Annotated in this window: 38 protein-coding genes and 3 tRNA genes (1 of these 41 running past the window's edge); 29 read left to right on the forward strand and 12 right to left on the reverse strand. The window is 58.4% G+C overall.

Annotated features, from left to right (window positions below):
* Positions 1-57: 57 nt before the first annotated feature.
* Entirely contained in the window at positions 58-2,394 is a 2,337-nt protein-coding gene (gene ppk1 / locus KYK14_RS07850; protein ID WP_243900086.1) for a polyphosphate kinase 1, read from the reverse strand.
* A 149-nt stretch (positions 2,395-2,543) separates the two neighbouring features.
* Positions 2,544-4,520 (reverse strand): DNA topoisomerase (ATP-hydrolyzing) subunit B, encoded by a 1,977-nt coding sequence (gene gyrB / locus KYK14_RS07855; RefSeq protein WP_185283311.1) that lies wholly within the window; start codon positions 4,518-4,520, stop codon positions 2,544-2,546.
* Between the two features lie 252 nt (positions 4,521-4,772).
* Here gyrB and KYK14_RS07860 point away from each other — a divergent pair, with 252 nt between their 5' ends.
* Positions 4,773-4,985 (forward strand): hypothetical protein, encoded by a 213-nt coding sequence (locus KYK14_RS07860; protein ID WP_219158298.1) that lies wholly within the window; start codon positions 4,773-4,775, stop codon positions 4,983-4,985.
* 99 nt (positions 4,986-5,084) lie between these two features.
* Here KYK14_RS07860 and KYK14_RS07865 read toward each other — a convergent pair whose 3' ends face one another.
* Positions 5,085-5,822, reverse strand: coding sequence for an SDR family NAD(P)-dependent oxidoreductase (locus KYK14_RS07865; RefSeq protein WP_219158300.1), 738 nt, complete (start codon positions 5,820-5,822; stop codon positions 5,085-5,087).
* Between the two features lie 52 nt (positions 5,823-5,874).
* Positions 5,875-7,191 (reverse strand): family 1 glycosylhydrolase, encoded by a 1,317-nt coding sequence (locus tag KYK14_RS07870; RefSeq protein ID WP_219158302.1) that lies wholly within the window; start codon positions 7,189-7,191, stop codon positions 5,875-5,877.
* Between the two features lie 302 nt (positions 7,192-7,493).
* Here KYK14_RS07870 and KYK14_RS07875 point away from each other — a divergent pair, with 302 nt between their 5' ends.
* Positions 7,494-8,564 (forward strand): 3-oxoacyl-ACP synthase III family protein, encoded by a 1,071-nt coding sequence (locus tag KYK14_RS07875; RefSeq protein ID WP_208306085.1) that lies wholly within the window; start codon positions 7,494-7,496, stop codon positions 8,562-8,564.
* A gap of 72 nt (positions 8,565-8,636) precedes the next feature.
* Here KYK14_RS07875 and KYK14_RS07880 read toward each other — a convergent pair.
* The 3 genes from KYK14_RS07880 to KYK14_RS07890 form a co-directional block, all read right to left on the reverse strand.
* Positions 8,637-8,710, reverse strand: a tRNA-Arg gene (locus KYK14_RS07880).
* 52 nt (positions 8,711-8,762) lie between these two features.
* Positions 8,763-8,836: transfer RNA gene (locus KYK14_RS07885), tRNA-Pro, on the reverse strand.
* A gap of 102 nt (positions 8,837-8,938) precedes the next feature.
* A tRNA-Ser gene (locus KYK14_RS07890) sits at positions 8,939-9,026 on the reverse strand.
* Positions 9,027-9,222: 196 nt separating this feature from the next.
* Between KYK14_RS07890 and KYK14_RS07895 the strand changes: the two genes are divergently transcribed.
* From KYK14_RS07895 to KYK14_RS22430, 22 genes are all read left to right on the forward strand, one after another.
* Positions 9,223-10,194 (forward strand): VWA domain-containing protein, encoded by a 972-nt coding sequence (locus KYK14_RS07895; RefSeq protein WP_219158304.1) that lies wholly within the window; start codon positions 9,223-9,225, stop codon positions 10,192-10,194.
* Positions 10,191-11,183, forward strand: coding sequence for a tetratricopeptide repeat protein (locus tag KYK14_RS07900; RefSeq protein ID WP_219158305.1), 993 nt, complete (start codon positions 10,191-10,193; stop codon positions 11,181-11,183). The genes KYK14_RS07895 and KYK14_RS07900 overlap by 4 nt, the downstream gene beginning before the upstream one ends.
* Before the next feature lie 133 nt (positions 11,184-11,316).
* Positions 11,317-12,501 carry an acetyl-CoA C-acyltransferase gene (locus KYK14_RS07905; RefSeq protein WP_208306082.1) on the forward strand — a complete coding sequence of 395 codons (1,185 nt, stop codon included), beginning with the start codon at positions 11,317-11,319 and terminating at the stop codon, positions 12,499-12,501.
* A gap of 172 nt (positions 12,502-12,673) precedes the next feature.
* Positions 12,674-14,029, forward strand: coding sequence for a sigma-54-dependent transcriptional regulator (locus KYK14_RS07910; RefSeq protein WP_219158307.1), 1,356 nt, complete (start codon positions 12,674-12,676; stop codon positions 14,027-14,029).
* Positions 14,030-14,463: 434 nt separating this feature from the next.
* Positions 14,464-14,574, forward strand: coding sequence for a potassium-transporting ATPase subunit F (locus KYK14_RS07915; protein ID WP_219158309.1), 111 nt, complete (start codon positions 14,464-14,466; stop codon positions 14,572-14,574).
* A gap of 82 nt (positions 14,575-14,656) precedes the next feature.
* Positions 14,657-16,360 carry a potassium-transporting ATPase subunit KdpA gene (gene kdpA / locus KYK14_RS07920; protein ID WP_219158311.1) on the forward strand — a complete coding sequence of 568 codons (1,704 nt, stop codon included), beginning with the start codon at positions 14,657-14,659 and terminating at the stop codon, positions 16,358-16,360.
* A 124-nt stretch (positions 16,361-16,484) separates the two neighbouring features.
* A complete protein-coding gene (kdpB, locus tag KYK14_RS07925) occupies positions 16,485-18,518 on the forward strand; it encodes a potassium-transporting ATPase subunit KdpB (RefSeq protein ID WP_219158313.1) in 2,034 nt (677 codons plus the stop codon).
* Positions 18,519-18,629: 111 nt separating this feature from the next.
* The gene (kdpC, locus tag KYK14_RS07930; RefSeq protein ID WP_185283258.1) at positions 18,630-19,196 is read left to right on the forward strand and encodes a potassium-transporting ATPase subunit KdpC; all 567 of its coding nucleotides are present in this window, start codon (positions 18,630-18,632) and stop codon (positions 19,194-19,196) included.
* A gap of 136 nt (positions 19,197-19,332) precedes the next feature.
* On the forward strand, positions 19,333-20,424 hold the full coding sequence (locus KYK14_RS07935; protein ID WP_219158315.1) for a porin: 1,092 nt from the start codon (positions 19,333-19,335) through the stop codon (positions 20,422-20,424).
* Between the two features lie 25 nt (positions 20,425-20,449).
* Positions 20,450-22,420 carry a KUP/HAK/KT family potassium transporter gene (locus KYK14_RS07940; RefSeq protein ID WP_219158317.1) on the forward strand — a complete coding sequence of 657 codons (1,971 nt, stop codon included), beginning with the start codon at positions 20,450-20,452 and terminating at the stop codon, positions 22,418-22,420.
* Positions 22,421-22,430: 10 nt separating this feature from the next.
* Positions 22,431-23,600 carry a universal stress protein gene (locus KYK14_RS07945; protein WP_219158319.1) on the forward strand — a complete coding sequence of 390 codons (1,170 nt, stop codon included), beginning with the start codon at positions 22,431-22,433 and terminating at the stop codon, positions 23,598-23,600.
* Between the two features lie 58 nt (positions 23,601-23,658).
* Positions 23,659-25,443 (forward strand): HAMP domain-containing sensor histidine kinase, encoded by a 1,785-nt coding sequence (locus tag KYK14_RS07950; RefSeq protein WP_219158321.1) that lies wholly within the window; start codon positions 23,659-23,661, stop codon positions 25,441-25,443.
* A gap of 109 nt (positions 25,444-25,552) precedes the next feature.
* The gene (locus tag KYK14_RS07955) at positions 25,553-26,836 is read left to right on the forward strand and encodes a PQQ-binding-like beta-propeller repeat protein (protein WP_219158323.1); all 1,284 of its coding nucleotides are present in this window, start codon (positions 25,553-25,555) and stop codon (positions 26,834-26,836) included.
* A 346-nt stretch (positions 26,837-27,182) separates the two neighbouring features.
* On the forward strand, positions 27,183-31,712 hold the full coding sequence (gene gltB, locus KYK14_RS07960; protein WP_219158325.1) for a glutamate synthase large subunit: 4,530 nt from the start codon (positions 27,183-27,185) through the stop codon (positions 31,710-31,712).
* 105 nt (positions 31,713-31,817) lie between these two features.
* Positions 31,818-33,287: a glutamate synthase subunit beta gene (locus KYK14_RS07965; RefSeq protein ID WP_219158327.1), complete on the forward strand. Its 1,470-nt coding sequence runs from the start codon at positions 31,818-31,820 to the stop codon at positions 33,285-33,287.
* A 148-nt stretch (positions 33,288-33,435) separates the two neighbouring features.
* Positions 33,436-34,836 carry a toxin-antitoxin system YwqK family antitoxin gene (locus KYK14_RS07970; RefSeq protein ID WP_219158329.1) on the forward strand — a complete coding sequence of 467 codons (1,401 nt, stop codon included), beginning with the start codon at positions 33,436-33,438 and terminating at the stop codon, positions 34,834-34,836.
* Between the two features lie 624 nt (positions 34,837-35,460).
* Positions 35,461-37,854, forward strand: a complete 2,394-nt coding sequence (locus KYK14_RS07975; protein ID WP_219158331.1) for a TonB-dependent receptor — start codon at positions 35,461-35,463, stop codon at positions 37,852-37,854.
* Between the two features lie 236 nt (positions 37,855-38,090).
* Positions 38,091-38,747: a TIGR02117 family protein gene (locus KYK14_RS07980; protein WP_219158333.1), complete on the forward strand. Its 657-nt coding sequence runs from the start codon at positions 38,091-38,093 to the stop codon at positions 38,745-38,747.
* A gap of 178 nt (positions 38,748-38,925) precedes the next feature.
* Positions 38,926-39,291 carry a hypothetical protein gene (locus KYK14_RS07985; RefSeq protein ID WP_185283247.1) on the forward strand — a complete coding sequence of 122 codons (366 nt, stop codon included), beginning with the start codon at positions 38,926-38,928 and terminating at the stop codon, positions 39,289-39,291.
* A gap of 150 nt (positions 39,292-39,441) precedes the next feature.
* Positions 39,442-40,860, forward strand: a complete 1,419-nt coding sequence (gene hisS, locus KYK14_RS07990; RefSeq protein ID WP_219158335.1) for a histidine--tRNA ligase — start codon at positions 39,442-39,444, stop codon at positions 40,858-40,860.
* 7 nt (positions 40,861-40,867) lie between these two features.
* Positions 40,868-42,028 (forward strand): aromatic amino acid lyase, encoded by a 1,161-nt coding sequence (locus KYK14_RS07995; RefSeq protein WP_219158337.1) that lies wholly within the window; start codon positions 40,868-40,870, stop codon positions 42,026-42,028.
* Between the two features lie 65 nt (positions 42,029-42,093).
* Positions 42,094-44,019, forward strand: coding sequence for a T9SS type B sorting domain-containing protein (locus KYK14_RS22430; protein ID WP_219158339.1), 1,926 nt, complete (start codon positions 42,094-42,096; stop codon positions 44,017-44,019).
* A 3-nt stretch (positions 44,020-44,022) separates the two neighbouring features.
* Here KYK14_RS22430 and KYK14_RS08005 read toward each other — a convergent pair whose 3' ends face one another.
* Positions 44,023-46,824: a PAS domain-containing hybrid sensor histidine kinase/response regulator gene (locus KYK14_RS08005; protein ID WP_219158341.1), complete on the reverse strand. Its 2,802-nt coding sequence runs from the start codon at positions 46,822-46,824 to the stop codon at positions 44,023-44,025.
* A 731-nt stretch (positions 46,825-47,555) separates the two neighbouring features.
* Here KYK14_RS08005 and KYK14_RS08010 point away from each other — a divergent pair.
* Both KYK14_RS08010 and KYK14_RS08015 read left to right on the forward strand, forming a co-directional pair.
* Positions 47,556-47,891: a YbaB/EbfC family nucleoid-associated protein gene (locus KYK14_RS08010; protein WP_185283242.1), complete on the forward strand. Its 336-nt coding sequence runs from the start codon at positions 47,556-47,558 to the stop codon at positions 47,889-47,891.
* Positions 47,881-48,972: a glycosyltransferase family 2 protein gene (locus KYK14_RS08015; protein ID WP_246601738.1), complete on the forward strand. Its 1,092-nt coding sequence runs from the start codon at positions 47,881-47,883 to the stop codon at positions 48,970-48,972. The genes KYK14_RS08010 and KYK14_RS08015 overlap by 11 nt, the downstream gene beginning before the upstream one ends.
* Positions 48,973-49,082: 110 nt before the next feature.
* On the opposite strand, the gene KYK14_RS08020 is transcribed toward KYK14_RS08015, so the two are convergent.
* Entirely contained in the window at positions 49,083-49,301 is a 219-nt protein-coding gene (locus tag KYK14_RS08020; protein ID WP_185283241.1) for a PspC domain-containing protein, read from the reverse strand.
* 162 nt (positions 49,302-49,463) lie between these two features.
* Between KYK14_RS08020 and KYK14_RS08025 the strand changes: the two genes are divergently transcribed.
* The 3 genes from KYK14_RS08025 to KYK14_RS08035 all read left to right on the forward strand — a co-directional run bounded on the left by KYK14_RS08025 (position 49,464) and on the right by KYK14_RS08035 (position 53,223).
* Entirely contained in the window at positions 49,464-51,269 is a 1,806-nt protein-coding gene (locus KYK14_RS08025) for a tetratricopeptide repeat protein (RefSeq protein ID WP_219158343.1), read from the forward strand.
* Positions 51,270-51,431: 162 nt separating this feature from the next.
* Positions 51,432-52,415, forward strand: coding sequence for a pyruvate dehydrogenase complex E1 component subunit beta (locus tag KYK14_RS08030; protein WP_219158344.1), 984 nt, complete (start codon positions 51,432-51,434; stop codon positions 52,413-52,415).
* A 268-nt stretch (positions 52,416-52,683) separates the two neighbouring features.
* Positions 52,684-53,223 carry a DinB family protein gene (locus KYK14_RS08035; RefSeq protein ID WP_219158346.1) on the forward strand — a complete coding sequence of 180 codons (540 nt, stop codon included), beginning with the start codon at positions 52,684-52,686 and terminating at the stop codon, positions 53,221-53,223.
* Between the two features lie 152 nt (positions 53,224-53,375).
* Here the strand turns inward: KYK14_RS08035 and KYK14_RS08040 are convergent, their stop codons facing one another.
* The 3 genes from KYK14_RS08040 to KYK14_RS08050 form a co-directional block, all read right to left on the reverse strand.
* On the reverse strand, positions 53,376-53,825 hold the full coding sequence (locus KYK14_RS08040; protein ID WP_219158347.1) for an acyl-CoA thioesterase: 450 nt from the start codon (positions 53,823-53,825) through the stop codon (positions 53,376-53,378).
* Positions 53,826-53,946: 121 nt separating this feature from the next.
* Positions 53,947-55,284, reverse strand: a complete 1,338-nt coding sequence (locus KYK14_RS08045; RefSeq protein ID WP_246601739.1) for a RagB/SusD family nutrient uptake outer membrane protein — start codon at positions 55,282-55,284, stop codon at positions 53,947-53,949.
* A gap of 18 nt (positions 55,285-55,302) precedes the next feature.
* Positions 55,303-57,671 carry the 3' portion of a SusC/RagA family TonB-linked outer membrane protein gene (locus KYK14_RS08050; protein WP_219158348.1) on the reverse strand. Its footprint extends 691 nt past the window's final position, so only the last 2,369 of its 3,060 coding nucleotides appear in the window; its start codon lies beyond the right edge, outside the window — the gene reads right to left on this strand; the stop codon is at positions 55,303-55,305.

Below are 57,671 nucleotides of genomic sequence, written 5' to 3' on the forward strand. Positions count from 1 at the left end.
GCTCAGGATGACAGACGCTTTTGCATTTACAAATTCACAAACTCACAACTTCACCTTTTAGTCCTTGCTCGGCCCTAAATGATGGTTCGGCGTTTCCAGCATTTCTTCCGATTCGTCGCATTCTTCTTCGCCCAGGGCGGCCACGGCCAGCGGGTCGAGCAGCTCGTCGGCGGGCACTTCGGGGGCGGTGCCGGCTACGGCGGCCTGCTGGGCGGTAGCCATCACCGACTCGGTGTGGCGGCGTTGCTTGTCCAGTAGTTCCAGGAGGCCTTCAGGCGTGGCATTGGCCAACAGCTCCGCATCAGGCACGTAGAAGGCCCGGTGAATGTCGATAGCCGCCTCATCAGCGCCCGGTTTGAGGCGCACGTAGGCGCCGTCTTCGCGCATGAGGTAGGAATTCTGGTTGTCCAATAGGTTCATCATCAGGATGCTGATGGCCTCGCGCTTGAGCTGCGGATTCACAATCAGGAACAGTGCCTCAATGCGCCGGTCGAAGGAGCGCACCATGATATCGGCCGAGCCGGCGTATACTTTCGGTTGCCCGGCTTGGTGGAAGTAAAACAGGCGCGAGTGCTCCAGGTAATCGCCCACAATGCTGCGCACCTCGATGTTCTCACTTAGCCCTACCCTACCCGGCCGCAGGCAGCAAATGCCGCGCACCACAAACCGGATAGGCACACCGGCCTTGCTGGCTTTGTAGAACTCATCTATTATCTCTTTGTCCTCCAAGGAGTTCATTTTCATCACAATGCCGCTGGGCAGGCCCTTTTTGGCATTCTTCACTTCCTCCCGAATGAGGTGGATGAGCTGCTGGCGCATGTCTTTGGGCGCCGTGATGAGGTACTCGTAATCGTCGGGTTGGGAGTGACCGGTGATGACATTGAAGAATTCCGACACGTCGTGGCCGTACACGTCGTTGGTCGTCAGCATGCTCACGTCGGTGTAGAGGCGCGAGGTTTGCTCGTTGTAGTTACCCGATCCGATGTGCACGTAGCGCGTGACCTTCTCGCCTTCCTTGCGGATGATCTGCAACATCTTGGTGTGGGTCTTGTACTTCCCTACCCCATAAATTACGAAGCAGCCAGCCTTTTCCAGCTTGGCGCCCTCGCGGATGTTGCGTTCCTCATCGAAGCGCGCCTTCACCTCAAACAGCACCGACACGTGCTTGCCGTTCTCGGCCGCCTTCAGCAGTGCCGCCGACACGCGCGAGTCCTCGGCCAAGCGGTAGATGGTTTGCTTGATACCCAGCACATACGGGTCTTCGGCGGCCTGCTCCAACAGCCGCACCATGGGCTCGATGCTGTTGTAGGGGTGGTGCAGCAGCACGTCGTAGTGCTTGAGGTACTCAAACAGGTTTTCCTCGGCACCTTCGGGTAGGCTGAGCGGGGGCACGGCCGAGGGCATACGGGCTCCCTTTCCCCGGAAGTTGGGGTGCTTCAGAATCTGAAATAAGCCTTTCATATCCATCAATGAGTTTATAACAAACACGTTGCCGTTATCAATCTTCCACCGTTCCTTCAGCACGTTTAGCAGTATCGGCGAGGCGTTTTGCTCGATTTCCAGACGCACTACCCTACCCTTCTTGCGTGTCTTCAGTCCCGACTGAATTTCCTTGATGAAGTCCACGTCAATGTCGTCTGACTCTTCCAGCGTGAAATCGCCATTGCGGGTGATGCGGAACAGGTTGGCCGCCAGAATGTCTACGTTGCGGAACAGCTTGGGTAGGTTGGCCCGCACAATCTCCTCAATGGGCACAAACAGCACCTTATCCTTGCGAGACAACTCGAAGAAGCGCGCCAGGTTCTGCGGAATCTGCACAAAGGTGAGGCGCTCCTGCCCTTTTTCCAGGTCGCCGTCGCCCAGGCTGCCGCTACCCGCCCGCGTCACTACCCCGAAAATGAGCATCTGGTTCATCATCATCGGGAAGCCGTGGTAGGAATCGTATACCATGGGCGTGAGCAGCGGAAACACCGTGTTTTTGAAATAGCCGTCGGCCTTTTTCAACTCGGTTTCCGTCAGGTCCTCCATTTTCAGAATGTTAAAGCCATTCTTCTCGAACAAGGGCTTCAGCTCATTCAAAAACGTGAGCGACTGGTCGTTTACGAAGCGGTGGGCAAAGTCCAGCAGCTTGCGCCGGAAGGGCAGCTCGCGCAGGCCAGAGTAGTCGATGCGCTCCTTGCCGTAGTCGAGGTAGTTGTACAGTGACCCTACCCGAATCATGAAAAATTCGTCGAGGTTGCTGGAAGTGATGGCCAGGAATTTCAGGCGGTCGAACAGCGTGCGCGCCGTGTCCTTCGCCTGGTCGAGCACGCGGTAATTGAAGCGCATCCAGCTCAGGTCGCGGCTGATGTACTTGCTCTTGCGGATGAGGTCGGAAGATTTAAAAAGCTTCATAAAGTAAATAGGGCGGGCTACGGAAAGAGAATTGGCAAGATACACGCTGTATTACCAGCTTCTGTTGTGCCAATCACAATAAATCATACGAAAGCGCGGTAGATAGATGCAAAGAAAAAGCCCGCTGATCGGCGGGCTTTTTCGAATCACTATACGTCCAATTTGGCGTACTTGGCGTTTTTCTCGATAAACTCGCGGCGGGGTCCTACCTCGTCGCCCATCAGCATGGAGAACAGGTGGTCGGCCTCGGCCGCCGATTCTACCGTTACCTGCTTCAGAGAGCGGGTTTCGGGCTGCATAGTGGTTTCCCACAGCTGCTCGGCGTTCATCTCGCCCAAGCCCTTGTAGCGCTGCACGTTCACCGATTCGGGCTTGCCTTTGCCCATTTCTTCTTGGGCATCCATGCGCTCTTGTTCGGTCCAGCAGTAGCGCTCCTCCTTACCTTTTTTCACGAGGTAGAGCGGGGGTAGGGCAATGTAGATATAGCCCCGGTCCACCAGCTCGCGCATGTAGCGGAAGAAGAACGTCAGAATCAGCGTGCGGATGTGCGAGCCGTCGATGTCGGCGTCGGTCATGATGATGACCTTGTGGTAGCGCAGCTTGTCGATGTTCAGGGAGCTATTGGTGGTGCCATCGTCTTCACTCACCTTCTTCTCCATGCTCACGCCCAGGGCCGTAATCATGTTCCGAATTTCCTGGTTTTCGTAGATGTGGTGCTCCTGCGCCTTCTCTACGTTCAGGATTTTACCACGGAGCGGCAAAATGGCCTGGAAGCCCCGGTTACGGCCCTGCTTGGCGGTACCGCCAGCCGAGTCACCTTCCACCAGATACAATTCACAGATAGCAGGGTCCGTCTCGGAGCAGTCGGCCAGCTTGCCGGGTAGAGCTGTAGAGCCCAGCACGGTTTTGCGCTGCACCATTTCGCGCGCCTTACGGGCCGCAATACGCGCCTTAGCCGCCAAAATTACCTTCTCGATGATGATGCGGGCTTCCTTGGGGTTTTCTTCCAAGAACTGGTTCAGGATTTCGCCCACTACCGTATTCACGGCGCCGCTCACGTCGGAATTACCAAGCTTGGTTTTGGTTTGGCCCTCAAACTGCGGCTCCTGCACTTTCACGGAAATAACGGCCGTGAGGCCCTCACGGAAGTCGTCGCCCTGAATCTCAACCTTGGCCTTCTCCAGCATACCCGACTTATCGGCGTAGGCCTTAAGCGTGCGGGTAAGAGCCGCCCGGAAGCCAGCCACGTGCGTGCCGCCCTCGTGGGTGTTGATGTTGTTGACGTAGCTGAAGATGTGCTCCTGGTAGGAATCGTTGTACTGCAACGCTACTTCTACCGGGGTGCCACCCTTCTCGCTCTCCACGTGAATGGGGCGGGGCATGAGCACCGTACGACCATTGTCGAGGTACTGTACAAACTCCGACAGGCCACCGTGCGAGAAGAACTCCTCGCCCAGGTAGCTGCCATCTTCCTGCTGCTCGCGGCGGTCTGTGAGTACAATGCGAATACCTTTGTTGAGGTAGGCCAACTCGCGCAAACGTCCGGCAATGGTTTCATACTTATACACCGACTCCGTGAAGATGGTGTTGTCGGGCAGGAAGTCAACCTGCGTACCATGCTCTTCGGTTTCGCCGATTTCTCTAACAGGATACTGCGGGAAGCCAATTTTGTATTCCTGCTCGTACATTTTGCCTTTGCGGCGCACGGTCACTTTCAGGTCCTGGCTAAGCGCGTTCACGCAGCTCACGCCTACCCCATGCAAACCGCCCGATACCTTGTAGCTGTCCTTGTCGAACTTGCCACCGGCGTGCAGCACGGTCATCACCACTTCCAAGGCCGAGCGGCCTTCTTTCTGGTGAAAGTCGACGGGAATGCCGCGGCCGTTGTCGCGGACGGTGATGGAATTGTTTTCGTTGATGGTCACCTCAATCCGGTCGCAATAACCGGCCAGGGCTTCATCAATGGAGTTATCTACTACTTCCCACACCAAGTGGTGGAGGCCTTTCACACCAATATCGCCAATGTACATGGCCGGGCGCTTGCGCACGGCTTCGAGTCCTTCGAGTACCTGAATGCTATCCGCGGTATACTCCACGGGGACTTTATTTTCGGTGGTTTCGCTCATGTGTCGCTTGTTGTTTCAGCGCAAAGTTTAATAGACAAAGATACCGATTTTATCCGGTTTTTGCCAGTTTTAGTCCGGTTTACAGCCCGTAAGCGTTGCTGTTAAATCGGGGGTTACTGTGGCCGCCAATCAGCTGTTTTTTCTGGGTAGGGAGCTGCTATCTGGGGCTGGCAACGGGTAAGAACGCACGGCTCAACTTGTAATTATAAAAGTATATCGATATATTAAGCTTCTCACCAAACTCCAACTGCCATGGCTACTCTACTCGCGCTTGCTGGTCGGCCCACGAAGGTTCGGCGTCTTCTGTCACTGAAATGGCAACGCTCGTCGCTGCTCACCACAGTGCACCAGTTCCACAAAGCAGAACGACTACGAAAACAGCAGGCGTTGCAGGCACAGGAGGAGTCTCGCTCCTACGGCTATGCCTGGGTGAGTGCCTGCCAGGGCTTTGCCTCCATTTTCTGATTTTCATTTCACTAAGCTTATACAAAAGCCCGCTGCTACATCAGGTAGCAGCGGGCTTTTGCATGGTGGCCGTCTCACAACGGTTACTCGTCTTGGCTCTTACAGCTGGGCCAGGCGGCCGCCGTCTACGCGAAGCAGGGCGCCTTGTATAAACGTAGAGTCGTCGGAGGCGAGGTAGGCAATGGCGGCAGCTACGTCTTCGGGCTTGCCCACGTTGGTGGGGTCAATCTTTTCTACCCCACTTTTGATGTTGGGATTGTCCCAGAGCATGGGTGTGTCGATAGCGCCTGGCAGCACGGAGTTCACCCGGATGTTCTTAGGCTGTCCTTCCAATGCCGAGGAGCGCGTGAGCGACAGCACTGCCGCCTTAGCCGCTGCGTAGGGCGCTACCAGCGGGCTGGTCTCTATGGCGTGAATGCTGGATACATTGACAATGGTGCCGCCCTTGGGCATGTGTAAAAACGCCTGCTTGGTGAAGTAGAATGTGCCAAGTAAATCCACGCTCAGCACGCGCATCCAGTCGTCGCCGGTGAGTTCTTCTAGGGGCTTAAAGTCCATCAGGCCAGCGTTGTTGATGATAATATCCAGTTGCCCGAAATGCTTCAGCGTACTAGCCACGGTGGCTTCCACCTTCTTTTCCTTAGCCACGTCGCATACGCTGGTCCGCACGTCGGGGGCGCCGGCGTCTTTCACCGTTTGCGCCGCCGCTTTCAGTTTTTCATTATCAAGGCCTACCAACATCAGGCGGGCACCTTCTGAGGCCAAGCGCTTGGCCACGGCTAAGCCAATGCCACTATCACCGCCGGTTACCAGCGCTACTTTATTTTCAAATCGCATGCTCTACTTGGTTCGTACTCTGAAAAGAATCGGGAGGGGAAACTCGACAGTACTACGGCTCCGGGGAAGGTGTGTTGGCCGGCGCGGTCGATTTATCGCGTTGCGCCTGTTTAGCCTGCGTTTTCTTTTTGTGCGCCCACTGCTCGTCGCTTTCGCTGGGTAGGATGATGGGCACCTGCAAGCACACACTCTGAGCGGGTAGTACTTGGCGCCAATCGTGGATGAGCTGCTTGTAGGCCTCCCCTACCGGCCGGATGTTGCGGTCGAGGTCGTAGAGGCCCAGAGGGTTCACATGGCCGTTGTTTTCGCGCAGGGCCGTATCCCAGTCTACTTGGTCGGTGAGCGAGTACCAGGTGAAGCCCACAATGGGCACGCCGTCGTTGCGCACGCGTAGCACGTTGGCCCACTCCTTCCAGAGCCACTGCACGGCCTCGTCGCCGTTGGGGCCTTGCCAGAGGTTGGTTTCGGTGTGCATTACAGGGAGGCGGTACCGGTCGTGGTACTGTTGGGTGATGACGTGGTAGCCAAATATCTCGCCCGACGCGGTGGTGCTGCCATCGGCACGCACGCGATGCTCGTTGGTCTTGTAGTAGTCGTTGCCCATAATGCAATGGTGCTTGAGGTTGCTCTTCAAGAAGAAGTGGTATTCCTCGCGCGTCATGCCATTATCCAGCAGATACTCATACATCTCGGAGTCTACCCGTCGCCCGTAGTTCAGGTCCAGCGACAGAAACCGCTTGGCGTTCAGCAGCTCAGCAGGCTTGATGGCCGCGGGGTTCTCGGCGTGGAAATACTCCGACGACTCGCTCTGGATAAACAGCGCATCTGGGCGCACCTCTAGGATGGCCTGCATGGCCAACACGTTGGCTTTTACGATGTATTTGAGAGCCCTCACGAAAGCCTGGTCGCTGGCCAGTTGCTCGTTCCACCAGCCATAGAGGGCCGAAAACTCGGCGCAGATATACATTTCATTGACCGGCGTATAGAGCTGTACCCACGGAAAACGCTCGGAAAACGCCCGCGCATATTGCGCGAAGAGGGCAGGAAAATCGCCGTTCTGAAAATTTCCTACCCAGTCGGGCACACCGAAGTGGCATAGGTCTACGATGGGCACAATGTCGCGCCGCCGCAACTCTCCAAACGTTTCATCCGCAAACGACCAATCGTACTTGCCCGGCCCTAGAAACGTGGTATGAATGGGCGGCCCATAGCGCAGAAACGAAATACCCAGCTCTTGCACCAGGTCAAAATCGGTGCGCCAGTGCTTGTAGTGGCCGCATTTTTCCAGCTCATCTACCCGCTCTTTTCCGTTTTGGATAGTGGGGTTGCTGTTTTCGATGCCAGTAGCGAAGAGAAATTGGGAGGACATGGGCGGACGTAAATCGTGATGAGAAAGGGTAGGCAGTCCTCGGATACGTACCACTACCAGCAGTTTTCTTAGCGAATACTGCTTTTGTTTTGGTCACGCTGTTTTGCCAAACGCAGGTCCCTACCGCCGTGTGGTTTGGCCTCTAGATACCATAGCACATTTTCAGCCGCAAGGCGTTACACTGCCTGTTTTCGCAAGAAATAATAGTAAATCCGATTAGGGGCTCAACAATAAGTGGTATCTATGGGTTTTCAAGCAATACACTGCCTACCCTTGGCGGTCATCACATCCCTCCTATCTCAATGATCCGATCCATCATTGCAGCTACGGGCAGCTATATCCCGGACACGGTCGTTGACAACCAGGACTTCCTAGCAACTCGTTTTTTTTCGGCCGAAGGCGCCGAAATACAACAGGCCCCAGCTACCATTCTGGAAAAATTCAGCGCCATTACCGGCATTCAAGCCCGGCGCTACGCCCACTCCGACCACACGGCGTCGGACCTGGGCTTTCTATCCGCACGAGAAGCCCTTACCAGCTCCGGCATTGATCCGGAAACGCTTGACTATATCATCGTTGCGCACAATTTTGGTGACGTAGTATCGGGCAGCAACCGCGTGGATATGGTGCCGTCGCTGGCTTCGCGCATCAAGGCCCGGCTGGCCATCCGCAACCCCGATTGCGTGGCCTACGATATGGCCTTTGGCTGCCCCGGCTGGCTGGAGGCCTTGGTGCAAGCCAGCTACTACATTCGCTCCGGCGACGCCCGGCGCTGCCTTGTTATCGGCACCGAAACCCTTTCCCGCATCGTTGACCCACACGACCGGGACACTATGCTGTTTAGCGATGGTAGCGGGGCGGTTATTCTGGAAGCCACCGAGCAGGAAGGCATTGGCATTCTGTCCCACCACACCCAAACGCACGCCCACGAGTATGCCAGCCTCTTACAAATGGGCAAATCTTATAACCCGGAAAGAGCCAACGACCCAGACCGTTATATGAAAATGAACGGCCGCCGGCTCTACGAGTTTGCGTTGCAACACGTGCCGTTGGTTATTCAAACGGCACTACAGAAAGCCAACGTACATCTTAATCAAGTGCGCAAGGTGCTCATTCACCAAGCCAATGAGAAGATGGATGTGGCCATTTTGCAGCGCCTCTTCAAGCTCTATGGGGAAGAATGCACCAACCAGGAGCTGATGCCCATGACCATCAGTTGGTTGGGAAATAGCTCAGTTGCCACCGTCCCTACCCTGCTCGATCTACTGCAAAAAGGCCAGCTACCCGGTCACCGCATCGACGCGGGTGACGTGGTATTGTTTGCTTCCGTAGGAGCCGGCATGAATATTAATGCACTGGTGTATCAGTTCTAACAGAACTCTTATAGCATATTTTTTATAGAAAAGGCCCTTAGCAGTGCGCTAAGGGCCTTTTTCGTTCTGCCGTGACCCCGATGTGATTCGAACACATGACCGGCTGCTTAGAAGGCAGCTGCTCTATCCAGCTGAGCTACGGGACCAAAAACAAAAAGCCGGCCGTCCGGCTAGGCGGACGGCCGGCTTCAGCACGGGTCGGGGTGGCAGGATTCGAACCTGCGGCCTCCTGCTCCCAAAGCAGGCGCGATACCGGGCTACGCTACACCCCGAAAAACAATTAAGAATTATGAATTAATAATTAGCAATTAAAATCGGCTCTGGTATACCAGATGATTTTTAATTATTAATTCATAATTCTTAACTACAAACAGCGGAGAGAGGGGGATTCGAACCCCCGGTAGCCTTTAGAGCTACGGCAGTTTAGCAAACTACTGGTTTCAGCCACTCACCCATCTCTCCAGAAGACGGCTATTCCGTCTGATTGGTGCGCAAATATACGACTGGAATGGAGAAATCAAGCATTTTCAAAAAATATCTTCCTCGCGGCGGCGTTGTCGGAAAAGCCGTGCTACCTAGCAAGAGCTATATTTGCCAGTATGAGTAACGTGAGGGCAACCCCTTATCAAATGAGACCCAACGGCTTGGGCAAAATTCAATGAATTGGGCTTACCCTCTTGGCTGGCCCGAACTGACGGCGCTGCTGGTCTTTCTTTTTTTATACATGGGCTACGCCGTGCGTACGTGGCGCCTAGCCGCCCCGCTCCAACAGCGCGGTTGGCGGCTGGCGTGGAAGCTGGTGCTGCGCCTCACCTATTTCAGCTTGCTGCTGGTGGCGCTGCTAGGTCCAGCTTATGGAATCACCCAGCAGCCCGTACGCACGGCCGGCAAAGATGTATGGCTGTTACTCGATGTGTCGCGCTCCATGGATGCGCCCGACGTGTCGCCTACCCGCCTGCTAAAGGCGCGGGCCGAGCTGAGCGAATTGATCAACCGGTTTCAAGCTGACCGTATTGGGTTGGTGGTATTTGCGGCTGATGCTTACGTGCAGTGTCCGCTGACGTATGACCAGAGCGCGTTGCAGCTGTTTGTGAATACCATCCAGACGAATTTGCTGCCTGCTGGCACTACGGATCTGGCGCCGGCGTTGGACTTGGTGCTGGCCCGGCTAAGTGCCACGCCCCAGCCCGCGGGAAGCCCGCCCCGGGCCACGGCGTTGGTGCTGGTGAGCGACGGCGAGGATTTCGGGGAAAACCTGGAGCCCACGGTGCGCCAGCTGACCCGCTCGGGCGCCCGACTGTTTACAGTAGGGGTAGGTACGCCCGAAGGCAGCCGCATCCCCCGCAAAGGTGGCTACGTGCGCGACGCCAACGGCCGCGACGCTATTACGCGCCTAGAGCCGAAGACGCTGCGCCGCTTGGCCGAACAAACCGGCGGGCAGTATTTTGAGTTGACAGATCAGCGCAACGAGTTTCCGCTGCTCGTGAATGCCCTAAACCGGGTGGAAGGCCAGGCCGAGCAGGTACGTACCGTGTCGGTGGCTGACAACCGCTACCGCTACCCTCTGGCCCTGGCGCTATTGCTTTTGGGGGTTGATATCTTGCTGACTGTGAAAATAATTCGTCCGTGAAAATCTTTGCTCTGTTGCTGGTTTTGTTGCTCAGTGGAGCCGGTGGGCTAGATCAACTCACTCGCATTCATCATCGCAACGTGGCCGTGCAGGAGGCGCAAGCAGCCTACGCCCGGCAGGATTTTGCGGCGGCGGCGCGCGCCTACCAGGCGGCCGTGGTGCAGTATGGCGCTACGGAAGATGCCATCATCCTGAACCTGGCGCATTCTTGCCTGCGGGCCGGCCAGTCGGCGCTGGCGCGCGCTTACTACGGCCAACTGCTAGACAGCCCTACCCGCACCGTGCGCAGCGTGGCGCAGCAGCAGCTGGCGCTGTTGGCCAGTCAGCGCGGCGAGTATGCTCAGGCAGTGAGGTTGCTGCGCCAAGCGCTGCTTGCCTCTCCTACCAATGCGGATGCCCGTTATAATTATGAGTTGCTCCGCGATTATCTGGCTCGTCGGCAGCAGTCGCCGGACATACCGCCGCCGGCTGTGCCGCCTACTGCCCAGGCTCCCAAAAAGCCTACCCCATCTCAGGAGCAACAGCAGCAGCAACGCCAGGCCGACACCGGACAGCAAGGCCAGCGCAACGACCCTACCCTACCCGACGACCCGCGTAATGCACCCCAGCCCCGTGCCGACCAGCGGGGTCAGCCCAACGCCAACCAACCCGATGCAGCGCCCGGCTCCGCGGCGCGGGGCGGTTTTCGGCCGGGTAGCGGCACCCGGCGCGAGGTAGCCACGGGCAACGCACCGGGTAGCGTGCGCGGCCTCAGCAACGACGAAACCGGCCCTACCGCACGTCAGGGAGCTAGCCGGCGAGCCGGCACCGACCTGGCCACCGACGAATCCCAATTGCAGACCCAACGCGCCCGCCTGGAGCAGATGAACCTCAGCCCCGACAAAGCACGACAGCTCCTGAACGCGTTGGGCGCCGCCGAACAGCAATATTTGCAGCAGATTCCGCACAAAGCAGAAAAGAAACCCGATTCCGACAAACCAGCGTGGTGATTGTTGATAGGTTGATTCTTGATGTGGCGATGTACGAATCAATTTTCGACACATTAATTAGTTAGCATATCAACTCATTTAAGAATCAACACGTCAATAATCACCACATCAAATCCCACCCCACCCTTTTGTTATGCAAATCAAAGACGTAGTAATTGTAGCCGCTGTTCGTACTCCTATTGGTAGTTTCGGCGGTAGTCTGTCCTCTCTCTCGGCTACGGAGTTGGGCGGTATTGCCCTCAAAGGGGCCTTAGATAAAGCCGGTGTTTCGCCTGATCAAGTACAGCAGGTGATTATGGGCAACGTGATTTCGGCCAATTTGGGCCAAGCCCCCGCCCGCCAGGCGGCCCGCAACGCCGGCCTCCCCGACACGGTGGAGTGCACCACTGTGAACAAAGTGTGCGCTTCGGGCACCAAAGCTATCATGTTCGGGGCGCAGGCCATTATGCTAGGTCAGGCCGACGTGGTGCTGGCCGGTGGCATGGAGAGCATGAGCAACGTGCCGTACTACCTCGACAAAGCGCGTTTTGGAGCGAAGTATGGTCATGGCCAGATGATTGACGGCCTGGTGCGCGACGGCCTCTGGGACCCCTACCACGACTACGCGATGGGCAACGCGGCCGAAAACACGGCCAAGGAAATGGGCTTCACCCGCGAGCAGCAGGATGAGTTTGCCATTGAGTCGTACACCCGTAGCGCCAAAGCGGCCCAGGAAGGCAAGAAAAAGGACGAGATTGTGCCCGTGACTATCACCAGCCGAGGCAAGACCACGGTGGTAGAAGACGATGAGGAATACCTCAAAGTAGACTTTGCGAAACTGCCCGGCCTGAAGCCTGCGTTCCTGAAAGACGGCGGCACCGTAACGGCCGCCAACGCTTCTACCCTCAACGACGGTGCCGCCGCCGTGCTACTCATGAGCCGCGAAAAGGCCGAAGAATTGGGCGTAACGCCCCTGGCCCGCATCCGCGGTTTCGCCGATGCCGAGCAGGCGCCGGAGTGGTTTACTACCTCGCCTTCTTTGGCTATTCCGAAAGCGCTGAAGCACGCCGGCGTAGATGCGTCGGAGGTTGATTTCTACGAGATTAACGAGGCGTTTTCGGTAGTTTCGCTGGCAAATAATAAGCTGCTGAACCTGGAAGGCACCAAGGTAAACGTGTACGGCGGCGCTGTAAGCTTAGGCCACCCGCTGGGCGCCAGCGGCGCCCGCATCGTGACGACGCTGGTGAATGTGCTGCACCAGGAAGGCGGCAAAATCGGCGTGACGGGCATCTGCAACGGCGGCGGTGGGGCAAGTAGCATAGTGATTGAGCGGTTGTAGTCGATTAGCTGACGCCAGACCGTCATGCTAAGCTTGTCGAGGAATCTCGCGTGCTGACGACAGATAGTATCTCACATCAGCACGCGAGATTCCTCGACAAGCTCAGCATGACGGTCTTGTTTTTTTCAAATCAACCTTAGCAACAATGGGCGCGTGCTACGCGCCCCTACCTATGCCTACCGGAACCATTCTGCTCATCGACGACGAAGCCGTGCTGCGCCAGGCCATTGCCCGCACTTTGGAGCTAGAAGGATACACCGTGCGCCAAGCCTCCGATGCTAAGCGCGGCCTGGAGGAGCTGCGCGCCCACGCCGAGGAAGTGCTGGTAGTGTTGTCGGATGTGAAGCTACCCGACGGTCGCGGCCTCGACCTGCTACCCCGCTACCGCGCCTTGGCGCCCCTGGCCGAGGTGGTGCTCATGACCGCCTACGGCACCATTGCCGACGGCGTGCGGGCTATGAAGGAAGGCGCTTTTGATTACCTCACCAAAGGCGATGCCGACGACCAGCTAGTGGTAGTGGTAGACCGCGCTGCCGACAAAGCGCGCTTGCAACACCGCGTGGCTACGCTGGAAAAAAAGGTAGGCACGCAGTACAGTTTCGACTCGATGATTGGGCACGCGCCAGCCCTGGAGCAGGCCAAAACCGTGGCGCAGCAAGTAGCCCTCACGGATGCTACCGTGCTCCTGGAAGGTCCTACCGGCGCGGGCAAGGAGCTGTTTGCCCAGGCCATTCACCAGGGTAGCGGGCGCCGGGGCAAGCCGCTTGTAGCGCTCAATTGCTCGGCTTTTCCGAAGGATTTGCTGGAATCGGAGCTGTTTGGGTATAAGAAAGGTGCTTTCACGGGGGCGCTGACTGATAAGAAAGGCCAGATGGAAGAAGCCAGCGGTGGCACTCTGTTTCTGGATGAGATTGGGGAGCTGGAAGCCGGCGCCCAGGCCAAGCTGCTGCGCGCCCTCGAAACCCAGGAGTTTACCAAGCTCGGCGACAGCAAGCCTACCCGCGTGAACGTGCGCCTGGTGGCTGCCACCAACCGCAACCTACGCCAGGAAGCCGCCGACGGTCATTTCCGCCCCGATTTGTACTACCGCCTGTCAGTCGTCACGATTCAGGTGCCGGCCCTGAGTGCCCGCCGCGCCGACGTGCCGGCGCTGGTGACGCACTTTGCCCGGCAGTTTGCGGTCAAGCTGCGCCGCCAGCCCTTAGAAATCAGCCCTGAAGCCATGCAGGCGCTGGCAGCCTACCCCTGGCCGGGCAACGTGCGCGAGCTAAAGAATGTGCTGGAGCGCGCCTCCATTCTTACCCCGCCCAACCATGCCCTTGCCGTGGATGACCTGCCACTGGAAATTCAGCTGGCCACCACCACCAACGCCTCTACCCCCGACGACCCGCGCAGCCTGCGCAACGCCGAAAAGCAGCACATCCAGCGCGTGATGGTGGAAGCGGGCGGCAACAAGGCCGAGGCGGCGCGGGTACTGGGCATCGCGCACACCACGCTCTACCGCAAGTTGCAGGAATACGGGTTGTAAGAAATTTGCCTTGCGCCTGGACGGTGTAGAGACGCATACTTGCGTCTCTACACCGTCCAGGCGCTTCTAAGATTTCGTTCAGCTGTTCGCGGCCACGCCTTACCCGGCGGGGCCGCACGCATTTAGCGGTAATCAACTCTGTTCAGCCACTAGCATTTCGCACACCGGACTAGCAAAACGCTAGTCCGGTGTCCTGCTTTATGGGGTAGCAGGATCTGCGTATTTTATTTTTTATCACTGCTTATCAATTAGTTAAACACACTTTATCCAATAACCCAAGGGGGTAGGGCTGGGAATTGCTCACTGGTTGGCATCACCAATACACGCAAAAAGCATATGCCTACTCCCCTGCTTCTGCCGCTCCTTATGGCTACTGGTTGCGCCGGCTTCTGGCTGTTCTACCGTTCTATTTCCTTTTTCGAGCGCATCTGAAGGTGCGCCTTGACTTCTACCGCTACCCTACCATGATGCTTGCCCTGCTCCTGCTTTCTCTGGCCACTTTCGCCTACCTCAGCTACGTGCTGCTGAAGCCAGAAAAATTCTAGCTGCGAGTTGCCGGCTGTGAGCTGCGCGTCATCCACGCCAGGTCTCACCCCGACAACTACCAACTGACAACTACCCACTACAATGACTATCGAACTTATCGGCATCCTCCTAATAATGGGTGCCACGATGCTGCTGGCGGTGCCGCTGGGGCGCTACCTGGCCACCATCTACCGCGGCGATACAAGCTGGTCGGACTTTCTGGCGCCACTGGAACGCCTGCTGTTTCGTCTGGCCGGCATCGACCCTACCCGCGAAATGCGCTGGCAGCAGCATTTGCTGGCGCTGCTCACCATCAACCTGCTGTGGTTTTTCTGGGCGATGCTGGTGCTGACCACCCAAGGCAGCCTACCCCTCAACCCCGACCACAATCCCTCAATGCCCGCCGATCAGGCCTTTAATACGGCCATATCGTTTCTGGTGAACTGCAACTTGCAGCACTACTCCGGCGAGTCGGGCGTGACGTATTTCTCGCAGGTGTTCTGCCTGATGTTTCTGCAATTCGTGACGGCCGGCACGGGCATGGCGGCGTGCGTGGTGGTGTTCAACGCCCTGCGCGAAGGCACCACGGAAAAGCTCGGCAACTTCTACAATTACTTTGTGAAGAGCATCACGCGGGTGCTGCTGCCCCTGTCGTTGGCGCTGGCGCTGGTGCTGGTATTCCAGGGCACGCCCATGACGTGGGAAGGTAAAATGTCCCTCGTAACGGTGCAGGGCGATACCACGGCGGTGAGCCGTGGGCCGGCCGCTGCCCTCATCGGCATCAAGCAGTTGGGTACGAATGGCGGCGGTTTTTTCGGCGTCAACTCGGCCCACCCCCTCGAAAACCCTACCTACCTCACCAACGCCCTGGAAAACATGGGCATCCTGCTCATTCCGATGGCAATGGCCTTGGCCCTGGGGTACTACTTACGCCGCCCGCGCCTGGGTTGGATGGTGTTTGGGGTGATGACAGCGGGTTACCTGCTACTCCAACTCCCTACCCTCTACCTGGAAATGCACGGCAACCCCGCCCTCACCGCCATGGGCATTGACCAGCGCCTGGGCGCGCTGGAAGGCAAGGAGATGCGCCTGGGTGCGCCGGCCTCGGCGCTATGGGCCATCAGCACCACCGTCACCAGCAACGGCTCCGTGAATGCCATGCACGACTCGCTGATGCCGCTCTCCGGCATGAACACGCTGCTGGGCATGATGACCAACTCCTTCTATGGAGGGGTAGGGGTAGGCTTCCTGAACTTCTTCGTGTTCATCATCGTGGCCGTGTTTATCTCGGGGCTGCTGGTGGGGCGCACACCCGAGCTGCTGGGTAAGAAAGTGGAAGCCCGCGAGATGAAAATTGCCGTCATCATTGCGCTACTGCACCCGCTGCTAATTCTGGCCGGCACGGCCCTCACGGCCTACCTCTACGCCCGCAACCCCGCAGATTACGCCGGCTGGCTGGCCAATCCCGGCTACCACGGCTTTTCGGAAATGCTCTACGAATTCACATCCTCGGCTGCCAACAACGGCTCGGGTTTCGAGGGGCTGGGCGACAACACGCCCTGGTGGAATATCTCCACCGGCGTGGTGCTGCTGCTGGCGCGCTACTTACCCATCATCGGGCCGGTAGCCATTGCTGGCCTGCTGGCCGCCAAGAAGTACACGCCCGAATCGGCCGGCACGCTCCGCCTCGACACGGCCACGTTCGGCCTGATGGTCTTCTTCGTCATCTGGATTATCGCCGCCCTGGCCTTCTTCCCGGCCCTGGCGCTGGGGCCACTGGCCGAGCACGTTTCAATTGGCTATTAGCTGCTGGCTGTTAGCTGTCAGCTTTCCTTCTAGCGACAAGCTACCCAATTCTCAACTGTCACTAGCTTCTGTTTTTTCTATTAAAAGCTAATAGCCAACAGCTATCAGCTAACAGCTTAATAATATGTCTTCTCTCTTTCAACCCGCGCTGGTAGCGGAGGCTACTAAGCAAGCCTTCGTGAAGCTCGACCCGCGCACGATGTTCCGCAACCCGGTGATGTTTACCGTGGAACTGGGCACGGTGGTGATGCTTGTTGTCACGCTGGGTCTGCTGTTTCGGCCCGATGCGAGCCAGGGTAGCTTCGGCTACAACTTCACGGTATTTGTGGTGCTGCTGCTCACGTTGCTGTTCGCCAACTTTGCCGAAGCCATTGCCGAAGCACGCGGCAAGGCCCAGGCCAACTCCCTGCGCAAAACCCGCCAGGACACGCCCGCCCGCCTGCGCCTCGACAACGGCAGCTTTCAGCAAATCAGCTCGGCGCAGCTGCAAAAAGGCCAGATTTTCGTGGTCGAAGCCGGCGAAATCATCCCTACCGATGGGGAGATTGTGGAGGGCCTGGCTACCATCGACGAGTCGGCCATTACGGGCGAGTCGGCACCGGTGATACGCGAGGCCGGCGGCGACAAATCCAGCGTAACGGGCGGTACTACGGTGCTGTCGGACCGCATTGTGGTGCTGGTGACTACCGCCCCCGGCGAGTCGTTTCTCGATAAGATGATTGCCTTGGTGGAAGGCGCTTCGCGGCAGAAAACGCCCAACGAAATTGCCCTCACCATCCTGCTGGCCGGCTTCACGCTGGTGTTCATCATTGTGTGCGTCACGCTGAGCCCGTTTGCCGATTACGCCCAGACGCCCATCGCCATTTCGGCTTTCATTGCGCTGTTTGTATGCCTGATTCCGACCACCATTGGCGGACTGCTCTCGGCCATTGGTATTGCGGGCATGGACCGCGCCCTGCGCGCCAACGTCATCACCAAGAGCGGTAAAGCCGTAGAAACGGCCGGCGACATCGACGTGCTGCTGCTCGATAAAACCGGCACCATCACCATCGGCAACCGCAAGGCTACCCACTTCTGGCCCGCGCCGGGGGTAGACACCCGGCAGTTTGTGGAGGGCGCCACCGTCTCATCGCTCACCGACGAAACGCCCGAGGGCAAGAGCATTGTGGCCCTGGCCCGCGAGCAGCAGATCAGCCCCGAGCAGCTGCAAGGCAGGCTGGAAGGCGCCGAGCTAATCCGCTTCACGGCCGAAACCCGCAGCAGCGGCGTGACTCTCCCCGACGGCACGCGCATCCGCAAGGGCGCCGCCGACGCCATCCGTCAGCTCACCGAAAAAGCCGGCCACCCCTACCCCGCGGAAGTAGCCGAACGGGTGCAGGCCGTATCCGCCAACGGAGGTACGCCGCTAGTAGTCAGCCAAAACGACCAAGTGCTGGGCGTGGTGGAGTTGCAAGACATCATCAAGCCTGGCATTCAGGAGCGGTTTGCGCGCCTGCGGGCCATGGGCATCAAAACGGTGATGGTAACCGGCGACAACCCCCTCACGGCCAAGTTCATTGCCGAAAAAGCTGGCGTCGATGACTTCATTGCCGAGGCCAAGCCCGAGGACAAGATGCAGTACATCCGCGCCGAGCAGCAACAGGGCAGGCTGGTGGCCATGATGGGCGACGGTACCAACGACGCCCCCGCCCTGGCCCAGGCCGACGTAGGGGTGGCCATGAACTCAGGCACCCAGGCCGCTAAGGAAGCCGGCAACATGGTCGACCTCGACAACGACCCTACCAAACTCATTGAGGTAGTGGAGATTGGCAAGCAGCTGCTAATGACGCGCGGCACGCTCACCACCTTCAGCATCGCCAACGACGTGGCCAAGTACTTCGCCATTGTGCCAGCCTTGTTCATGACGGCCATTCCGGCCCTGGGCGCGCTCAACGTAATGGGGCTGCACTCGCCGCAGTCGGCTATTCTGTCGGCTGTGATTTTCAACGCGCTCATCATTCCGGCCCTGGTGCCGCTGGCCCTGCAAGGCGTGGCCTACAAACCCCTGGGCGCGGCGGCGCTGCTGCGCCGCAACCTGCTGGTGTACGGGGTAGGCGGCGTGGTGGTCCCGTTCGTCGGCATCAAGCTGATTGACCTGGTGGTCGGGCTTTTTGTGTAGCTGAATTAAGACAAACAAGAACGTCATGCTAATCGCCTAATCGGCGCAAACGACGCGGTAGAGATACTTCAATTCCGCTTAGCATGACAGCTTCTATAAACATCTATACCCATGAAAACGCATTTGCTTCCTGCTTTCCGTCTCACGCTGGTACTCCTTATTGTATGCTGCGTACTCTACCCGGCCGTGGTATGGGCCGTAGCTCAAGCCGCTCCCGGCCACGGGCAGGGCGTACAGGTGTCGCATAAGGGCCGCGTGGTGGGCTTCGCCAACGTAGGTCAGAAGTTTGATCGTCCTGAGTACTTCAACTCGCGCCCATCGGCCGTAGACTACCACGCCGACGGCTCGGGCGGCTCCAACAAAGGTCCCAGCAACCCCGAGTACCTATCCACGGTACGCACCCGCGTAAGCGAGTTTCTGCGCCAGAACCCTACCCAGCAAGGCTCAGTACCCGCCGAGCTAGTGACGGCCAGCGGCTCCGGCCTCGACCCGCACCTCTCGCCGGCCGGCGCCTATGCCCAGGTAGGGCGCATTGCCCGCCTGCGCAACCTACCCGAAGCCCGCGTGCGGGCGCTGGTAGCAGCCCATATTCACGAGCCACTGGTGGTGTTTTTCGGCCCGGCTACGGTGAACGTGCTGGAGCTGAACCTGGCCCTCGACTCATTGGCTAATCGATAGTTTAAAGTTCATATACCGACCGCACATTTGATACGGCGGTTAGCTATTAGCTCTTGTTCAACGAAAAGCGAACAGCTAACCGCCGTATCAAACGTGCGGTGCCTCTTACGCGCTTTACCTTGCGCAAAATCACCTCATGAAATACTTCGCATTTTTAGCGGCTACCGCCCTGAGCAGCACCACAGCACTGGCTCAGACGGATACTACCCAGACCGTCCCCGCGCCTTCCTCCCTCACCTACTACGGCTTCGTGGATGGCTACTACGGCTACGATTTCAACCACGGCCCTACCCACGACCGGCCCGCTTTTCTTTACTCCCACAACCGCCAAAACGAGTTTACCATCAATCAGGCGCTGGTAGGCATGCGCTACAACAACGACCGGGTGCGTGGGGCCGTGGGGCTGCACGCGGGCACCTACGTAAGTGCCAACTATGCCGCTGAAGACCAGGTACTCAAGCACGTATTTGAGGCGTACGCGGGCTTCCGACCGTTCAAGAAAGCCTGGTTAGACGTGGGCATTTTCGGCTCGCACATTGGGTTTGAGTCGGCTTTAAGCAAAGACAACTGGACGCTGACCCGCTCGCTGATGGCCGAAAACTCGCCCTATTACGAGTCGGGGGCGCGTTTGACCTACGAGATGGCGCCGGAGCTTACGCTGACCGGGCTGGTGCTCAATGGCTGGCAGAACATCCGCGAAACCAACCAGGCCAAGGCCCTGGGCACCCAAATTCAGTGGAAAATTTCGGACAAGCTGCTCCTTAATAGTAGCACGTTCTACGGCAACGAGCAGCCCCAGGACTCCGTGATTCGCCGCCGCTACTTCCACGATTTCTACCTCACCTACGCCGCTACCATCCGCCTGAGCGTGGCGGGCGTGTTTGATGTGGGCAAGCAGCAGAGCCAGGGCCGCCGCGGCTACGACACGTGGCACACCGGCGCGGCCTTCGTGAAGTACCAGCTCAGCGACCAATTTTCCACTACCCTGCGCGGCGAGTACTACTATGCCGAGCGTGGGGTGTTTATCAACAACATCACCCCCGCCCGCACCGACGCCGACTTCCGCACCAGCGGCGGCTCCCTCAACCTCGACTACCTACCTACCCCCAACGTGGCCGTGCGGGTAGAGGGCCGCTACCTGCGCGCCCGCAACGCCATCTTTCAGCACGACGACGGTTTCAGCCGCAACTACGGCAACCTGACCACCAGCGTGGCGCTGTCGTTCTAAGCGGCGGACAATCCGCTACCTTCTCATGAGCACTGCTGTTTCCCCTATCGTCTCCCCCTCTGCTACTACTTCCGTGCACGAGCGCGTGACGGCGGCGGGCTTGCTGGTGGCACTGGGCATCGTGTACGGCGACATCGGCACTTCGCCGCTCTATACCGTTCGGGGTGTCTTTGTGCACCAGCCCGTGACGGAGGCTGTGGTACTGGGCACAATCTCCTGCGTCATCTGGACGCTCACGCTGCTGACCACGGTGAAGTATGTGCTCATTGCGCTACGGGCCGATAACCACGGCGAGGGCGGCATTCTGGCGCTGTACGCCCGGCTGCGGCAGTTGCCTGTGCGGCGGCTCTACCTGCCGGCCATTGTGGGGGCGGCGGCCCTGCTGGCCGACGGCATCATTACGCCGCCTATTTCCGTGGCATCGGCCATAGAAGGACTGCGCATCCTGAAACCCGACCTGAACACGGTGCCTATTGTGGTAGCCATTCTGGTGGCCTTGTTTGCGTTTCAACAATTTGGCACCCAAATAATTGGCAAGCTCTTCGGGCCGGTGATGGCGCTGTTTTTCTCGATGCTGGCTGTGCTAGGCGTGGTGCATCTGGTGCAGGAGCCCAGCATCTTGCGCGCTTTCAGTCCGCACTACGCCCTGGCCATGATTACGCAAGTGCCCGGCGCGTTCTGGCTGCTGGGCTCCATTTTCCTGTGCAGCACCGGGGCCGAGGCGCTGTACGCTGACATGGGCCATGTGGGCAGGCGCAACATCTACGGATCTTGGACTTTCGTCAAAACGTGCCTGATTCTCAACTACCTGGGGCAGGGCGCGTGGCTGCTGCGGCACTTGGGGCCGCCGTTGGGCGTGCAAAACCTGTTCTTTCTGCTGCTGCCGCAGTGGGCCCTGCTACCCGCCATTGGGCTGTGCACGTTGGCTACCATTATTGCATCACAAGCCCTAATTTCGGGGTCGTTTACGCTGGTGATAGAGGCGTTGCGGCTGCACTTTTGGCCCAAGGTACGGGTGCAGTACCCTACCGAGCTGCGCGGCCAGGCCTACGTGCCCAGCCTGAACTGGCTGCTCTGCGCCGGCTGTGTGGGCGTGGTACTCTACTTCCGCGAGTCGGGCCGGATGGAGGCCGCGTTTGGGCTGGCCGTTACCGTCACCATGCTCATGACCACCGTGTTGCTGGCCTATTACCTGCGCCTGCGCCGCACCGCAGTTGGCTGGATTGTGGCGCTGATTGGCACCTATTTCGTTATTGAGGGCTCGTTTTTAATAGCCAACCTGGCCAAATTCACCCACGGCGGGTGGTTGAGTGTGCTATTGGCCGCCGTATTGCTGCTGGTGATGCTGAGTTGGATAGCCGGCCAACGGATTCGCAACGAGCTGACCGAGTTTACGGGTCTGGCGGAGTGGGTACCCCTGCTCCGCCAGCTCAGCAACGACCATTCGGTGCCCAAATACGCTACCCATTTGGTATACCTCACTAAATCGGAAAACCCTGATTTGGTAGAGAACGGGGTGATTCACAGCATCTTCAAGAAGCGCCCTAAGCGGGCCGATGTGTACTACCTGGTGCACGTGACGACGACCGACGAGCCGTATACGCGTCGCTACCACGTTACGCACGTGCTGCCCAACGAGCTGGTTCGCATCGACTTTTACCTGGGCTTCCGCGTTGATCATGCCCTGAACTACATGTTCCGCCAGGTGGTAACCGAGCTGGTGCAGCGGCGCGAGGTCGATATCACGTCGCGCTTCGAGTCGCTACGGGGGCAGGATGTAACCGGCGATTTTCAGTTTATCATCCTCAACAAAACCCTACCCTACCAGTACCTGCTGCGCGGTTGGCAGCGCATGGCCCTGCGCCTGCACGGGTGGCTGAAGCGGCTGGGCGCATCCGAAACCGAAAGCTTCGGCCTCGACAATAGCACTTTTACCGTGGAAAACGTGCCGCTGCACATGCCGCCGCGCCCCGAGCTACACCTCACCCGCGACTAATCTTTCTCCGATGACCAGCACCGAGCAAGCCCTGCGCGATACGTCTGCCGAGCGGTTTCTGCACCTTGTGCAGGCAAAGCGCCGCGGTACCCTGAAGGTGTACCTGGGCCTGGCCGCTGGGGTAGGCAAAACCTACCGCATGCTGCAAGAAGCCCACGACCTGCACCAGCACGGCGTGGATGTGCTGCTGGGCTACATCGAAACGCACCAGCGCGCCGGCACCGTGGCCCAGCTGCGCGACGTGCCCCTGCTGCCGCGCAAGCAGCTGTTCTACAAGGGCAAGGCACTGGAAGAAATGGACCTGGAGGCCATTGTGCAGCGCCGCCCGCAGGTAGTGGTGGTGGATGAGCTGGCCCACACCAACGTGCCCGGCTCGCGCCACGAAAAGCGCTGGCAGGACGTGGAATACCTGGTGCAGCAGGGCATTTCGGTGATTACGGCCGTGAACGTGCAACACCTGGAAAGTCTGCACGACCAAGTGCTGCGCATCACCGGCACCGACGTGACCGAGCGCATTCCTGACCGCCTTTTGCGGCAGGCCGACGAGGTAGTGAACGTGGACCTGACCGTGGGTGAGCTGCGCACCCGCCTAGAGGAAGGCCGCATCTACCACGCCGCCAAAATACCCACGGCCCTCAACGGCTTTTTTCAGGCCGAAAACCTGTTGCAGCTCCGGCGCTTGGCCGTGCGCGAGGTAGCGCAGCTACTGGGCCAGCAGGTGGCTTCCGATGCCGGCGGCGCGCCCGCCGTGGCCGCCCCCCGCCGCACCGACGACCGGCTGCTGGCCTGCATCAACTCCAACGAGCGCGCCGCCCGCGAAATCATTCGCAAAACCTCGCGCCTGGCCGATCAGTTGGGCGCGGCCGTGTGGTACGTGCTCTACGTGCAAACCGCCCGCGAAACCGCCGACCGCATTGGGCTGGCTACCCAGCGGCACTTGCTGAAAAACCTACAGCTGGCCACCGAGTTGGGCGCCCAGATTTTGCGGGTGAAGGACAACGACGTGGTGGAAGCCATCCGGCGGGTGGCGCAGGAAAAAAATGCTACCCTACTGATCTGCGGCATCACCGGCGAAAAAGGCTTTTGGGACCAGCTCAGTCGGCGCAGCGTGACGCACGACTTACTCCGCGCCGTGGCCCTCACCACCCCTACCCTCGACGTGTATCTGGTAACGTATTAAACACAGCGTTGAGCGTCGTGCACCGCAAGACCGAACCGACTTCCCGAACAGCATCATCATGAATCTTAAAACGAAAATCAACCTGGGCTTTTTGGCGATGCTGCTGCTGGTGCTCAGCATCGGGGGCTACGCGTGGTACTCACTGCGCCAGCTCGACCGTAGCTCCCGCGATGCCCTCACGGCCAACGTATACTCTCTGGAGCTGGGCCACCGCATGCTCCGCAGCCTCGACCAGCTGGCTGGGCAGCCCATCCAAGACACCACCGGTACTGCCCAGCTGATGAAGCTGGTGCAGCAGGAAGCCCACAACATCACCGAGCCCGGCGAGCAGCAGCTAGCCGATGCGCTGGTACGTGGCACGCAACAGTTAGTGCTAGCCCAACAGGCTGCGCAAAATGGTCAATTGCAATCAGTTGCCGCATCTCCCTTGGTGGAGCTACGGGCGCTTACCTACCACGTCATTTCCCTGAACACGGAGGCGCTTACCCGCAAAACGGAAGCCGCCAACCAGCGCACCGACCAGGCCAATCGGAATCTTCTGGTGTTTATTACCCTGGCTACCCTGCTGGCCCTGGCGCTGGCGGGCAGCGTGCCCGAAATAGCCGTGCAGCCTCTGCGCAAGCTCACGGCCGCGCTGGGCCACGCCACCGAGCGCAACTTTTCGGCCACCATTCCGCAGGAAAGTCGCGACGAGTTTGGGCAGGTAGCGCGGGCCTTCAACCAGATGCTGGCCCAACTGCGCGAGTACCGCACCTCCACCACCGCCGAGCTGATTACGGAGCGCAACCGCGCCGCCAGCATCGTGGACACCCTAGACGAGGGCTTGCTGCTGCTCGATGAAAATCGGCGCATTCTGCTGGCCAACCCCGTGATGTGCGAGTTGCTGGCCCTACCCGCCACCCGGCTCGTGGGCCAATCGGCAACCCAGGTGCGCCTCGAAAACGATTTGCTGCACACGCTCCTCCTACCTCTGGATGCGCCCAACCAGGCTGCGGCCGTGGCGGCAGCTCCTCTGCTGCACATTGCCCAGCGCGGCGAGGAAGCGTTTTATCAGCTGGCCGCGCAAGACCTCGTTTCTTATAATGAGGCCACCGACAAAACCGAGTTGGTAGGCCAAATGTTGACCCTGCGCAACGTATCGGATTTCAAAAAGCTGGATCAGGTGAAGTCTGATTTCTTAGCTACGGTGTCGCACGAGTTGAAAACGCCCCTATCGAGCATCAACCTGAACGCCCGCCTGCTTCAGGATGAGCGCCTACCCGCCGACGAGCGCCAGCGCGTGACCACCCACATCCGCCAGGAAACCCAGCGGCTGCAACGCATGGTGGCCGAGCTGCTGGCCGTGTCGCGCCTAGATGCCGGGGCCGGTATTCAGCTTGATATGCGCCCTACCAGCCTGGCCGAAATCGTAGCTTATGCCACCGACACCGTGCGTCCCCAGCTCACTGACAAAAAGCTCCGGCTAGAGTTGGAACTGCCGCCTACCCTCCCCCCCGTGCGTGCCGACGTGGAAAAGACCACTTGGGTACTCATCAACCTGCTTGCTAACGCTATTCGCTACTCGCCCAGCGGAGAGGTGCTGACCGTAACTGCCGCCGCTGCCGGTGGCTTTGTGCAGGTGCGGGTAGTAGACCATGGCCCCGGCATTGCCGCCGAGCACCACGAGCGCATCTTCCAACGCTTTGCCCAAATTCCGGACAAGGCGGGCTACCGGGGCGGCTCGGGGCTGGGGCTGAGCATCGCCCGCGAGTTTATTACCACCCAAGGCGGCCGGCTGTGGGTAGAGAGCGAATTGGGCAGCGGCAGCCGATTCTGTTTTACGTTGCCGGTGGTGACTGGGTAGCCCGCGCACGCGCAAGCGGCACGTAGAAATAGCATAGACTTATTTTATTTGTTTACCCTGTTTTCAATAACTTTGTTTTATAATTATTTTCATTTCACCTCTTTTACCAATGCCCAGATTATTACCGTTTTTCTTGCTTTTATTAACGCTTTTTGCTTGTCAAAAAGAAGATGATGCGGATGAGCCAAAAAGCTACTCCGACAAAATTGTATTGCAGGATTTAGTGTTGGCCGGCGACTCTATTAAACTGACTTGGTCCAAATTGGAAGATGCTACCCTAAAGGAGTACCGAGTAGTGCGACGTGAGGAAACAAATGGACCAGAAAGTATTTTAAATCGTTTTTATCCTCCTTCCGGCTCCTCACTGGCGACCAAATTTACGGATGACGCCGTGCCGTATGTACCTACCCTCGAATACCAGGTAGTGGGCGTATTGACTTCCGGACAGATGGTTAACAGCAACATCGTTACGCACAAGCGCCCGGAGATTAAAATTATCAACGCCGTTCCATTTGATGTTCAGTTTGACAGTCAGCGAAGAGTATTGTATTTCTTCGAGAATGACGGCAAAATATCACAATATGATCTTGCCAAAAGTCAAGTAACCAAATCCATTAAAACCGATGCCACTATCGGGTACTGCGATTTTGCTACCTACAACGGCACGCCGGAGCTGTATGTGCCGCGCAACGATGGCTGGATTTTTATCTATAATGCAGAGACGCTAGACAAGATTGATCAGTTTAACGTCGGCTCGCCGGCTACGTGCGTGGTAGCCAATCATGACCTGCTATTTGTAGCGGCCAACAACTCGTCTTGGCCGTATCGTCCTGTCCAAGTATACAGCCGGGCCTCCAAAACCCTGGTATCGCAGAGCACCTATTATACCAGCGGTAACCCGCGCCTCAAGCGTATTCCCAACACGGACACTGAGTTGCTGAGCATAGGCAGCAGCAACCAGCAGTACTACAGTTTTTCTCCAAAAGGCGATTTACTCAACCAGTCTCAAGGCTATTACAGCAATTATCCACTGGATGCCAACATCCTCGAGCTGTTTCCCTCGAGCCGAAAGTACTTGTCGTCTTCGTCGGGCGTTATCTATTCTATTTCCCAGGGCTACGAGGCAAGCCTACCGAAGGGGAATCTGGCCTACACCAGTTTCCTTATTGATGCCGCCGAGCGATATATCTACGCAGGCACTAGCACCAAAAGCGTGGAGGTGTACACCAACAATAACTACGTGCAAACACGCTCCATCAAAACGAAAGCCTACCCGTACCGCTTGTTCCAGGATGGTAGCAACGGCCTACTATGCATCAGCAGCACCACACCAAGTGCGAGTATTTACTATTATAATACGCCGAGTAAATTTGTAATAGAGCAGCTGCGGTAGCCCTAGCTCCAAGGCCTTACGCACTCCACGCCACGCACCCTGAGGAATACGCAGGGTTGCGTGGCGTTTTTTTTAAGTTACTGCTGTTACGCAGCGTCGTCGTTCCGGGAGCGCGCGCGAGCAGTTGACGGGCGCAACTGGAGGATGAGCAGCAGTATCTTCATCATGCTAAGAGCACTTATAACTGAAGCATCATTTTATCGAAAAAACCCATTTTTATTGAAAATAATATAAATAATACCACTAAAACAAGCTACCCGTATGGCAAATCGAACATTTTGTTATAACTTAAATTTTTAGCTAGGCTGCACTACTTCTGGTTGCGGTATCAGGCTATTCTTTCGCGATGAAACTTACCGGTGACAACCAGCAGGGACTGTACCGTCCGGAATTCGAACACGACTCCTGCGGCACGGGCTTTATAACGGCCATTGACGGACAAAAATCCCATCAAACCATCTCCGATGCCCTCACCATGCTCGAGAACATGGAGCACCGCGGCGCCTGTGGCTGCGACTCCGACTCGGGCGACGGCGCGGGCATTTTGTTCCAGCTTCCGCACGAGTTTTTGCTCGACGAGTGCATCGATCAGGCCGTGCGCCTACCCGAGCCGGGCCAGTATGGGGTAGGCATGCTGTTCCTACCCAAGCGAATTGGCACGTATGCCGCTTGTAAGACTATTATTACGGAAGTGGCGGCCCAGCTGGGCGTACCGGTGCTGGGCTCTCGCAAAGTACCCGTCAACCCGGCCGGTATCGGCGAAACGGCGCTGTCGGCAGAGCCGCACGTGGAGCAGGTGTTCTTTGGCCGCCCCGCCGGCTTAGCCACCGACGACGATTTTGAGCGCAAGCTCTACGTGCTGCGCCGCGCCATCAACAAGCGCGTGAACGAGACGGTGGATTTGGGCAACGAGACGTTCTACTTCACTTCGCTCTCTTGCCGCGTCATCGTATATAAGGGACAGCTCACCACCTACCAGGTGCGCTCCTACTACCCCGACCTGTCGGATGCGCGGGTGGTATCGGCTTTTGGCATGGTGCACTCGCGCTTCTCTACCAACACCTTCCCTAGCTGGAAGCTGGCTCAGCCCTTCCGGATGCTGGCCCACAACGGCGAGATTAACACCCTCACCGGCAACCTGAACTGGTTTTACGCCGGCTTGCGCTCCATTTCCTCAGCTTATTTCACGCCGGAGGAAATGGAATTGCTGTTGCCCGTCATCGACAACAACCAGTCGGACTCGGCTTGCCTGGATAACATCATTGAGATTCTGCTGCACTCGGGTCGCTCCCTACCCCAGGTGATGACCATGCTGGTGCCCGAGGCCTGGGATGGCAACGAGCAGATGGACGCGCTGAAAAAAGCGTACTACGAGTTCAACGCTACCCTGATGGCGCCCTGGGACGGCCCCGCCGCCCTCACCTTCACCGACGGCCACATCATCGGCTCGATGCTGGACCGCAACGGTCTGCGACCTCTGCGCTACACCATCACCAACGACAACCGCATTATTGTGGCCTCCGAGGCTGGCGTACTGGATATTCCGGCGCACACGGTGGTGCGCAAGGGCCGCTTGCAGCCGGGCAAGATGCTGCTGGTGGATATTGAAGCCGGCCGCATCATCACCGACGAGGAAATCAAGCACCACATTGCCAGCCGGCAACCCTACGGGCAATGGCTGGAAAACTATAAAATCCGGCTGGAGGAGCTGCCCGAGCCGCGCTTGGCTTTCACTGGCCTCAATGCGGAGGCCGTGTTCAAGTACCACCAAGTGTTTGGGTACAGCCGGGAGGATATCGACACGCTCATTAAACCGATGGCCTTGGAAGCCAAGGAGCCCATTGGCTCGATGGGAACCGATGTACCGCTGGCGGTGCTGTCGGACCGGCCGCAACACCTGAGCAGCTACTTCAAGCAGTTCTTCGCGCAGGTAACCAACCCGCCCATCGACCCCATTCGGGAGCGGTTGGTGATGAGCCTGGCGACCTTCATGGGTAACAACGGCAACATCCTGGACGAGGACAAGATGCACTGCCACTGCGTGGCCCTGCAACAGCCGGTGCTCACCAACACCGAGCTGGAAAAGCTGCGCAGCATCGATACGGGCATGTTCAATGCCAAGACCCTGCAAACCTACTTCCGCGCTGATGGCAAGCCCGGCTCCTTGGAGGCTGGTTTGGCCCGCTTGTGCCGCTATGCCGAGGACGCGGTAGAAGATGGTTTTGAAGTGCTGATTCTGTCTGACCGCGCCCTGGACTCGGAGCACGCCGCCATTCCGTCGCTGCTGGCCGTGTCGGCCGTGCACCACCACCTGATTCGGAAGGGCTACCGCGGGGCCGTGGGCTTGGTAGTGGAAGCCGGTGACGTGTGGGAAGTGCACCACTTTGCCTGTTTGCTGGCTTTCGGCGCCACGGCCATCAACCCCTACTTGGCGCTGGCTACCATCAAGACCATGCAGGCTGCGGGGCAGTTTGAGACGAAGCTCGACTCGCCGGCATTGGTGAAAAACTACATCAAGGCGGTGTGCGATGGGTTGCTCAAGATCTTCTCTAAGATGGGCATCTCTACCCTGCAATCGTACCATGGCGCGCAGGTGTTCGAGATTCTGGGCCTCAACCAAGAGGTAGTAGACCGCTACTTCACGGGCGCCGTGACGCGCATCGGTGGCCTGGGCCTCGATGAAATTGCCCGCGAAACCCTGTATAAGCACCACCATGGCTTCCACGACAACTCGCCCGAGCAGGTACGCCTGCTACCCGAGGGCGGCCTCTACCAGTGGAAGCGCCGGGGCGAGGCGCACTTGTTCAACCCCCAAACGGTGCACCTGCTGCAATACGCCACCCGCACCGACGACTACAAGACGTACCAGAAGTACGCCCGCCAGATCAACGAGCAGACCGAAAAGGCCTTCACCATTCGGGGTCTGCTGCACTTTGCCAAGCACCGCAGCGCCGTGCCGCTGAGCGAGGTAGAGCCGGCCGAGAGCATTATGCACCGCTTTGCTACCGGCGCCATGTCGTTTGGCTCGATTTCGCACGAGGCGCACAGCACCCTGGCCATTGCCATGAACCGTATTGGCGGCAAAAGTAACACCGGCGAGGGTGGCGAGGACCCCATGCGCTACGAAAAGATGGCCAACGGCGACTCCATGCGCTCGGCCATCAAGCAGATTGCCTCGGCCCGCTTCGGCGTGACGGCGCACTACCTCACCAACGCCGACGAGTTGCAAATCAAGATGGCGCAGGGTGCCAAGCCCGGCGAGGGCGGCCAGCTGCCCGGCCATAAGGTAGACGAGTGGATTGCCAAGACGCGCCACTCCACGCCGGGGGTAGGGCTGATTTCGCCCCCGCCCCACCACGACATCTATTCTATTGAGGACTTAGCCCAGTTGATCTTCGACCTGAAGAACGCCAACCGCGCCGCCCGCATCAACGTGAAGCTGGTGAGCAAGGCAGGGGTAGGCACCATTGCCGCCGGGGTGGCCAAGGCCCACGCCGACGCCATCCTGATTGCCGGCTACGACGGCGGCACGGGCGCCTCGCCCATCAGCTCCATCAAGCACGCCGGCCTACCTTGGGAGCTGGGTCTGGCCGAAGCCCACCAGACCCTGGTGCGCAACCGCCTGCGCAGCCGCGTGGTGCTGCAAGCCGATGGCCAGGTGAAAACCGGTCGCGACCTAGCTGTGGCAGCCCTATTGGGCGCCGAGGAATGGGGCGTGGCCACGGCCGCGCTCATTGCCGGTGGCTGCGTGATGATGCGCAAATGCCACCTCAACACCTGCCCCGTGGGTATTGCCACCCAAGACCCCGAGCTGCGCAAGCTGTTCACCGGTCAGGCCGACCATATCGTGAACCTGTTCCGGTTTATGACCGAGGAGCTGCGCGAGATTATGGCCGAGCTGGGCTTCCGCACGGTGAACGAGATGATTGGCAAGGTGCAATACCTGAAAGTGCGCGACGACATCGACCACTGGAAAGCCCGCACCATCGACCTATCGGGCATGTTGCAGTTGGTGCTGAACCCCGGCGGCGGCACTCTCTACAACAGCGAAACCCAAGACCACGGCCTCGATACCATTCTGGACTGGCAGTTGCTGGAGCACGCCCAACCAGCCCTAGAAGAGCGCGAGCCGGTGTTTGCGACCTTCCCGGTCAAGAACACCGACCGCACCCTGGGCACGCTGCTTTCCAACGAAATCACCAAGCGCTACCACGCCGCCGGCCTCCCCGACAACACCATTAACTACAAGTTCACGGGCTCGGCCGGGCAGAGCTTCGGGGCATTCTGCGTGAAGGGCCTGGCGTTTGAGCTGGAAGGCGAAGCCAACGACTACGTAGGCAAGGGCCTGAGCGGCGCGCAGCTCACCATCTACCCCGCCAAAAACAGCGGTTTCGTGCCGGAGCAGAACATCCTGATCGGCAACGTGGCGTTGTACGGCGCTACCAGCGGCGAGCTGTTTGTGCGCGGGCAGGCCGGCGAGCGGTTTGCGGTGCGCAACTCCGGCGCCACCGCCGTGGTGGAAGGGGTAGGCGACCACGGCTGTGAGTACATGACCGGTGGCCGCGCCCTTATTTTGGGCAAAACTGGCCGCAACTTCGCGGCCGGCATGAGCGGCGGCATCGCCTGGGTGTACGATGAGGACGGCACCTTCCGCGAGAACTGCAACATGGAAATGGTGGAGTTGGAAGGCCTCGACACCGAGGATGAGGACCACATCCAGACGCTGCTGCGCAAGCACCAGCACCTCACCGGCAGCCAGCTGGCGACCTACCTGCTGAGCAACTGGCAGGAAGCCGCCGGCAAGTTCCGCAAGGTGTTCCCTGTGGAGTATAAGAAGGTGCTGAAAATGGCCAAATACGAGCCGGTGCGGAAGTAGTCTCTGACGCGAGGCACAGGCTTCGCGCCAGACCTGACTCACCGCGCACTTACTGTTTAGTCTAGCGAAATGCGAAGCGCAGGCTTCGTGCTACATCATATTCTCATGTCCCACATCACCGGTTTCAAAGAGTTTCCCCGCGTCCTACCTCCCAAAGTGGCTCCTACGGAGCGCGTGCGCCACTACCAGGAGTTTATTGGCATGTATTCGGAGGCGGAGCTAAACCACCAAGCGGCGCGCTGCATGGACTGCGGCATTCCGTTCTGCCACTCGGGCTGCCCACTGGGCAACATCATCCCCGAGTTCAACGATGCCGTATACCAGCAAGATTGGCAGGAGGCCTACCGTATTCTGGCTTCCACCAACAACTTTCCTGAGTTTACAGGCCGCATCTGCCCCGCGCCCTGTGAGTCGGCGTGCGTACTAAGCATTCATAGCCAGCCGGTTGCTATTGAGGAAATCGAAAAGCACATCATCGAAATTGCCTTCGAGAAAGGCTTTGTGCAGCCTACGGCTCCGTTGCTAAAAACCGGCCGGACGGTGGCCGTGGTAGGCTCGGGGCCGGCGGGGCTGGCCGCGGCGGCACAGCTAGTTAAGGCCGGCCACAGCGTGACCGTATTCGAGCGCGACGACCGGCCGGGCGGCCTGCTGCGCTACGGCATTCCCGATTTCAAGCTGGAAAAATGGGTGATTGACCGCCGCATTGAGCTGCTGGAAAAAGACGGCGTGGTATTCCGGTGCAACGTGGAGGTAGGCAAAGACATTTCGGCCGATGAGCTGACCAATAGTTTCGATGCTGTGGTGCTGGCCGGGGGCGCTACCATCCCGCGCGACCTCACCATTCCGGGCCGCGACTTGCACGGTATCCACTTCGCCATGGACTACCTCAACCAGCAAAACAAGCGCGTAAGCCAGCCCGACTGGGCGCACGACCCCATTCTGGCCACCGATCAGGACGTAGTGGTCATCGGCGGTGGCGACACGGGCTCCGACTGCGTGGGCACGGCCAACCGCCAGGGTGCCCACTCGGTGCGGCAGTTTGCCATGATGATGGAGCCGCCCACCGAGCGCACTAAGCACATGCCCTGGCCTACCTACCCCTTGCTAATGAGCACTACCAGCTCGCACGAAGAAGGCTGCGAGCGGCACTGGGGCGTGAATACCAAGGCGTTTTTGGGTGATATGCAGGGCAACCTACGGGCCTTGCTGGTGACGGACATCACCTGGGAAACCGACGAGCGGGGCAAGCGCATCAAGTTCGAGGAAATTGCTGGCTCGGAGCGCGAAATTCCGGCTCAGTTGGCTTTCCTGGCTATCGGCTACCTGCACCCGCGGCATGATGGCCTGCTCACCGACTTGAAGGTAGAGCTGGATGAGCGTGGCCACGTGCAGGCCACTGAGCGCGACTACCGCACCAACGTAGACAAGGTGTTTGTGGCTGGCGATGCGCGCCGGGGCCAGTCGTTGGTGGTATGGGCTATTTCGGAAGGCAGGGAGGCCGCCCGGCAAGTCGATTTATTCCTGACCGGCAAAACCGCCCTACCCAGCAAGGACGCGGTGGGCATGTTTGCCTGATACGTTTCCCGCCGAGGTTCGCGGAGGCAAAACGTAGAGGTTCGCAGTGTTCTAACGATAGTCGTCGTTGAACTCTGGGAACCTCTACGTTTTGCCTCCGCGAACCTCGGCGGGAAATTTTCTACCCCAACTTTCCGTTCTTGCCAGCATGAAACGTTTGCTGTTCCCGCTGCTGCTGCTGCCTACCCTCGCCTACCCCCAGAAACTGCGCCGCCTGGTCACGTACCAAGACTCAACTAAAACGAGAGTGCGCGAGGTATACTCGGCCATTGTGGCCGGCGACACCGTGATGGAAGGCCCCTACAAGCGCTTCTACCGCTCGGGTGCGCTGGAAGCTCAAACCAGCTACCGCGCTGGCAAAGCAGATAGCGCCTATGTGGAGTTTTTTCCGGATGGCAAAAAGCGAGTAGAAGTGACCTTTCGGCAGGGCGAGCGGCAGGGCCCGTTCAAAACGTTCTACAACTCGGGCCAGGTGGCCCAGGAGGGCACCTACACCAACGACCAGCCCACCGGCACGCTGCGCTACTACCATCCGGATGGCAAAATCAAGATGGAAACTACCCTGGCCAACGGGCAGCCGGCAGGCACGGTGCGGGAGTTGTATCCGTCGGGCAAGGTGCGGTCCGAAATCACCTACGCCAACGGGCAGCCCAACGGACCATCCAAAACCTACTACGAAAACGGCCAGCTACAAAGCGAGTCGATGTACCGGGGCGGCTTGCTCACGGGCTCCTACAAAACCTACTACCCCAACAGCCAGGTAGAAACCGAGGTGCAGGCCGATGCTAAAGGCAAGGGCACCTACCGCAGCTACTACCCTTCCGGCAAGCTCCGCACCGAGGGCAGCTATGCCGCGGCTACCCTCCAGCAACGAGCCGTATCGAACCCATTGGGCGACAACAGCACCAAAGCCCCCACGGCCAACCTGGGCGGCACCAGCAACCTCGATGGTCCCGCCAAATCGTACTACGAGAGCGGAGCTGTAAAAAGCACGATGACCTATAAGAACGGCACGCTGGTAGGCACCCAAAAGGATTTCTACGAGTCGGGGAAGGTGGAACAGGAAATCGAGTACAGCAACCAGGCCCGCGACCGGAAGCTGACCACTTACTACCCAAATGGCGCCCTGAAGGCCGAGCAACAGTTCAAAAACAACCAACCGGTCGGCACGTGGCGCACGTTTTTCCCCGATGGCAAGCAGCCCCATTTTGTAGACCCCTACCAAAACGGCAAGCTGGTAGGCGAACGGCTGGAATACTTCGAGAACGGCACCATGCAAAGCCGCGTGACGTATGAAAACGGCCGCCCAACCGGCCTGAAGCAAGAGTTTTACCCATCGGGCAAGCTTAAGAGCGAAACCACTTACGCCAAAGGCCTGAAAGTCGGCCCCTACCGCCAGCTGCGCGAGGATGGTACTTTAGAGGAAGCAGGCGCCTTCCGCAACGGCAAGCAAACCGGCGTGTGGACGTATTACAAAGCTGATGGCAAAGCGGTACAGGAAAAGAAAACCTTCCGCAACGGGCAGGTAGTAGCACCGGGAGCCAAATAGCCAATTTATTCTGCCCCGAAGCGAAGGAGCATAAAAGAGGGAGTGAAAGGGAGCAGGCTAACTGATAAAGTTAGTTCTCCTTTTCACTCCCTCTTTTATGCTCCTTCGCTTCGTGTAAAATTCTTTAGTTAAAGTATATCAACTAAATAGCTATTCGCAGGCAACCGTGCTGTGAAACCTCGCATCTACCATATCAAATACCATTTCTTCCGGTCCATATATAGAAAAACGAAAATAAATTTACCTAGTACCTTGCGTTGCATAGTACCTTATACTACCTTTGAATCACTAACCTAAGATACCTGCTGTGGCGCCCGATTCTCTACCGGCGTCGCCCGCCACGGCCACCGGACACCGCCCCGCCAACCGGGTTGGGCTGCTGACTACGCTCTTGTAAAATTACACTTTTCCAAGTTATAGTCTTTGTGTTCTGGTTTGTGGAGCTGCTTGCAAGCGGCTTCCCTCCTGCGTGTGCGCTTACACTGGTGGTAATGCCCCTCCCCCCTGACGGAACCGCGGCCGTTGGGCTGGCCTCGCATTGCCGGATTTTTCATCCAACTCACCACTCCGATGAACTCCTTCCTGACTTTTCGCCGGGCACTGCGGTGCCTGGGGCTCCTCGTTATGCTCTTTCCGCTGACCGCCTGGGCCCAAACTGCTGGCACGATAACCGGCACGCTACTCGATGCCGCCAACAACCAGCCTCTCCCCTTTACGACCGTAGTGCTTCTGCAAGCGCGGGACAGCAGCCAAGTAGCCACCGGCACGCAAACCGCTGAAAATGGCACCTTTATCTTAGAGCCCGTGCAGCCTGGCTCCTACCTGTTGCGCACCTCGGCAGTGGGCTACGGCACCCTGCGCCGGGCGGTTACCATCACTGCCGCCGCGCCTACCATGCGTTTAGGCACATTGCGGCTGGCCTCTACGACCACCAAGCTAGGCGAAGTGACTGTGACGGGTGAACGGGCTGCTGTGGTGGATAACCTTGATAAGAAGGTAATTAACGTGGACAAGGACCTAAACAGCGCCGGCGGTACGGCCGTGGACGTGCTGCAAAACGTGCCCTCCGTGGCCGTGGACCAAAACGGGCAGGCTACCCTGCGCGGCGCCGACGTGGCCATCTACCTCGATGGCAAGCCGGCTCCATCCAACTTCCGGCTGGAGCAGTTGCCAGCCAGCCGCATCGAGAACGTGGAGGTTATTACCAACCCCTCGGCGCGCTACCCCGCGGCCGGTGCGGGTGGGGTCATCAACATCACGCTTAAAAAGCAGCAGAAAGACGGCTGGAATGGCCAGGCAGCCGGTATTCTGGGCACGCGGGAAAAGTATAACCTGTCGCTGAGCGCCAACCGCAAGCTGGGTAAACTCAACTTCTTCGGCAGCTACGATGCCAATGACAACCACTACCGGGGCGAATCGGATCTGCGCCAGGCGGCTACGGTAGAAGGCCTTACCACGCGCACCGACCAGAACGGCCGCAGCCTGCGCCACCAGCAATACCACGGCGGCCGCTTCGGGGTAGACTACGACCTCACAAAAGACCAGAAAATCACGGTTTCGGCCGATCTGAGCCAGAGCCGGGGTTCTTCGCGGGAAAATCTGAATACTATACTCACCCGTGGTACCGATGCCCCGCTGGCCTTGCGCAACCTGGGCTACTCCAACGAAAAGCAGCACCAATCGGTGTACTCGGTGGACTACCGCCGCACCTGGGCCGAGCACAAAGGCCGCGAGCTGACCGCCAACGTTAGCCTCGTAGATGTAGGCGTAGATGTGCAGGTAGGGCAGCGCGTGCTGGATGGCCCCGCCTCCTACCCCCGCCAGGAACGCCGGCAGCTGTATGGCGTAGGCATCAACGTACTGCAAGCCCAAGCCGACTACGTGCACCCGCTTGGCGAGAAAGGCCGCTTGGATGTGGGCCTGCGCAACGAGTCGTGGTGGTCGGATGGCACAACGGACTACCTCCTGCAATCCGGTGAAAACGAAGCCTTTGTTCGTCTTGACAATCAGTCGTTTGCCTATCGCTACCAGCAGCATGTGCAGGCCGGCTATGCCACCGCCCAGCAGGAATTTGGCAAGTGGAGTCTGCAAGGCGGGCTGCGGGCCGAGTACACTACCCTCGATGGGCGCGTGCTACCCAACACCGGTCAGTTCACCCAGCGCTACCTCAACCTGTTCCCCACGGCTACCTTGGTGCGCACCCTACCCGGCGACCAGCGCCTGCAACTCAGCTACTCACGCCGCCTCAACCGGCCCAACTTCATGCAAGTGCTGGCCCTACCCATCTACAACGACCAGCGCAACTACCGCATCGGCAACCCCGTGCTGCGGCCCGAGTTCATCAACTCGGTGGAGCTGGGCCACCAAGCCACCTGGAAGCAGACCTCGCTGACGACCACACTGTTCTGGCGCCAGACCACGGATGCCATCCAGGCCATCCGCGCCATCGACACGGCGGCTACTCGCCTCAGTGGCCAACCCGATTTCATCACCCGCACCAGCTACCAGAACTTCGGCCAAACCAACAACTACGGCCTGGAAATGTCGTTGAATCAGCCCCTTGCAAAGTGGTGGAAAATCACGGCCAGCGGCTCGGTATACCGCAATGAGGTGACCAGCTTCCTAGGCGACGGCCGCAACCGCAGCACCGTCACGGGCACGGCTCGCCTGATGAACAGCTTCACGCCCACCAAACAGCTTGATGTGCAGCTTACTGCTAATTATCGGGCGCCGCAACTCACGGCCCAGGGCCGCTTGGCTGCTTTCCACGGCATTGATGTGGCCCTGCGCCAGCGCCTGTTCGAAGACCGCGCCGCCCTTACCCTGCGGGTAAGCGACATCTTCAACACCCGTCGCAACTACACCCAACTGTATTCTGACGGCCTGGAATCCAACTTCCGCACCAAGTACGAAACGCGCGTGGGCTACCTCGGCTTCACCTGGTTCTTCGGCAACAGCAAGCCCTCCAAGAAAATCGACCAGGGGCCACAGGGCGGTGGCGGCGGTTTCGGTGGCTAAGGCTGATGAGTTGATGGGTTGATTATTGATGTGTTGGTGAGTTGATGTATCTGTTTCATCCTGAGCATTCCGCGCATCAAGCGGCGACGAAGGACCTTATGCCAGTTGAACGAGTCGTTGGTACGCCAGTCGTTCTTACAAGATAAGGTCCTTCGTCGCCGCTTGATGCGCGGAATGCTCAGGATGACACAGATACATCATCACACAAGCACATCAGCTTATCACCTCATCACCCCATGCCGCTTGCTGCCCTGGTTTTATTGCTGCTCACCGGCACGCTGGTGCCCATCAACCGGAAATTCCGCGAAACACCCGGAGGCATTCCGGTTTTTGTGGCTTCCAACGGCTTGCATACCGATGTGGTGGTGCCCACCCAGGATGCGCGCACGGGCCTCGACTGGCGGCCATTGCTCACCGCGTCGGGCCAGCCGGCACGGCCGGCGGCCTACCCCTTCGTGGCGTTTGGGTGGGGTAACGCGGGGTTTTACCGCAGCTCCCGTGGCGGGCACACGCCGGGCGTGGGCACTACCCTGCGGGCCGCCCTACCCTCGCCTACCTTGCTGCACGTGAGTTGGTGTGCCGGGCCACCGCAGCCCGGTACCCGCGTAGCAGCGTTGCGCATTTCGGCCGCGCAGTATGAGGCCCTGGCGGCTACCATCCGGGCCTCGTTTCAGGCTGATTCTGTGGGGCGCTTTGTGCCGGCCGTTATGCTTGGCTACACTGCTCAGGACCACTTCTTTGAGGCACGCGGGCGCTACCATGTACTGCGCACTTGCAACGACTGGACGAACCGCATATTGCGGCGCGCTGGCCTGCGCGCTGCCCTTAAAGCGCCGCTAGCCGGTTCTGTACTTTACCAAGTACAACACGTTCCTAAAACAAGGAACCATTAAAGCACTTGAATAATAGTATGTTAGTTTTTATGCCGGTTTATCGGATTATTTTGATGAAAACTGATAATTTTCGATAAAAAGCTACTTTTACGTGCACTTTATATGAATCTAGCCGTTTAAGTATCATTATTCTCACTGCTCTTGCATTCGGGGTAGTAACGAATCGATCCAAATTACGATGCTGCATATTCACCGCGACCCACTGCCCGACCGCTTCCTGCTGATTCCGGCTTCCGATTCTTCGGAGTCGGCGGAGTTGGATTTATCACGGTCGTTGCACCGGGCTTCGCGTAGCGACAAACCCTCTATTTGGCTCGACTGTAGTCTGATTACGGATCAGCTTTCGGAAGATGCTGTGGACATTCTGTTGGCCTACTCTTTCATGCTGCGCCAGCAAGGTCGGCAGTTGGTACTTTGCCACGCTAATGAGGCTATTCAGGCCGAATTTGCCCGCCACGACGAGGCCTCCCAGCCCAGCATTGTCTCCACCCTCCTCGATCAGCCCGACACGGAATCCGGGCAGGTCCACCATATCAGCTTGTAGCCCCAGGCATCGGTCTGCCGGTCGGGTTTGTGTACCTTCGCGGTTTCATTCACTTTAATGGATTAAAAGGGAAGAGTTGAAAATTAAGAATTAGCTAACTGGCTTATAGCTGGCTTTTTTAATTCTTAACTTTTGATTCTTAAGTTTTAATTGAATCAGATGAAACCTAGCATACCGCAAGGTACCCGCGACTTTGGACCGGCCGTAGTGGTCCGCCGCAACTATATTTTTGGCATCATTCGCCGCACGTTCGAGAAGTTTGGCTATGCTCCGCTCGAAACCCCTACCCTCGAAAACCTGTCGGTGCTGACGGGTAAGTACGGCGAGGAAGGCGACCAGCTGTTGTTCAAGGTGCTCAACTCGGGCAACTTCCTGAAAAAGCAGAAGGGCGATGTGGTGAAAGAGGAAGTGACGCCCGACGACTTGCTCGCCGGTGCCAAACAGGTGCTACCCAAAATCGCGGAGAAAGGCCTGCGCTACGACCTGACGGTGCCGTTTGCCCGCTACGTGGTGATGAACCGGGGCACGCTCACGTTCCCCTTCAAACGCTACCAGATCCAGCCCGTGTGGCGCGCCGACCGCCCCCAGCGCGGCCGCTACCGCGAGTTCTACCAGTGCGACGCCGACGTGGTGGGCACCGACTCGCTGCTCTGCGAGGCCGAGATTGTGCTCATGATGTCCGAAGTACTGAACGGGCTGGGCCTGACTGACTTCACCATCAAAATCAACCACCGTCGGGTGCTGAGCGCCATTTACCAGGCGCTGGGCGGCGAGGGCACCGAAACTACCCTGTTCACGGCCATCGACAAGCTCGACAAAATTGGGCAGGAAGGCGTAGAGAAAGAGCTGCGTGAGAAAGGCTTCAGTGACGACGCGCTAGGCCGGTTGTTTGCGTTACTGGGCGTAGAGGGCACGTTTGGCGAGAAGCTGGAGCGCTTGCAGGCCGCTTTTGTTACGGCTGGGGTAGCGCCCGAAAACGAAGAAGGCTACAAAGGCCTGGAGGATCTGGCACGCGTGCAGGAGCTGCTGCAAGGCTTTGGCTTCTCGCAGTTCGACCACTTGGATTTCGACGTGACGCTGGCCCGCGGCCTGAGCTACTACACGGGCTGTATCTTCGAAATCAAGATCAACAATGTGAACATGGGCAGCGTGTCGGGCGGCGGGCGCTACGACAACCTGACCGGGGCCTTTGGCCTGCCGGGCGTATCGGGGGTAGGGTTTTCCTTCGGCGTCGACCGGCTCTACGATTGTCTCGACGAGTTGCAACTTTTCCCCACCGACGCCACCACTACCACGCGCTGTCTGCTGGTTAATTTCGACGCCGAGAGCGAAACCGCCGTGCTCCCCGTGCTGCGCCAGTTGCGCGACGCTGGTATTGCCAGCGAGCTGTACCCGGAGGCCGGTAAACTGAAAAAGCAGTTTCAATACGCCGACCAGAAAGGTATTCCTTACGTGCTGCTGCAAGGCTCGGAGGAACGGGCGGCTGGGCAGTTCAAGCTGAAAACCATGCGTACCGGTGAAGAACGGACTGTTTCGCTGGCTGATGCACTCGCGGAGCTAACAAAGTAAGACACGTATGGCCGAGGACTTCCTCCTTACTCCTACCACTCCGCTCACGCTGCCTACCCTGCGCACACTGCTAGCCAGCGATGCCCGCGTGGTGACGGATGCTGGCGGTGTTCCAACTTCCAGCCCGGACACTACAGCGTCGGCTGCACCGCTCCTGGCGGCCGCCTGCGGGGTAGGCGCCGAAGTGCCTGGCGAGTTGGTGCGCCTCATGTTGCTGCTCCAAGCCGGGCAGCAGCAGCGGCGCGGTGCTTCGGCCGCCACCGTGCGCCGCCTACTCGACTTCTACAACCGCGAGGTGCTACCCGTGGTCTACCAGCAAGGCGGCGACCAGGCTGGGCTGGCCCATTTGAGCCTGCCCCTGTTTGGCTTGGGCGAGGTGAACTACCAGGGCTACCGCCTGCAAACGAGCGACGTACTGGAGCTATTTGGCTGGGCACCCCTGCCACAAGCTGATGCGGACGCGACAATGCTACTGACCGGAGCGAGTTTCACGCTGGCCTACGCGGTGCGGGCGTGGCTACGGGCTGAGCACCTGCTGTTGGTGGCTGACAAGCTCAGCTCCTTGTCGTTGGCTGTGTTGCGGGGTGGTGAAGAGTTAATTGCTTCGCCTACCCATACAGCCTGCCATGCGGCGCTGGCCTATGTGCAGCAAGCCATAGAGGCAGCGTTTACTGCTCCTACCCCCGATAAGCAGCCTACCCTGGCAAGCAATCTTCCCACACCAGCCGCGGCAGACATTTCGTTGGCCCTGCGGACACTGTTGCTGACGGTAGCCGAGTTGGGTAGCCACTCGGCCGGGCGCACGGAACAGCTGCTACAAAGTGCATCTCATACGCTGGCCGGCCTACGCCACCCGGTTGGCAGCTTACTGCGGCAGAATAATCAGCTTTGCGCCGTGCTGCTGTCAGCAGATAGCCGCTATAGCAACCCCAGCGCTGATGTCGCACTCAGTACGTATCAGCTACTCGACAACGCGGAGCAATTGCTTGGTATTGAGTTAGTCTTGACTTCGCAACAGCTACCTGCGCAGCCGCCAGACGCGGCACACTTGGTACTGGATGCCCGCGAAAAACTACCGCCGCTCGTTGAGCAGCAGCTTGTGTACCCGGTAGTGCACGCAGCCGCGCAGTTTGTGCGCCGTTACGCTCATCCGGGTCAGGGTGTTTAAGCTGGGCTTATCTATTCTTCGACTGTTTCAGACACGCAATCAGGCTTGGCCGCCGTTAACACTTCGTGAAACTCTACCAACTCTTTTTGTGTGGATTGCTGAACATCGTCGGGCTGACGGCGGCACGGGCGCAATGCCCTACCTCACCGCCCTCGGAGCAGGCGCGCTTCCGGTTTTTTGACGTCGAAACCAAACAGGAAATCACCGACCGGTTTTTGTGTGTGGGCAAGCGCATCCGGATTGTAGATGCCAGCAATCCGCGCCTCGTATCCGGCCAGGTGTTTTACCAGTGGCAAGCCAGCGTAGCGTGCCGCGGATTTACAGATACCACCTCGTTTTACACCCCTACCACCGCCGGCCCGATAGTACTGACGGTCAATATCAACCAGAACCAGACGGGTGGCGGCTCCTCGGGGCTGTTGGTGGCGTATCCGGCTTTTGAGGTGAAAACTTCGCCACCGCCTACCTTCTCGCTCGTGAGCTGCACGCCGGGCGCGGTGCAAGTCACCATCACCGACCCTACCTACGACCGGTATACGGTGCAGGTAGGCAGCGGCCCGGCCGTGGCGGCTACCCGCAATACAACGACTACCTACCCTGTTCCGGCCAGCAGCCCCAGCACCGTGACTGTGGCAGGCTACTACGTGGCGGCTACCCTGTGCAGCAACACGGCTACGCAGTCGTTTACGCCGCCCGCTCTGGCCCAGGCAGCGCAGTTTCAGCGGCTGAGCCTGAACGGCACCACGGCCCAGCTCACGTTTGCGGGGTTGCAGGCTGGGTATCAGTACAGCTTGCAGCTGCGCGACGCCAGCGCGCCCGGCGGCTACCGCACCCTGACGGCTCTTTCGGCGGCGGCTTCCACCTACTCGCTGCCCAATGCAACTGTGCCGGGCTGCTATCGACTACTGCAAACAGATGCCTGTCAGCCTTCCGTTACCAACCTACCATCCAACGAGCTGTGCACGGTGGCTCTCACTGCCACTGCCCAGAATAACCAGAACCTACTTACCTGGACCACCGACCAAGCCGGGCCTTTTGAGGTGGTGCGCGATGGGCAGGTAGTAGCACAGCTGCCCGCCGGCACCACCCGCTACGCCGATGCGGCCGTGACGTGCGGCACCAGCTACGCCTACCGGGTGCGGGCCACTGGCGGTGGCGTATCAGAATCCAGTGAGGTGCGCGCAACGGCGGTTTCGACGGACGCGCCACCCGCGCCGGTGCTGCTGGCCAGCTATACGCTTCGCAATCAGGTAGAACTGTCGGTGAGCGGCCCTGCAAGCGGCAGTTTGCAGTATACCTACCTGCGCGATGCCGCTACGCTAGCTACCACCACGGCCCGTTCATTGCATGATTCCACGCAGGCGACGCCAGCGCGGGCGTGCTATACGGCCACCGTGCGCGATGCCTGCGGCAATACCTCAGCTCCCAGCGCAGCCGTATGCCCCGTCGTCCTGACGGCTGAATCTACTATCCCAGAAGGTACCACCGTGCGCCTGACCTGGACGGCTCTCGGTGCGCCTACCCCCGCCATGCCGGTCACCTACCGCCTGCTCACTCTAGCCCCCGACAATACGGTGCTTAATGCTCGCGTCGTGACGCTGCCTACTACCCTCGACCAGCCCACAGCCGACCAACAGGTACTGCGCTACCGGATAGAGGCCACAGGAGGCGGCCTGCCGGCGCCCAGTTATTCCAACGTGGCCACGGTGGCGCGTCGCCTGCAAGTAGTCATTCCCAACGCGTTTTCGCCCAATGGCGACGGCCAGAATGATGTCTTTGGCGTGAAAGGCCGCTTTCTCGGCCCTTTTCTACTGGTAGTGGTAGACCGAAGTGGCCAGGAGGTATTTCGGGCCACCGACCGTTCCCAGACCTGGGATGGCCGCATAGGCGGGCGCCTACCAGTACCTGCTACTTATGTATGGCGCTTCGAGGCAACGGATGCCACTGGCCAACGCACGGTAGACCACGGCACCGTCACGATTTTGCGGTAGTGTTTACTTTGGTTGTGTACTGGCCAATGGTGGGTATTCGCTGATAAGCTGTACGAGCAAGCGGCACAGGTCGTCTTCCTCAAAGGGTTTGGTCAAGCAGGCATTCATACCAGCAGCCAGATAGCTGGCTCGATCTGCTTCGAATGCATTGGCTGTCAGTGCAATAATAGGCACGCCGGCCCGCCGCTCATTGGTGCACAGCCGGATGGCCTGAGTTACTTCTACCCCACTCAATCCCGGCATCTGGATGTCGAGAATAGCTGCGTTGTAGTCGTTTTCTTGTAGTTGTGCCAGCGCATCGAGGCCATTACCCACGGCGTATACCAGCACGCCCCAGTGCTCCAGCATCACAGTGGCCAGCCATTGGTTCACCATGTTATCTTCGGCCAGCAGCACACGCACCCCATGCAGCTCCGGGTAGCCGGGAGCGGCTGGTTGCTCGGCTGGTTGGTTGGTGGCCGTAGTGTCTTCGGCGCGGGGCAGCGAGAGGACGAACGAAAACGTAGTGCCCTCGTTGGGTAAGCTGCTCAGCAACAGTGTACCGCCCATATAGCGCACCAGCTGTTCGCTGATAGCTAACCCCAGGCCGGTCCCCCCAAACCGCCGACTGGTTTCGAGGCTGGCCTGTGCAAAGGTCCCGAAAATAGCCTCCTGCTGCTCAGGCGCGATGCCTATGCCCGTATCTGTCACCCAGAAGCGAAGTGTTAGGGCTGTGCTATTTTCGGCCAGCACGGTTACCCTTAGCTGCACGCTACCCTGCTCCGTGAACTTGATGGCATTACCGAGCAGGTTGAGCAGCACCTGGCGCAGGCGGTAGGCATCGCCAAGTAAGCGAGGAACGGGGGCGCAGTCCAATGGCTGAATAATCAACTGCAACCCTTTTTCGATGGCTAAAGGGGCTACCGTTTGACTAACCGCTTCCAGCAGCACATCCAGGCTAAAGGCCGCCTGATCCAGTTCCAGATGGTTGGCCGTTATTTTCGCCATGTCCAACACGTCATTAACCAGCGCCAGCAAGTGCTGCCCAGCCCGCTGCATCGTAGATAGGTATTCCTGCTGTTGGCTGGTGAGCGGGGTTTTCTCTAGTAGGGCAGCCATGCCCAGTACCCCATTCAGTGGCGTTCGTATTTCGTGACTCATACGTGACAGAAACGCTTCTTTCGCGCGCGCGTTGTCTTCTGCCTCCTGCTGCGCCTTTTTTAACGCTGTGATATCGGTGCTGACTATTAACAATTCTGGCTCTTTGCCCAGCTGCGGCAGAGGATGCATGTACGTTTGCAGTATGCACGTTTCACCCGAGGCCATTTCCAGTGGCATTTCCGTCGTCAGCGACTTCTGCGACGTTAAGACCTGTTCACCCAGCTTACGAATCTGCCGAAGCTGCTGCTTCACAACAGCAGTTTGCTGACTTGCGGGCAGCATATGCTGGCTACGGGCGGCCATTTCATCGAAAGCTGCATTCCGGAATACTACGTCATTGTTGGCATTCTTCACGTAGATAACGCTGGGTAGCGAGTCTACGATAAGCCGGATAAAGGCTTCCTGCGCCCGCACCTGGGCCTCGGCCTCGCGCTGTCGTTCTTCGGCCGCATACCGGGCCGTGATGTCAATCCCCGATCCTACCACCATCTGCAAGTCACCCACAGCGTTGATGACGGGGCGCAGGTGGCGCAAAATGCGTTTGTTGCCGGCAGGAATCTTAATGGTTTCTTCCCACAGCACATCCGTACGGGTTTCTAACGCCTGCTGGAAACGTTCTTTTCGTTCCTGTGCCAGTTCCATAGAGCGCCCCCGAAGGTTAAAATACTCGTCGCTGGTCAGGCCCAGTATCTGCTGGCGCACCTGTGCATCAGAGATGGACGAAGGATTGGTGAACAGGAAGCGGTGTTGATCGTCGAATACGGCTACGTCAACCGGCAGCAGATTCAGGATAGACTCATAGAACTCCCGTTGCCGTGCTGCGGCCTCCTCCGCCTCTTTGCGCTCAGTGATGTTCAGGCCGGAACTGACGACCATGCGCACATTTCCATCGGGTCCCATGATGGCCCAGCTACGCCGCAGCCAGTATTGCAGTTTACCGGTGGTATGATCAAGCAAATGCTCCTCCCACACCGACTCGCGCCGGTTGCCTATTGCTTCGGCGAATGCCCGCTCGCGCTGTTGAATCACCTCTTCTGGCCGCTGCCGCATCTGGCACAACTCACGGGTAGTTTTGCCCAGCATCTGCTGCCGCCGAGCGGGGTCTGGCTCTACAGTAGGGTTCACGAACAGGTACCGATGTTCCACATCGAATACTACTACCCCTGCGGGTACCTCCATCAGAATAGTTTCGTAGAACAGTTGTTGCTCCAACAACGCCTGCTTGGCCTGTAAAATCGTAGTGACATCGGTTAAGTAATACGTAACGCTGGTTTCGTCAGGCGTGGCACCGTCTACCATCAGCACATAATGCCGTTCGCCTACCGTCAGCTTTTGTATGGGCTGCTCCGAAGCTGAAGCCGCTAGCGCCCGCAGACGCTGTGGCAACCTATTGTGCGCCTGCAACAACGTATTGCCGGCTCTATTGGCCCAGCACAACGTATCATCCACATTCACCCGCAGAATTGGGTTGGGGTTTTGTTCTAAGACGTGCGTCAGCGTATGGAGAGTAGCAAATTGGGATGAGGTGGCAGCCAGTTGCTGTTCGAGTGCCGCTATACGGGCTTCAGCTGCAGCCAGCGCTTCTTCGGCCCGAAGCCGGCCGGTCTTCTCCGCTGCGATATAGGCAGCGCATTGCTTAGGGGTAGGTGGTAGCACTGTATCCATAGAATGCCTAACATCTAGACTACTTAAAACATACCATTTGCAGACGCCTGCAGATATATGGAGGACATTGTTTGCCCACAAACTACGCCAATACATTACCCAACTTCGCGATTTCCACCTATAGTACACCAAGGTGTACTACCGTCCCAATTTGGTTGATCCTTTTCGCCTGTATGAGTATATACTCCTTTAGTAGGCTTAATGGCTACGCATGAACCAAATAAGCAAGCATATTGGTCGGTCCAGAGGATTACCTAATTAGCTTGCTCGCTGTAATTTGCTGCTCATATCATATCCTAATTTTATTGCGGCTAAGGTGCTTACCACGGAACGTGACGGCCCCACAGGACCGCAGTTGTTTTCTCATTAGCGCATTTCAATTCCCTGAATTAGATATCTAATCCTGGGCTAGCGCCGTTATGGAGCGGTTGTATAGTAGAATCCCGACTCAACAATTGCCCGCACTACCTTAAAACGGCTCCCCGCTTATTGTATTGCTGGTTACTACTCTACCCTCAAGAGCTAACAAGCCATAGGCATACGGCGTCCCGCTTCATTTCGCGTAAATTGCGCCCGCCGCAGCTTCCTTGCCACTTGGCGGATGGAGCATAGGCGGTTTGGGAGCTTTCGGTATGAGCACGGCTAGCACGGCTGCCACTTCTCGCCGTCAGCTGCGAGCTATTTCTTTTCAAGAACCGCGTTTCTAATGAATACGCACAGATTGTACGACTATGTTTGATATGATGGGCATGATGGGCAAAGTGAAAGAGCTGCAAGAGAAAATGCAGCAGGCCCAGGGTGAGTTGCAGTACCTGACCGCTACGGCCGAATCGGGTGGGGGCTTGGTGAAGGCTACCGCCAACGGCCAGCGCCGGTTGCTGAAGCTGGAAATTGATGAGTCGCTGCTGACGCCGCAGGACCGCGATATGTTGGCTGACCTAGTGGTAGCGGCCGTAAATAAAGTGATGGAGGATGTAGGCGAACAAGCCAAGCAGGAGCTGAAAAGCAAAACTTCCGGCCTGCTACCCAACCTACCCGGTCTCGACCTGAGCAACTTTGGCCTCTGATACCGCCTCCACGCCCGGCCCGTGCGCCGACGTGGCCGTAGTCATTCTGAACTGGAACGGGCGCCGCTGGCTGGAACAGTTCCTACCCACGGTGCTGGCCCATGCCGACGGCGCCACAGTGGTAGTAGCCGATAATGCCTCTACCGACGACTCGGTGGAACTGGTAGAGCGTGCTTTTCCGCGGGTTCAACTCATTCAAAACATTGCTAACCTAGGCTTTTGCGAAGGATACAACCAAGCGCTGGAAGTCTTGCACACCACGGCAGCGTTTCGCTATTATGTGTTGTTGAACTCCGATGTGGAGGTGACGGCCAACTGGCTGCCGCCCCTGCGCGCGCTGCTGGAGCAGCAGCCCAGCGTGGCCGCCGTGCAGCCCAAAATCCGGCAGTATAGCGCCGATGTGGTGGAGCGGGCGCAGTTTGAGTACGCCGGTGCCGGCGGCGGCTACCTCGACCGCCTGGGCTACCCTTTCTGCCGGGGCCGCCTGTTCGACACGCTCGAAACTGACCGCGGCCAGTACGACGACTCGCGCCCTGTGGCGTGGGCTACCGGCGCGTGCCTGCTGGTGCGCGCCACGGCCTGGCACGCTATGGATGGACTGGATACCGCCTATTTTGCCCACATGGAAGAAATCGACTTGTGCTGGCGCCTCTGGAACGCCGGACACGAGGTGTGGTACCACGGTGGCAGCACCGTTTTTCATGTGGGCGGTGGCACGCTGGCGAAGTCCAATCCGCACAAAACCTACCTTAATTTCCGCAACGGCCTCGCGCTGGTCTACAAAAACTCCACGGCGGCCGAGCTACCGGGCGTGCTGGTGCAGCGCCTCCTGCTTGATTGGGTAGCCGCTTTACGCCTACTCACCCAAGGGCAAGTAGCCGATTGCCGGGCTGTATTGCGGGCGCACTGGTATGTTGCGCGTCACGTACGCGGCTGGCAGCAACGACGGCGCCAGTTTCCGCCCCGGCTGCGCATCGACGAACGGCTTGGCGTATACCGGGGTAGTTTGGTATGGGCGTATTTTGCCAAGGGAAAGCGTGCATTTCCAGCGCTGAGCCGGAAGCTGTTCAACAAAGCGTAGCAGCTTCATAGTAGAGGAAACACCCTTTTCTCTATCGAACCCATAGAACACAGAAGGCCCGAGAAAGCTGGTTCGCAGGCCCTATCGTAGTGGTGTTTCGTGCGTGTTATCTACAAATCCCACACGGTGTAGCGCTGGCGGCGCATGGCTTGGCGTACGTTCATCCAGAACGCCAGCACGAAATACAGCACGATGGGCGAGCCAAACGTGAAAAAAGATGCGTAGACAAACGACAGGCGTACGCTGCTGCGGGAAAAGCCTAAGCGATTTCCCAACGCATTGCACACGCCAAAGCTTTGCTTTTCGATGAAATCCGTAATTCGTCTCATGGTTTCTCGTTCGATAAGCGTGTATAGTACTCTAGCAGAAAGTCAAAATAACAGTATTTCAGCCAGGTCGCAAGCTCAACTGCGCAAATCGGGCAAAAACGCAGCCTTTAGGCAAGCTTTTGCGTTTGTTGACCGACCTTTCGTCTGCTTTATCCTCACCGTATGAGAAACTCGCTGCGCTTTGTACCTGCTTTGCTGACCGTAGCCGTCTGTGTGCTACCGGGTTGTACGTTGCCCCGGATGCTAAAGGTTGCGCAAAATGGGCAGCAAGTGCGCGTGGCGCCGAGTGTGCTGGAAAGCAACGGCGAAAATGTCTTGTTTGAAGTGACGGCGAAAGTGCCAGCCCAGCACCTGCACAAAGGCGCCGCCTACCAGTTGCAATTTGCCTACCGCTACAACAACGGCCTGTACCAAGACACGGTAGGCACGCTGCGTTTTATCTCGGGCGAGTACGTATACGACGATTCGGTGAAAAACCAGTTGGTCATTCGGCGGCAGTTGTCGTTTCCGTATGCCCAGCGCAAATCGCCGGGCGAGTTGGTGGTGCTGCCCGTGGCGCGCGAGTTGAAGCCGGGCGGCAAGCAGCTGCCCGGCAAATCTTTTGTGGCGGCCCGTGGCATCGTAACGACGGACCGCCTGGTGGTGCGCGAGGATACGGCCATTGCCCTCCTACCCGAGTCGATAGACAACAATATGAGCGGCACGCGGGTGCTGCCGTTTTTCTTTGATGCGGGCCAAGCTAAAATTCGCAACTACCTGGGCACCAACGTAGCGGCGTTGGAAGATTTCATTGAGGCAAACCAGCAAACCGAAAAGGTGATGATTGCGGCCGGTCACTCACCCGATTCCCTTGACCGCCACGACCCGCACCTAGCCGACAAGCGCGTGCGTGTGCTGCTGGACTACTACAAGCACCGCGTCGATACGGATTCCTACCTCAACGCAGTCAAGAACATCGACTTCGAAACCCAGGCTTACCACCGCCGCTGGGACCTGTTCCTGACAAAGGTGCAAAGCTCGGCCCTCAAGCCTGCGCAGATCGATTCGGTGGTGCAGCTCATCAACGATACGCCCGGCACTTACGCCCAGAAAGAGCAGAGCCTGCACCAGCTCAGCTACTTCGACTACATCGAGCAATACATCTATCCGGTGATGCGCTTCGGCACGGTGGCCGTGAAGTACACCGCCCCCAAACGCTACGATTCGGAAATTTACCTGCTTTCCAAGAAGATAGTGGAAAAGCAGACTGAGCTGGATGCCCTCACGCCCGAGGAGCTGCGCTACTCGGCCCAGCTCACACCTCTGCTGGCCGAAAAGCAACGCATCTATGAAACGTCGGCCGCGGCCACGGGCAACTGGCAGTCCTACCACAACCTAGCGGTAGTGCTACTGCAACGCGCAGAGAAGGAGCCAACTGACAAAGTGCGGCGGGCCTACCTACGCCGGGCGGCCGTCAACTTCACGCTGGCCGCGCACCGCAACCCCACGGCTCAGCAGTTTTTCTACGTAGCCACCGCCTACCATCGCGCCAACGACCGGCTAGAGGCCCTCCAGAACTACGACTATGCTATTAAGCTGGGCGGCCCGCGGCCGTTGCTGGAAAAAGTATTCGCTGATAAAGCAGCGTTGGAAATTGAAGTTGGTCAGCTCAGTGATGCTTATGCCAGCCTGGGCTACTCCGGTTCATCGTATCAAAACACCATGAACCGGGCGCTCATCTATCTATTGAAAGGCAACTACCCCGACGCGGCCAGCATTTACCAGCAAGCGCAGGGAATGCGCCCCCAAGACGCACTGGTGCATTACTGCCTGGCCGTAGTAGCCGCCCGCCAACGTAACGAAGCCGCCGTGGGCACCTTGCTCCGCCAAGCCGTGCAGCTCGACCGCAGCTATGCCAACCGCGCCGTGGAAGACCTCGAATTTGCGGAGGTAGCGAAGTCGAAAGCATTTCTGGAAGCGGTGCGGTAGGAAATAATCTGTCATCCTGAGCATGTGGCGCATTAAGCCACATGCTCAGGATGACAAAAGGTAGGATACGAATCCGATTTGCCCAACCCGGCTAGTAGTCGTAGCTTTACGGGCCGGATATTGCCGGTTTTTCTGTTTTCTGATTGTTGTCATTTACTGTCTATGCGGACTATTCAATTCCGGGAAGCCCTGCGCGAAGCCATGACGGAGGAAATGCGGCGCGATGAGCGCGTGTTTCTGATGGGCGAAGAAGTTGCCGAATACAACGGCGCCTACAAAGTGAGCCAGGGTATGCTCGACGAGTTCGGCCCGGAGCGCGTGATTGATACGCCCATTGCTGAGCTGGGCTTTGCCGGCATTGGGGTAGGCGCGGCAGCCAACGGCCTGCTGCCCATCATCGAGTTCATGACGTTCAACTTCTCGCTGGTCGCTATTGACCAAGTGATTAACTCGGCCGCCAAAATCTACTCCATGTCGGGTGGGCAGTACTCCTGCCCCATTGTATTCCGCGGCCCTACGGGTAGCGCCGGCATGTTGTCGTCGCAGCACTCGCAGAACTTCGAGAACTGGTTTGCTAACACTCCAGGTCTGAAGGTAGTAGTACCTTCTGACCCTTACGACGCGAAAGGCCTGCTAAAATCGGCCATCCGCGACCCCAATCCCGTGATTTTCATGGAGTCGGAGCAGATGTACGGCGACAAGGGCGAGGTGCCCGAGGAAGAATACCTGCTACCCATCGGCAAAGCCGCTGTGAAGCGCGAAGGCAAAGACGTGACGTTGGTGAGCTTCGGAAAAATGATGAAGGTAGCCTTCGGCGCTGCCGAGGAGCTGGCCAAAGATGGCGTGGACGTGGAGGTAATCGACCTGCGCTCGGTTCGTCCTATCGACTACGATACCATCATCGAATCGGTGAAGAAAACCCACCGCCTCGTGATTGTGGAAGAAGCTTGGCCGTTAGCCAGCATCAGCGCCGACATCGCCTTCATGATTCAGCGCCGCGCCTTCGACCACCTCGATGCCCCCGTGGAGCGCATCACCTGCGCCGACGTGCCCCTCCCCTACGCCCCTACCCTGATTGAAGCCTCCCTGCCGAACGTGTCGCGGGCTATCAAGGCTATCAAATCCGTGATGTACGCGGAGAAATAAAGGCGCGTACAATCTCCCGTCATCCTGACGAAGGAAGGACCTTATCTCACCAGAACGGCGTGTCCGGCTGAGATAAGGTCCTTTTGTGTTACGTATAACGATAGAAGTTATCAGCAGAACGTCATTCCGAGCCTGTCGAGGAATCTCGCCTGCTCCCGCTAATGCTCTAGTGATTGAATTAGTGCTGCATGCGAGATTCCTCGACAGGCTCGGAATGACGGCCTTTTTTATTCTTTGATTTCCTGCCCTACCCTCTTTTTCCTACACAATGAATTACCGCCTGAGCATCCGCCTGGAGCAACTGGAACGTGCTACTGAACGCTTAATTCAATCGGCGGAGGCGCTGGGTGAGCGGGCGCACCAGTCGCCGGGACCGGGGAAGTGGTCGGCGGCGCAGGTGGTGCAGCACTTGCTGATTTCAGAAACTGGCATCAATCAGTATCTAGAGAAGAAAGTTCTGGAGGCCGAGGGCTTGCAACACGCTGGGCTAGGGCACTTTTTGCGCAGCCGAGTATTGCGGGTCCTGCTGCGGGTACCGTTTATGCGTTTCAAGGCACCCACCTATCTCGCCTCCAAGATGCCCGTGTCGGCCCCACCCCTACCCCAGCTACGCCAACAATGGGCTAGTGTGCGGCGGCGGCTGGAGCAGCTTTTAAATGAATATCCGGAACATCTGATGCGCCGCGCTATCTTCAGACACCCGCGTTCGGGCATGCTCACCATCGCGCAAACGCTGGATTTTATGGTAGACCACGTGCTACATCATCAGAAGCAGCTAGAGCGCATTGCAAAAGTGGTGAAGTTGTGATTTGTGGATTCCGGATAGAATTACAGTTTTCATCCTGAACGCAGTGAAGGACCTTATCACGGCAGAACGATTATCGTAACAACGACTCGTTCTAGCGTGATAAGGTCCTTCACTGCGTTCAGGATGAAAACTGTAATTGTGTACTCTCTTTCCTATTTCGCCTCTTTCACGATATCCTGGTAGCTCTCGTGGCGGGCGGCGCTGGCCATAGCGGCAGCTAGCTCGGCGGGTGGCACCGTGAGCTTGCGGCGCTGCAAGTCCAACCAGGCGCCATCTACGGTGACGGTGGCCGCTACTACCCCATCGGGCTTGCGAATAGTGTGGATGATGCGCCAGCGCGAGCCGTCTGCGTTCAAGCCAGCCACTTCCGATGACACCGTGATGGACTCGCCCAGACGTACTTCACGCATGAAACGCGTGTCTTCCCGGAACAGAATCGGCCCCAATTGGTGCTCCGCGAAATACTGCATCGTGAAGCCCGCTTCGGACAAATATTCCAGACGCGTGTGGGCGGCATAATCGGTATAAGCCGAGTGGCGCATGTGGCCGTTGGGGTCCATATCAGCCCAGAGGGCGGTGTAGGTTTTTTCGTAGGCGGGCATAGATACAGAGGAAAATGTTGGGGAATAAAACGGGGAAGTATTCTGGTTGTTCAAAAAACAGCCCCGTCGGGTTTCCGACGAGGCTGTTTTTCTTGACATAAACTTTCGTTGCCTACCCTAGCTAAATAGCCGGATCCTCGGGTACGTTGGGGTTAGTCAAACGTTCTTGCTGGGGGTAAGGATAAAAGTTGCGGGTGCGCTCGATGAGTGCGGCGGGTGGCGCTGGGCGTCCCAGACGGCGGCTGTCGGGTAGGCGCAGGCCGGTCATGAACAATTCGGCGGCCCGCTGCCGGTAAATTTCCGTGAGCAGGGCATCGGCGGTTACGGCGCCAGCGTAAGCGGGCAGCGCGGCTCCTACCCCAAACGCGTCGTCGCTGGGGGCCTGGGTGCGCACGGCGTCGATGAGCGTCACGGCCTGAGCTAGGTCGCCGTTCTGGCGCACAATGGCTTCGGCCTGAATCAGGCGCATCTCGTCGGGCAGATAGATGGGAATAGAGGTATTCTGCAACGCGAAAAAACCGGCCACCGAGCGCAGCGTATCGCTGCCTAGCAGCGGGTCTTGCACCACATTGGTAGGATTGGTTAGGTAAAAGCTCAGGCGGGCATCGCGGCGGTTGACCAGTGAAGCGGGTAGGCCAAACAGGTTGCGGGGCCGGAAATTCCTACCAAACACAATGCTTTGGTAAATTGGGTTGGGATTCTGCGCGTTGTAGACGAAGGCCGACTTACTTCCCAGGTTTACCAACGCGGCGGCCGCCGCGGCCGCCGCGTAGTTGCCAGCGGCCAGGTTATAGCGCGCCCGGTGGGCATTGATAGTATTAGCCAGGTCCAGCGTGCCCGCCGTGACTTTGGTGGTAAACTCCGCCGAGGGCGCGGTGGCCGTAATGAGTTGTTGGGCCTCGCTGAGCAGGCGAATGGCCTCGGCCAGCAGTTGGGTGCGCGGCACAAACGTGGCTTGGCCTGAACGGTCGGAATTAAGCGGGGCCTGCTCGAAATTCTGCGCCAGTGTGCCCAGCGCAATAGCTTTGAATAGGTTGGCGTGGGCCAGCACCGCGTCGCGGGTGGCGGGGTCGGCACTGAGTACGGTAGGGGCGTTGGCCTGCAAGTCCTCGGCCATCGACATCACCCGGTAGAGCTGCGACCAGAGGTTGCCCACGTAGCTGTTGAAGTTGGGTAGGGCGGCAGTGCCGGTTTCAATTTCCAGCACGCTGGTGAAGGTAGCCACGCCGCGTAGCTCGCGGGTGGTAGCGCCCGGCCCCAGAATAACGGAACCCAGTGTGTTGTTAGCGTAGTACTGGCGCATACCCACGCTCAGGGCCAGCAGGCCGTCGCGGGTGGTGAGCACCACGGCGTCGGAGGGGCTATTGGGATTCGGAATGTTTAGGTCGCAGCCGGGCGCTGTGAGCAGCAGCAGACTGCCGGCCGCCAGTGCGGCCAATCGGGTTCTATAGCGTTTCATCAGAGAAAAATCAGCAGGTTAGAAGGAAGCACTCAGGCCCAGGCGCACGGTGCGCGGAATGGGCACCTCCACGAAGTCGAAGCCGCGCACTACGGTGCTCTGGCCGGCCGCGTTTATCTCGGGGTCGTAGCCGCTGTAGTTGGTGAACACGAACAGGTTGCGGCCCGTTACGGTAGCGCGTATGTTCTTCAACCCCAGAAACTTCGGTGCAAACAGGTAGCTCACCGAGGCCTCACGCACCTTCACGAAAGACCCGTCTTCAATCCAGTTTTCAAAGATGCCAAACAGTGCCGCGCTGGTGCCCTTGGGTACGTCGCCACGCAACTCGGCTTCGTAGCCGGCTAGGCCGCCGTAGAGGTCCCGGTCGCCCACGCGCCGCGTGAAGTTGAACACGTCGAAGCCCTGCACCGCGTCTAGCTGCACCCGGAAGGAGAGCTTCTCGTTCACCGTCACCTCGTTAATCAGCGAGGCCAGATACTTGGGGTTGGGGTTGCCAATGACTTTGTTGAGCACGGAGCCAGTAGGCTGGCCAGCCGCGTTGCGCTGCGGCACCCCGTTCACACCCAGCTCGCGTTGGGGTAGGCCGGCCGCGTTCAGCAGCAACGACCCATCGGGGTTGCGGGCGAAGTAAGTGCTGTAGAACACGCCCACAGGCTGACCGTTCACAGCGGCCACTTGACCAAACCCGCCATCGAATGGTAGTACACCGTTGCCCTCTATGCCATTCACCTCGTTGCGGTTGTGGGTAAAGGTGCCCGTAATATTCCAAAGCACTTTAGATGTTTGAATAGGCACAGCACGCACCAACAACTCCACGCCACGGTTGTCCATAGTCCCCACGTTTTCGTTGCGGTTGAGGTAACCTGTGCTGGGTGAGAGCGTGCGGTTGAGCAGCAAGTCCGTCACGTGTTTATCAAAATACGTGGCCTCTAGCCCTACCCGGTTGTTGAACAAACCGATATCGAAGCCCAACTCAAACTCCCGTTGGCGCTCCGGGATCAGCTGATTACCCAGTCGGGCACCTGGATACAGTCCCTGCTGTCCGCCTAAGCTCACCGGCGCATACAGTGTATATTGTCCGTAGGGGTCTAGGGCTGTGAGGTTGCCGGCTTGGCCCCAAGAGCTGCGCAATTTCACCTGCGGAACCAGTTCGCCCAAGCGGCCTTCTTTCCAGAATTTCTCTTCCGATAACAGGTAGGAGCCGCTGGCTTTGAGGTAGCGCTGCCAGTTGCGGTCCTGGTTGAGGTTGTCGTAGAAGGGTGAGGCGGCATCGAAGCGAATGGCGCCTGTGAGGTATAGGCGCTGACCCAACCCAAAGGTTTGCTGCAAGAAATAGCCTTCTATTCGGCGCTCGGCCCGATAGTCGTTGGCCAGATACGTGCCGCCCGTAGACACCTCTACCCCCGTCACCAATTGCTGCGACGCAATACTGGTGAGCATAGTGCGGTCGTACTGCCAGGTGCCGCCCAGCGAAGTAGTCGACTCCAGCCAGTCGGCGAAGGTACGGCGGTAGCCCAGTGTCAGGTCGTTGTTGTATTGCAGCACCGTTTGGTCGCCGCGGCGAGCATAGCCAGCCGAGTAGGTAGGCGTAGTGTTGCCGGGCGGAATAAAGGCCGTGCCAATCTGCGTGTAGGTATCAAAACCAAACACGTTGTCTACGGTAAAGCCTTCGAAGGGCGTGAGGTTTAACTGGACATCGCCAATCACGCGCGAGGTGCGCTGCTGAAACTTAAACCGGTTAATGGCCTCCAGCGGATTCGTGCGCGTTACGATGCTGGTAGGCGTGGTGCTGGGGTAGACGCCCGTGGCCTCATTGGGCTGCGGGTTGATGAAGTTATTGCTGAAGATGAAGCCCGTTAGCGCCCCATAGGCCTCATTGATGCCGCCGTTGGGCACTTCATTGCTGGTGCTGAGCGTGTAGCTGGCGCCGCCCGAAATGCTGGCCCAGTTGGTGAGCGTCTGTTGCAGGCGCACGCGGCCGGTGTTGCGGTTGAAATCAGTAGCATCGATGATGCCCTGGTTTTTGAAGTAGGAGCCCGACAGCGTGTACTTGGTGCTTTGGTTGCCACCTGATATCGACGCGTAGTTTTCGGTGCCGATGGCCGTCCGGAAAATCTGGTCCTGATAGTCGTAGCGCTCCACGGGCACCTGCGTCAAGTCGGTAGCAGTGGTGTTGGCAAAGCGGAACGGGTATCGGTTGTAGTCCAGCTTCTTGCGCAGTTTCGACACGATGAACTCGCTGGAAACCGTAACGGAAGGCTTGCCTTCCTTGCCGCGTTTCGTAAAAATCTGCACGACCCCGTTGGCCGCCCTAGATCCGTAGATAGCAGCGGCAGCGGCGCCTTTAATCACCTCAATGCGTTCAATATCATTGGGGTTGATATCGG

Origin of the sequence: Hymenobacter profundi (assembly GCF_019334315.1) — a bacterium.
Taxonomy (GTDB): Bacteria; Bacteroidota; Bacteroidia; order Cytophagales; family Hymenobacteraceae; genus Hymenobacter; species Hymenobacter profundi.

Coding starts and splice junctions, on each gene's coding strand:
- KYK14_RS07945 (WP_219158319.1), top strand. CDS start 22,431: ATGACCAGCACCGAGCAAGCCCTGCGCGATACGTCTGCCGAGCGGTTT.
- KYK14_RS08005 (WP_219158341.1), bottom strand. CDS start 46,824: ATGGATACAGTGCTACCACCTACCCCTAAGCAATGCGCTGCCTATATC.
- kdpA (WP_219158311.1), top strand. CDS start 14,657: ATGACTATCGAACTTATCGGCATCCTCCTAATAATGGGTGCCACGATG.
- KYK14_RS07975 (WP_219158331.1), top strand. CDS start 35,461: ATGCTCTTTCCGCTGACCGCCTGGGCCCAAACTGCTGGCACGATAACC.
- KYK14_RS07970 (WP_219158329.1), top strand. CDS start 33,436: ATGAAACGTTTGCTGTTCCCGCTGCTGCTGCTGCCTACCCTCGCCTAC.
- KYK14_RS07985 (WP_185283247.1), top strand. CDS start 38,926: ATGCTGCATATTCACCGCGACCCACTGCCCGACCGCTTCCTGCTGATT.
- ppk1 (WP_243900086.1), bottom strand. CDS start 2,394: ATGAAGCTTTTTAAATCTTCCGACCTCATCCGCAAGAGCAAGTACATC.
- KYK14_RS08025 (WP_219158343.1), top strand. CDS start 49,464: ATGAGAAACTCGCTGCGCTTTGTACCTGCTTTGCTGACCGTAGCCGTC.
- KYK14_RS07870 (WP_219158302.1), bottom strand. CDS start 7,191: ATGTCCTCCCAATTTCTCTTCGCTACTGGCATCGAAAACAGCAACCCC.
- KYK14_RS07940 (WP_219158317.1), top strand. CDS start 20,450: ATGAGCACTGCTGTTTCCCCTATCGTCTCCCCCTCTGCTACTACTTCC.
- KYK14_RS07910 (WP_219158307.1), top strand. CDS start 12,674: ATGCCTACCGGAACCATTCTGCTCATCGACGACGAAGCCGTGCTGCGC.
- kdpB (WP_219158313.1), top strand. CDS start 16,485: ATGTCTTCTCTCTTTCAACCCGCGCTGGTAGCGGAGGCTACTAAGCAA.
- KYK14_RS08020 (WP_185283241.1), bottom strand. CDS start 49,301: ATGAGACGAATTACGGATTTCATCGAAAAGCAAAGCTTTGGCGTGTGC.
- KYK14_RS07950 (WP_219158321.1), top strand. CDS start 23,659: ATGAATCTTAAAACGAAAATCAACCTGGGCTTTTTGGCGATGCTGCTG.
- KYK14_RS08030 (WP_219158344.1), top strand. CDS start 51,432: ATGCGGACTATTCAATTCCGGGAAGCCCTGCGCGAAGCCATGACGGAG.
- KYK14_RS07895 (WP_219158304.1), top strand. CDS start 9,223: ATGAATTGGGCTTACCCTCTTGGCTGGCCCGAACTGACGGCGCTGCTG.
- KYK14_RS07980 (WP_219158333.1), top strand. CDS start 38,091: ATGCCGCTTGCTGCCCTGGTTTTATTGCTGCTCACCGGCACGCTGGTG.
- KYK14_RS08035 (WP_219158346.1), top strand. CDS start 52,684: ATGAATTACCGCCTGAGCATCCGCCTGGAGCAACTGGAACGTGCTACT.
- KYK14_RS07995 (WP_219158337.1), top strand. CDS start 40,868: ATGGCCGAGGACTTCCTCCTTACTCCTACCACTCCGCTCACGCTGCCT.
- gyrB (WP_185283311.1), bottom strand. CDS start 4,520: ATGAGCGAAACCACCGAAAATAAAGTCCCCGTGGAGTATACCGCGGAT.
- gltB (WP_219158325.1), top strand. CDS start 27,183: ATGAAACTTACCGGTGACAACCAGCAGGGACTGTACCGTCCGGAATTC.
- KYK14_RS07865 (WP_219158300.1), bottom strand. CDS start 5,822: ATGCGATTTGAAAATAAAGTAGCGCTGGTAACCGGCGGTGATAGTGGC.
- KYK14_RS08040 (WP_219158347.1), bottom strand. CDS start 53,825: ATGCCCGCCTACGAAAAAACCTACACCGCCCTCTGGGCTGATATGGAC.
- KYK14_RS07875 (WP_208306085.1), top strand. CDS start 7,494: ATGATCCGATCCATCATTGCAGCTACGGGCAGCTATATCCCGGACACG.
- KYK14_RS07955 (WP_219158323.1), top strand. CDS start 25,553: ATGCCCAGATTATTACCGTTTTTCTTGCTTTTATTAACGCTTTTTGCT.
- KYK14_RS07965 (WP_219158327.1), top strand. CDS start 31,818: ATGTCCCACATCACCGGTTTCAAAGAGTTTCCCCGCGTCCTACCTCCC.
- KYK14_RS07860 (WP_219158298.1), top strand. CDS start 4,773: ATGGCTACTCTACTCGCGCTTGCTGGTCGGCCCACGAAGGTTCGGCGT.
- KYK14_RS07905 (WP_208306082.1), top strand. CDS start 11,317: ATGCAAATCAAAGACGTAGTAATTGTAGCCGCTGTTCGTACTCCTATT.
- KYK14_RS08010 (WP_185283242.1), top strand. CDS start 47,556: ATGTTTGATATGATGGGCATGATGGGCAAAGTGAAAGAGCTGCAAGAG.
- KYK14_RS08045 (WP_246601739.1), bottom strand. CDS start 55,284: ATGAAACGCTATAGAACCCGATTGGCCGCACTGGCGGCCGGCAGTCTG.
- KYK14_RS07935 (WP_219158315.1), top strand. CDS start 19,333: ATGAAATACTTCGCATTTTTAGCGGCTACCGCCCTGAGCAGCACCACA.
- kdpC (WP_185283258.1), top strand. CDS start 18,630: ATGAAAACGCATTTGCTTCCTGCTTTCCGTCTCACGCTGGTACTCCTT.